At 63.1% G+C, this 57,671-nt stretch carries 42 protein-coding genes (2 of these 42 only partly in view); 20 read left to right on the forward strand and 22 right to left on the reverse strand.

Going from position 1 to position 57,671, the window contains the following annotated elements; all coding sequences use genetic code 11:
- The 4 genes from KIT10_15700 to KIT10_15715 all read left to right on the forward strand — a co-directional run.
- Positions 1–679 carry the 3' portion of a sugar MFS transporter gene (locus KIT10_15700; GenBank protein ID MCW5900701.1) on the forward strand. The gene continues 581 nt to the left of window position 1, outside the view, so only the last 679 of its 1,260 coding nucleotides appear in the window; its start codon lies off the left edge, out of view; it ends in the stop codon at positions 677–679.
- Positions 680–830: 151 nt separating this feature from the next.
- Complete coding sequence (locus KIT10_15705) at positions 831–1,691, forward strand: hypothetical protein (protein MCW5900702.1); 861 nt, start codon at positions 831–833, stop codon at positions 1,689–1,691.
- A 2-nt stretch (positions 1,692–1,693) separates the two neighbouring features.
- Positions 1,694–2,113, forward strand: a complete 420-nt coding sequence (locus tag KIT10_15710) for a hypothetical protein (GenBank protein ID MCW5900703.1) — start codon at positions 1,694–1,696, stop codon at positions 2,111–2,113.
- A gap of 96 nt (positions 2,114–2,209) precedes the next feature.
- Complete coding sequence (locus KIT10_15715; GenBank protein ID MCW5900704.1) at positions 2,210–5,272, forward strand: ATP-binding cassette domain-containing protein; 3,063 nt, start codon at positions 2,210–2,212, stop codon at positions 5,270–5,272.
- Between the two features lie 9 nt (positions 5,273–5,281).
- On the opposite strand, the gene KIT10_15720 is transcribed toward KIT10_15715, so the two are convergent.
- Both KIT10_15720 and KIT10_15725 read right to left on the reverse strand, forming a co-directional pair.
- Positions 5,282–5,677, reverse strand: a complete 396-nt coding sequence (locus KIT10_15720) for a DUF1987 domain-containing protein (GenBank protein ID MCW5900705.1) — start codon at positions 5,675–5,677, stop codon at positions 5,282–5,284.
- A gap of 15 nt (positions 5,678–5,692) precedes the next feature.
- Entirely contained in the window at positions 5,693–6,250 is a 558-nt protein-coding gene (locus KIT10_15725; protein MCW5900706.1) for a SiaB family protein kinase, read from the reverse strand.
- Between the two features lie 152 nt (positions 6,251–6,402).
- Here KIT10_15725 and KIT10_15730 point away from each other — a divergent pair, with 152 nt between their 5' ends.
- From KIT10_15730 to KIT10_15765, 8 genes are all read left to right on the forward strand, one after another.
- The gene (locus tag KIT10_15730) at positions 6,403–7,131 is read left to right on the forward strand and encodes a class I SAM-dependent methyltransferase (GenBank protein MCW5900707.1); all 729 of its coding nucleotides are present in this window, start codon (positions 6,403–6,405) and stop codon (positions 7,129–7,131) included.
- Entirely contained in the window at positions 7,128–7,826 is a 699-nt protein-coding gene (locus tag KIT10_15735; GenBank protein MCW5900708.1) for a ZIP family metal transporter, read from the forward strand. Before KIT10_15730 ends, KIT10_15735 begins: the two co-directional genes overlap by 4 nt.
- A gap of 156 nt (positions 7,827–7,982) precedes the next feature.
- Entirely contained in the window at positions 7,983–8,288 is a 306-nt protein-coding gene (locus KIT10_15740; GenBank protein ID MCW5900709.1) for a hypothetical protein, read from the forward strand.
- A gap of 45 nt (positions 8,289–8,333) precedes the next feature.
- The gene (locus KIT10_15745) at positions 8,334–9,086 is read left to right on the forward strand and encodes an NRDE family protein (protein MCW5900710.1); all 753 of its coding nucleotides are present in this window, start codon (positions 8,334–8,336) and stop codon (positions 9,084–9,086) included.
- Between the two features lie 43 nt (positions 9,087–9,129).
- Positions 9,130–9,306 (forward strand): Lacal_2735 family protein, encoded by a 177-nt coding sequence (locus tag KIT10_15750; GenBank protein ID MCW5900711.1) that lies wholly within the window; start codon positions 9,130–9,132, stop codon positions 9,304–9,306.
- Positions 9,307–9,485: 179 nt separating this feature from the next.
- On the forward strand, positions 9,486–11,195 hold the full coding sequence (locus tag KIT10_15755) for a hypothetical protein (protein ID MCW5900712.1): 1,710 nt from the start codon (positions 9,486–9,488) through the stop codon (positions 11,193–11,195).
- Positions 11,196–11,327: 132 nt separating this feature from the next.
- The gene (locus KIT10_15760; protein MCW5900713.1) at positions 11,328–17,708 is read left to right on the forward strand and encodes a hypothetical protein; all 6,381 of its coding nucleotides are present in this window, start codon (positions 11,328–11,330) and stop codon (positions 17,706–17,708) included.
- A 19-nt stretch (positions 17,709–17,727) separates the two neighbouring features.
- A complete protein-coding gene (locus KIT10_15765) occupies positions 17,728–19,698 on the forward strand; it encodes a hypothetical protein (protein MCW5900714.1) in 1,971 nt (656 codons plus the stop codon).
- 99 nt (positions 19,699–19,797) lie between these two features.
- Here KIT10_15765 and KIT10_15770 read toward each other — a convergent pair whose 3' ends face one another.
- The 6 genes from KIT10_15770 to KIT10_15795 all read right to left on the reverse strand — a co-directional run bounded on the left by KIT10_15770 (position 19,798) and on the right by KIT10_15795 (position 27,963).
- Positions 19,798–20,535, reverse strand: coding sequence for a hypothetical protein (locus tag KIT10_15770; GenBank protein ID MCW5900715.1), 738 nt, complete (start codon positions 20,533–20,535; stop codon positions 19,798–19,800).
- Between the two features lie 161 nt (positions 20,536–20,696).
- Positions 20,697–21,677: a T9SS type A sorting domain-containing protein gene (locus KIT10_15775; GenBank protein MCW5900716.1), complete on the reverse strand. Its 981-nt coding sequence runs from the start codon at positions 21,675–21,677 to the stop codon at positions 20,697–20,699.
- 10 nt (positions 21,678–21,687) lie between these two features.
- A complete protein-coding gene (locus tag KIT10_15780; GenBank protein ID MCW5900717.1) occupies positions 21,688–23,364 on the reverse strand; it encodes a T9SS type A sorting domain-containing protein in 1,677 nt (558 codons plus the stop codon).
- A gap of 108 nt (positions 23,365–23,472) precedes the next feature.
- Positions 23,473–25,092, reverse strand: coding sequence for a T9SS type A sorting domain-containing protein (locus tag KIT10_15785; protein MCW5900718.1), 1,620 nt, complete (start codon positions 25,090–25,092; stop codon positions 23,473–23,475).
- Positions 25,093–25,184: 92 nt separating this feature from the next.
- The gene (locus KIT10_15790; GenBank protein MCW5900719.1) at positions 25,185–25,925 is read right to left on the reverse strand and encodes a response regulator transcription factor; all 741 of its coding nucleotides are present in this window, start codon (positions 25,923–25,925) and stop codon (positions 25,185–25,187) included.
- 43 nt (positions 25,926–25,968) lie between these two features.
- Entirely contained in the window at positions 25,969–27,963 is a 1,995-nt protein-coding gene (locus KIT10_15795; GenBank protein ID MCW5900720.1) for a tetratricopeptide repeat protein, read from the reverse strand.
- 152 nt (positions 27,964–28,115) lie between these two features.
- Here KIT10_15795 and KIT10_15800 point away from each other — a divergent pair, with 152 nt between their 5' ends.
- On the forward strand, positions 28,116–33,335 hold the full coding sequence (locus tag KIT10_15800) for a M36 family metallopeptidase (protein MCW5900721.1): 5,220 nt from the start codon (positions 28,116–28,118) through the stop codon (positions 33,333–33,335).
- Positions 33,336–33,343: 8 nt separating this feature from the next.
- Here KIT10_15800 and KIT10_15805 read toward each other — a convergent pair whose 3' ends face one another.
- From KIT10_15805 to KIT10_15815, 3 genes are all read right to left on the reverse strand, one after another.
- Complete coding sequence (locus tag KIT10_15805) at positions 33,344–33,835, reverse strand: YajQ family cyclic di-GMP-binding protein (protein MCW5900722.1); 492 nt, start codon at positions 33,833–33,835, stop codon at positions 33,344–33,346.
- Between the two features lie 123 nt (positions 33,836–33,958).
- The gene (locus KIT10_15810; protein ID MCW5900723.1) at positions 33,959–35,632 is read right to left on the reverse strand and encodes a T9SS type A sorting domain-containing protein; all 1,674 of its coding nucleotides are present in this window, start codon (positions 35,630–35,632) and stop codon (positions 33,959–33,961) included.
- A 261-nt stretch (positions 35,633–35,893) separates the two neighbouring features.
- Positions 35,894–38,281, reverse strand: a complete 2,388-nt coding sequence (locus KIT10_15815) for a CotH kinase family protein (protein ID MCW5900724.1) — start codon at positions 38,279–38,281, stop codon at positions 35,894–35,896.
- A gap of 245 nt (positions 38,282–38,526) precedes the next feature.
- On the opposite strand from KIT10_15815, the gene KIT10_15820 reads away from it, so the two are divergent.
- Positions 38,527–38,997, forward strand: a complete 471-nt coding sequence (locus KIT10_15820; GenBank protein MCW5900725.1) for an SRPBCC domain-containing protein — start codon at positions 38,527–38,529, stop codon at positions 38,995–38,997.
- A gap of 33 nt (positions 38,998–39,030) precedes the next feature.
- Here the strand turns inward: KIT10_15820 and KIT10_15825 are convergent, their stop codons facing one another.
- From KIT10_15825 to scpA, 9 genes are all read right to left on the reverse strand, one after another.
- The gene (locus tag KIT10_15825) at positions 39,031–39,285 is read right to left on the reverse strand and encodes a Smr/MutS family protein (GenBank protein MCW5900726.1); all 255 of its coding nucleotides are present in this window, start codon (positions 39,283–39,285) and stop codon (positions 39,031–39,033) included.
- A 3-nt stretch (positions 39,286–39,288) separates the two neighbouring features.
- On the reverse strand, positions 39,289–39,573 hold the full coding sequence (locus tag KIT10_15830; protein ID MCW5900727.1) for an N-acetyltransferase: 285 nt from the start codon (positions 39,571–39,573) through the stop codon (positions 39,289–39,291).
- Positions 39,570–39,899, reverse strand: a complete 330-nt coding sequence (locus KIT10_15835) for an antibiotic biosynthesis monooxygenase (protein MCW5900728.1) — start codon at positions 39,897–39,899, stop codon at positions 39,570–39,572. Before KIT10_15835 ends, KIT10_15830 begins: the two co-directional genes overlap by 4 nt.
- Entirely contained in the window at positions 39,896–40,531 is a 636-nt protein-coding gene (locus KIT10_15840; protein MCW5900729.1) for a DUF523 domain-containing protein, read from the reverse strand. Before KIT10_15840 ends, KIT10_15835 begins: the two co-directional genes overlap by 4 nt.
- Positions 40,532–40,557: 26 nt before the next feature.
- Positions 40,558–40,944 carry a hypothetical protein gene (locus KIT10_15845; protein ID MCW5900730.1) on the reverse strand — a complete coding sequence of 129 codons (387 nt, stop codon included), beginning with the start codon at positions 40,942–40,944 and terminating at the stop codon, positions 40,558–40,560.
- Between the two features lie 175 nt (positions 40,945–41,119).
- Entirely contained in the window at positions 41,120–42,430 is a 1,311-nt protein-coding gene (locus KIT10_15850; protein MCW5900731.1) for a type II toxin-antitoxin system HipA family toxin, read from the reverse strand.
- On the reverse strand, positions 42,424–42,789 hold the full coding sequence (locus tag KIT10_15855) for a helix-turn-helix transcriptional regulator (protein ID MCW5900732.1): 366 nt from the start codon (positions 42,787–42,789) through the stop codon (positions 42,424–42,426). The genes KIT10_15850 and KIT10_15855 overlap by 7 nt, the downstream gene beginning before the upstream one ends.
- A gap of 325 nt (positions 42,790–43,114) precedes the next feature.
- Positions 43,115–44,641: a hypothetical protein gene (locus KIT10_15860; GenBank protein ID MCW5900733.1), complete on the reverse strand. Its 1,527-nt coding sequence runs from the start codon at positions 44,639–44,641 to the stop codon at positions 43,115–43,117.
- Entirely contained in the window at positions 44,638–47,853 is a 3,216-nt protein-coding gene (gene scpA / locus KIT10_15865) for a methylmalonyl-CoA mutase (GenBank protein ID MCW5900734.1), read from the reverse strand. Before scpA ends, KIT10_15860 begins: the two co-directional genes overlap by 4 nt.
- An 86-nt stretch (positions 47,854–47,939) precedes the next feature.
- On the opposite strand from scpA, the gene KIT10_15870 reads away from it, so the two are divergent.
- The 6 genes from KIT10_15870 (at position 47,940) to KIT10_15895 (ending at position 56,982) form a co-directional block, all read left to right on the forward strand.
- On the forward strand, positions 47,940–48,419 hold the full coding sequence (locus tag KIT10_15870) for a peptidylprolyl isomerase (protein ID MCW5900735.1): 480 nt from the start codon (positions 47,940–47,942) through the stop codon (positions 48,417–48,419).
- Positions 48,420–48,523: 104 nt separating this feature from the next.
- Positions 48,524–48,901 carry a hypothetical protein gene (locus KIT10_15875; protein MCW5900736.1) on the forward strand — a complete coding sequence of 126 codons (378 nt, stop codon included), beginning with the start codon at positions 48,524–48,526 and terminating at the stop codon, positions 48,899–48,901.
- A 115-nt stretch (positions 48,902–49,016) separates the two neighbouring features.
- A complete protein-coding gene (locus tag KIT10_15880; protein ID MCW5900737.1) occupies positions 49,017–53,384 on the forward strand; it encodes a CusA/CzcA family heavy metal efflux RND transporter in 4,368 nt (1,455 codons plus the stop codon).
- Positions 53,381–54,553, forward strand: a complete 1,173-nt coding sequence (locus tag KIT10_15885; GenBank protein ID MCW5900738.1) for an efflux RND transporter periplasmic adaptor subunit — start codon at positions 53,381–53,383, stop codon at positions 54,551–54,553. The genes KIT10_15880 and KIT10_15885 overlap by 4 nt, the downstream gene beginning before the upstream one ends.
- Positions 54,554–54,614: 61 nt before the next feature.
- On the forward strand, positions 54,615–56,036 hold the full coding sequence (locus KIT10_15890; protein ID MCW5900739.1) for an MBOAT family protein: 1,422 nt from the start codon (positions 54,615–54,617) through the stop codon (positions 56,034–56,036).
- A complete protein-coding gene (locus tag KIT10_15895; protein ID MCW5900740.1) occupies positions 56,011–56,982 on the forward strand; it encodes a hypothetical protein in 972 nt (323 codons plus the stop codon). Before KIT10_15890 ends, KIT10_15895 begins: the two co-directional genes overlap by 26 nt.
- Before the next feature lie 4 nt (positions 56,983–56,986).
- On the opposite strand, the gene KIT10_15900 is transcribed toward KIT10_15895, so the two are convergent.
- The gene (locus KIT10_15900) at positions 56,987–57,295 is read right to left on the reverse strand and encodes a septum formation initiator family protein (GenBank protein ID MCW5900741.1); all 309 of its coding nucleotides are present in this window, start codon (positions 57,293–57,295) and stop codon (positions 56,987–56,989) included.
- Between the two features lie 72 nt (positions 57,296–57,367).
- Positions 57,368–57,671: the 3' portion of a metallophosphoesterase family protein gene (locus KIT10_15905; protein ID MCW5900742.1), read on the reverse strand. Its footprint extends 200 nt past the window's final position; only the last 304 of its 504 coding nucleotides appear in the window; its start codon lies off the right edge, out of view; its stop codon occupies positions 57,368–57,370.

A 57,671-nucleotide genomic window follows, 5' to 3' on the forward strand; every position in this document is an offset into this window, starting at 1 on the left:
CGTGCCCTACGCGGGTATGGCGGCCGTGCTGGTCGCTTTGGGCTTCCTGGTGCGCCTGGGGCCTTTGCCGGAATTGGAATTGGATGGGGAGCAGGGCATGGCTGCGGGTGGGCGTGAGCGGGTGCTGGACCACCCCTGGCTGGTGCTCGGGGTGGTGGCCCTTTTCCTCTACGTGGGCGCCGAGGTGATCGCGGGGGATACCATCGGGCTCTATGGCCAGGCGCAGGGCATGCCGCTGGCCACCGCGCGGCAGCTCACCAGCTGGACCTTGGGCGCCATGGTGGTGGGCTATGTGCTGGGCATCATCGCCATACCGCGCTTCATCACCCAGGCGCGCGCCTTGGCGATCTCCGCCTGGCTGGGGGTGGCCCTTACCCTGGCCGCCTTGTTCACGGAAGGTCCACTGTCGGTCTGGTGCATCGCACTCCTGGGCCTGGCCAACGCGCTCGTCTGGCCGGCCATCTGGCCGCTGGCGATCCGCGATCTGGGCCGCCACATGAAAGTGGGCAGCGCGTTGCTGATCATGGCCATCGCCGGTGGGGCCTTGTTGCCGTTGCTCTACGGCCGTCTCAGCGACCTGCCGGCGATCGGCCCGCAGTGGGCCTACGCCGTTCTGTTGCCCTGCTATCTTTTCATCGCCTGGTACGCCCGTCGCGGTTCCCGCCTGGAACGCTGGTAGTGGAAGGCCGCCATGGGCCACGCCAGGGCTGTTGAAAAGTGAAGCCTTTCGCGCCCGAGCCCCGTAGAAGGCCCACTTACCTTCGGCTCCGAACCTTAGCCCCGTACGCTCCGGTATGATCACGCCCTTGACCCCCAGGACCTTTCCCGGTTTGGCCATCATCCTGCTGCTTGCCGCCTGCGGCGGTGGCGCTGGCGATGCCAGTGACCAGGGACAAACCCCGTCCATTCCCGAAGCGCCTTCCGATGAGCAGGTGATGCGCATCGGTGACCGGGTCTTCAGCATTCCATCACCGGCGCAGACCGCGCTGGCCATCCGTGAAGCGGGCCTGCCCTACCGGAAGGACCTGCCGCTTCCGCTGGAAAGCGCCAGCACCAGTGCGGGAAAGACCAACCAGGCCACCCTGCTGGGCATGCTCGGTGCGGACCTCGCCTATGTGACCGTGCATCAGGACGGCCAGCGGGCCATGGCCACGTTGCAGGCCATCGAGAAAGTGGGCAATCAGTTGGACCTGGGCAATGCCTTCGACAAGAGCCTGCTGGACGGCTTCAAGAAGAACCTCGGCAACGAGGACAGCCTGCTGCTCTTCAGCGGCACCGCCTTCCGCGCTGCGGATCGCTACCTGAAGGAGAACGACCGCGATGACGTGGGTGTTCTGGTGCTGGCCGGCGGCTGGATCGAATCCCTGCACCTTGTGCTCAACGATGCTGAGGCCGTCAACGTGCGGACGCTGGTCCACCGCATTGGCGACCAGCGTGGTACACTGGATGGCCTGGTGGCCTTGCTGGAAAAGCAGGCCGACGTGGATGCCGAGGGCCTGCTCAAGGGGCTGCGAGGCCTTCAGGGCCAATTCTCGGGCATCAAGCGGGCCTACACCTATGAGGAACCCGTGACCGACGCCTCCGCCCGCACCACCTACATCAACAGCAAGTCCAGCGTGGAGATCCCGCCGGCCACCATCGATGCCATCCGCGAACAAGTGAACGCGCTCCGCGCCCAGATCATCGCATGACCATGCTTCGCCATCTGATATTCCCCATCACCCTGCTGGCCACCGCGCCGGCCGCCATGTCGCAGGGCATGTGCGAGCCCATCGCCAGCCGCTGCGAGCAGCACATCACCGCACGTTACATCCCCGACGGGCAGTTCTATCGCGCCCTGTTGCAGGGAGACGAGGTGGCCGAGTTCGGTCTGACCCTCTTCGGTGGCACCACTTACCGTGTGGCGGCCTGCAGTGGTGAAACGGACGGCATCCTCCAGTTCAGCGTCTATGACCGCGAGCGCAACCTGCTTTTCAGCAACCGCGAACACAGCAATGCCCCTTACTGGGACCTGGCCGTGACCAACACGCTGGATGTCACCATCGAAGCCGCGCTGGACGCCTCGAAGGCCGGCAGCGGTTGCGCCGTGATGCTCATCGGCTTCAAGAAGTAGCCTGGCCACAGGGCCAAAGGCCCGTGAACCTTTGGGCGCCCCTCCCGTAAAGAGGGGCGCTCTTTTTTCGGGCCATCCCACAGGACGAAAGGACGCATGAGCGAGAAGATCCTCAAGGCGCTGCTGCAACTCTTCGCCATCATCGCACGCGGTGATGGCGCGGCGGATGGTGCACGTGCGGTGAACGCCCTCACTCTGGAGCGCTTCCTGCGCCGCCAATTCAGCCCGGAGGAGGCGGCGGCCCACATGGCCCGCTTCGCCGAATTCGTGCAGGACTACCATGGCGGTGCCCGCGCCACGCGCAAGCGCACCTCGCTCAACTCGGTGAAGATGCTCGGCATCTGCACCCAGGTGAACCAGGAGCTCGACCGTCGCCAGAAGTTCGTGGTGCTGCTGCACCTGCTGGAGTTCATCCATGCGCATGATGAACCCAGCGAAGAAGAGACCGAGTTCGTGACCACTGTGGCCGAGACCTTCAACATCGGCCAGGAGGATCATATGCGTTGCCGCCGATTCGTGCGCCAGCGGAAGCAGGAGCGCGAGGACGCGGAGCATCTGCTTTACATCGACGCGGCCCTGGGCAACACCATGGCGCGCGCGCGCCATCTGCACACCCATGCGTTGCCCGGCGATCTGCGGGTGCTGCATCTGCCCAGCGTGAACCTGTACGTGATGCGCTACACCGGCGATGACCGGGTGCTGCTCAACGGCCAGCCCATGGATCGCGACAGGCACTATGTGCTGGGCAACGGCAGCAGTGTGCGCCCGCCCAACGGGGTGCCCATCTACTACAGCGACATCCTGGGCGCCTTCATGGACCCGGCGGGCAGGCCGCGCATCGTGTTCCAGGCCGACGGCATCGAGTTCGTCTTCCCGAACGGCCGCACCGGCCTGCATGAGCTGCATCTGGCCGAGACCTCCGGGAAGCTCATCGGCATCATGGGTGGCAGCGGCAGCGGCAAGAGCACCCTGCTCAACGTGCTGAATGGCAACCTGCGCCCCAGTCGCGGGCGCGTCACCATCAACGGCATTGATGTGCACCGTGAACGCGACCGCATCCGCGGCGTGATCGGCCACGTGAGCCAGGACGACCTGCTGATCGAGGAACTCACCGTGTTCCAGAACCTCTTCTACAACGCCCGGCTCAGCTTCGGCGACCTGGACAAGGAACAGGTGATCTCACGCGTGCTGCGCATGCTGCAGAGCCTGGGGCTCTATGAGGTGAAGGACCTGAAGGTGGGCAGCCCGCTGGACAAGACCATCAGCGGCGGCCAGCGCAAACGGCTCAACATCGCGCTGGAACTCATCCGCGAGCCGAGCGTGCTCTTCGTGGACGAGCCCACCAGCGGCCTAAGCTCGCGCGATTCGGAGAACATCATGGACCTGCTGAAGGAGCTGGCCCTGAAGGGCAGGCTCGTCTTCGTGGTCATCCACCAGCCCTCGTCGGACATCTTCAAGCTATTCGACCGGTTGCTGCTGCTCGACCAGGAGGGCCACCCGGTCTACCACGGCGACCCCGTGGACGCGGTGGTCTACTTCAAGCGTGTCACCGGCCAGGTGAACAGCGAGGTGGGCCAGTGCGCCGCCTGCGGCAATGTGAACCCCGAGCAGATCTTCAACATCCTGGAGTCGAAGCTGGTGGACGAATACGGCAACGAGACCGACCAGCGCCGCATCAGCCCCGAGGCCTGGAACGAGGTGTTCCGCGCCCAGGCGGTGGGGCGCATGGAGCAGGTGCCACAGGAACGCAGCGTGCCGCGCAGCACCTTCACCACGCCCTCGCGCCTGCTCCAATGCATCGTCTACCTCAAACGCGACCTGCTGAGCAAGCTCGCCAACCGGCAGTATGTGCTCATCAACCTGCTGGAAGCCCCCGCGCTCGCCTTTCTGATGGCCTTCTTCCTGAAGTACCACCAAAGCGGCCATGGTGATGCGGCATATGTGTTCCGGGAGAACGACAACCTGCCGCAATTCCTCTTCATCGCCGTGATCGTGGCGCTGTTCCTGGGCCTCACCGTCAGCGCCGAGGAGATCATCCGCGACCGGCGCATCCTGCAGCGCGAGAAATTCCTCGACCTGAGCCGGGCCAGTTACCTGGTGAGCAAGGTGACGCTGCTATTCACGATATCGGCCATCCAGACGCTGCTCTTCATGCTGGTGGCCACGCAGGTGCTGGGCATCCGCGACCTGTTCTGGGCGCACTGGCTGGTGCTCTTCAGCACCTCCTGTTTCGCGAACGTGCTCGGCCTGAACGTGAGCGCCAGCTTCAACAGCGCCAAGGTGATCTACATCATGATCCCTGTGCTGATCATCCCGCAGCTGCTCTTCAGCGGCATCATCGTGAAGTTCGACAAGCTGCATCCCTGGTTCGCCTCGGAGCGCAGTGTGCCCTGGATCGGCAACATCATGGCCTCTCGCTGGGCCTACGAAGCGCTCGCCGTGACGCAATTCATGGAGAACGCCTACGAGCGTGAATTCTACCGGCACGACCAGCGCATGCGCACGGCCAACTGGAAGAAGGACCTTTGGGCGCGCGAGCTGCTGAACCGTTCGGCCGATGTGCGCCGCGCGCTGCGCGAGGGCAGGCCGGTGGAGGAGGCTTCCGCGGACCTCGATCTGCTGCGCACCGAACTGGCCCACGAGAGCGCGTCCCTGGAAGGGTTCAATTTCGACGGGATCGAACGGTTGCGCCCGGGCCGTGTGACGGACGCCGTGCTGGACGACGCCGATGCCGCGCTGAACACCCTGATCGCGCACTATCGCCGCACCTTCAAGGAGGCCGAGAAGGAGAAGGAAGGGCGCATCGCGGAGATGACCGGGGACCCCGCCGCACGCACCGCCTATTTCCGGCTGTACGACCAGCACCGCAACGAGGGTCTGGCCGAAGTGGTCACCAACAAGAATGATGTGAACGTGATCGTGGAGTACCGCGGGGGGCTGGTGCGCAAGAGCGACCCCATCTACCTGGAACCCGCGCGCGGCGGATTCTTCGCGGCCCACTTCTACGCTCCGTCCAAATGGCTCATGGGCCGGCGCCTGCCCACGCTCTGGGCCAACGTGGGCATGCTCTGGACCATGTCCCTGCTGTTGGGCCTTGCCTTGTACCTGGAGTGGTTCCCGCGCGCGATGGCCTGGATGCCCGGCCGCAAGGGGAGTTGACCGGCGTGCCTAAGCGCCGCCGTCCACCTCGGCGATCTCGATCATGCGGAAGGGCACATTGATGATGCCCGCGTAGTCCTCGCCCGCCTCCAGCATGTCCTCGTCGTCGCGCTCGTAGTGCCATAGCACGGCCGTTTCGTTCCCGGCCATGCGGATCGCCTCCAGCTTCTTGAAGACGTCCAGGATGCACTTCGATGAGCTGGTGTTGAAGTATTCGAGCTGCACATGCAGGGCGGTCTTGCTCTTCACCCCGCGTGAGTAGCGGTCCAGCCAATCGATCAATGGCTTGTAGAAGTCGATGGAGTTCTCCGGAATGGAGCGGCCCTTGATCTCGAGCAGGCCGGTCTCGGCGTCGAAGCGGATCGAGGGGGTCTTGGCGGTCCCTTCGATCACAAGAGGTCCCATGGTGGCCATGTGGTGCTAGGTGGTGACGTTGACGTTGAGGCTGAAGAAGGCGTTGTCGGTATCGAAGGGCACGAAGCCGTATTCCAGCTTGCCACCGCTCTTGCGCGCGATGTCGATCATGCCCAGGCCACCGCCGCCATGCAGGCTGAACTGGCCATTGCTGAGACGTTCCCGGTAGAGGTCGCGAAGCTGGTCGGCGGCCAGGTTGTTGATCCGGTCCAGATGGGATCGGAGCTGGTCCACATCCGCGCCGGCCATGAAATTCCCGGTGAGCACCGAGTAGCCGTTCTCGGACTGGACGATCATCACCACGCCATGGGGTTCATCGGTGGGGCTGGCCTGGCCATCGCTCACCTTGAGGCGCGCGTTGTGGTGGAAGAGGTTCTGCAGGCACTCCATCACCACGTTGAAAACGCGCTTGCGCGCGCGCGGGTCGGGCTCGATGATCTCCATCTTCCGCTCCACCAGCCCCAGCAGCGCGGTGACCAGATCGCCGGTCAGATCGCCTTTGAAGGAGAGCATCACGCGCTGACGCTCCATTTCGTCGTAGAGGTCGTAGATCCTGTCGAGCATGCGGAACGATCGAGGGGCGTTGAGGGGACCGTCAGGCAAAACAAGCCGCGACCGGCCGCGAGCAAGGCCCGTGGATGGTGGAGTTATCCACGTACTTGTCAACCCGCCTTCGGATGATGCCCTACATTGGCGGCCCTTTCCAAGCACCTGCGATGAGCTGGTCCACGCCCTGGTTCGATTCGCGCTACTACGAATTGCTGTATGGCCACCGCGATGAGCGCGATGCGGCCCTATGGGTGGAGGCCATCCTGGCCCGTTGGCGGCTGCCGGCCGGCAGCCGGGTGCTGGACATGGCCTGCGGCAGGGGGCGGCACGCCCGGTGCCTGGTAATGGCCGGCATGCGGGTCACGGGCATCGATCTGTCACCTGCCAGCATCATCGCTGCCCGCGAGCGCGTCCCTGAGGCCGAGTTCCATGTGCACGACATGCGGGAGCCGATCCCAGGTGCCGAGTTCGATGCGGCGATCTGCCTGTTCACGAGCATCGGCTACACCGCGGCACCAGAGGATGATCTGCGTGTGCTTCGATCCGCGCACACCATGCTGGCCAGGGGTGGCCATTTCGTGCTGGATTTCATGAACACCCCCAGGGTGCTTGGGAACGTGATGCCCGATGAGGACCGGCTGATCGCGGGTGTGCGCTTCCATACCGAACGGCGGCAGGAGAATGGCACGCTGGTGAAAAGCATCACCGTGGATGACGATGGCCGTATGCATCGCTTCGAGGAGCGGGTTCGCCTGCTGCGGCCCTCCCAATTGGAGTGCTTGGCCGAGGAAGCCGGGCTTGTGGTGGTGGACCGCACCGATGGCCCCCGCCTGGACCCCTTCGATCCGCTTCGTTCCGATCGCTTTGTGCTCTGGACCACCAAGGAAACCGCATGATCGAGGTCATCGCCATACTCTTCTTCGTGCTGCCCCTGTTGGCCGGTGGCCTCGTCCGCATTTTCCGGCCGCAGGCGGACCACCTGCGTCTGCTGCTGGCTTTCAGTGGCGCCTTTCTGCTGGCCGTGGTGTTCCTGCACATGCTGCCCGACCTCTATGGCGAAGGACATGGGGGGGTGGGGTCCTGGGTATTGGCCGGGTTCCTGCTCCAGGTGGCGCTGGAGTATTACAGCCGGGGCATCGAGCATGGGCACCTGCACGCCACCACGGGCCAGGCCCTGCCGCTGCTCACCCTGTTGAGCCTTTGCATCCATTCCTTCGTGGAGGGCATGCCTTTCGCCGATGCTGGCGTGGCCGCGAACAGGCCTTTCGTGGCCGGGGTGCTCCTGCACAAGATGCCCATGGCCATCGCCCTGGCCACGGTGCTGCTGCGCTCGGGAAGTGGACGTTCCTACAGTTGGATCGTACTCCTCGTTTTCGCCGCCGCCGCTCCAGCGGGCATCCTGGTGGGCTGGCTGGCCGCCGACAGCATGGGCGGGGACATCCTCCACCGCTTGCTGGGGCTGGCGATCGGCATGCTGCTGCACATCGGCGCCACCATCATCTTCGAAAGCGCGCCCGAGCATCGCATGCGTCGCGATAGGGCCCTGGCCGTGTTGCTGGGTGTGCTGCTCGCCGCCTTGTCCAGCCATTGATCCTCGCGCCGCGTTGGATACCAAGAATATGGAGCTGCGCGCCTGACCGCACCCATTGACTCAGGCCCCCCCGATCGCGGTACTTTGCACTACGGCGCGGAACCTGCGGCAACGAGAGGCAGCGGAGGTGCGTCACCAAAGCGGCAACACCAGGCCATGATCGCCGAAACACGCCTATTTCTTCGTTTGGGGATCCTATCCTTCGCCGGACTATTGTTCTACTACATGCACCTGTTCTTCGGGGTGATGGAGAACGTGCTCCTTTTCAAGGTCCTGGCGGTGACCTTCCTGCTGGCCACCGTTCCCCTGCCCATCATCGCCATCAACAACAAGAAACTCTTCCCGGAACTCACCCCCAATGGCCGCATGGTGCTGAAGCTGGCCACCACCTTGTTGCTCTTCCACCATTTTCTCATGACGTTCATCTTCGTCATGTTCCTCAAGGGCGAAGTGGTGTTGTAGTTCCTGCGGGCCATTCGCGCCCGCCTTTCGGTGTTATTTCGTGGCATGTGTCTGCTGGTGCTGGCCCATCGGGTGCACACCCGTTACCCCTTGGTGGTGGCGGCCAACCGGGATGAGTTCCTGGAGCGGCCCTCGGCCGGCGCGCACTTCTGGGCCGATCATCCGGGGATCCTGGCGGGCCGCGATCTGCGGGCGGGTGGTACCTGGATGGGGCTGAGCCGGCAAGGCCGGTTCGCGGCGTTGACCAACCACCGGGACATGCGTCGTGCCTGGCCCCAAGGTCCATCGCGCGGCGCTGTGGTGGTGGAAGCCCTGCTCAGTGACGCGCACAAGCTGCCCCCGACCGCCACTGCCGGGTACAATCTCATCTATGGACCCATCGGCCGGTTGCGCTACCACAACAATGTGGATGGCACGGACATGGCCCTGCCCACAGGAATCCTGGGATTGAGCAACCATCTGTTGGACACACCGTGGCCCAAAGTGCAAAGGGCCAAGGGGCACTTGGAAGAAGTGCTCGCGGGCCATGGGGCCGATCCCACGGAAGACCTCTTCGACATGCTTGCGGACGAATGCCCGGCACCCGTGGAGGCGCTGCCCGATACGGGTGTGGGCGAGGCATGGGAGCGCGCCCTGGGCAGCATTTTCATCCGCACTCCCAGCTACGGCACCCGGGCGAGTACGGTGCTGCTGGTGGATGCCGGGGGGGTGGCCACCTTCATCGAGCGGTCGCACGATGGCGGGGGTGAAAGCCGGCATACCCTGGATCTCGGTGCGGCCTGGGCTGACCGTGGGTGAACCACTTGCCTGCAGATGGTGTTCCATCAGGGAACCCCGCCCCATGTTCGGACTCTTCAAGAAGAAAGACCCGCGCGCCGCCCTGGAGCGGCGCTACCGCCAATTGTTGGAGGAAGCGCATCGCCTGGGCCATGTGGACCGCAAGGCGAGCGATCTGAAGCGTGCGGAGGCGGAGGAGGTGCTGGCGGAGATCGAGCGATCCGGTCAGGCGCGGAAGTGATCCCCATCCGGTGGTGATCGGTGCTGAAGGGTGCCGTCCCACCGACGGATAAGCACGCACACCATTGGATCGATCGTGCTGGCAACAGGGCCAGGGAGCGGGCTACCCTTGCCCGTTGCCAACAACCACCCGCCATGCCGGAACCATCCCGTCCACTACGTGCCGGTCTTCGCGGGGTCATGCTCGCATCGTGCATGGTGCCGGGTGTCATGGTCTCCGGCCAGGACATCGGGGCGATAGACCTGAAGAAGCCGGTCACCATCAGCGGCAACCTGAACTTTTCGCTCGAGACCTACAGTGTGGATGGCATCACGGCACGGCGCCAGCCCTTTACCTGGATGCTCAGCGGCGCCCCCACGGTAACCGTGTTGGGCGTGGCCATGCCTTTCCAACTGCTGTTGGGCAATTTCGAGAACCGCTTCTACCAGCCCTTCAACCAGTATGGTGTAAGCCCGCGCTACAAGTGGCTCACGCTGCATGCGGGCTACCGGAACGTGAACTTCTCGCAGTACACGTTGGCCGGATATCGCATGCTGGGAGGCGGTTTGGAGATCAATACGGCCTACAAGCCTGATGGGCCGCGCTCGGGCTTGCGCATGGGCTTCATGTACGGACGGCTGAACCGCAGCACGGCGCTGGATTCCGCCCAGTTCGCCAATCCGCTGGCCTTCCGTCCGATGCCCAGCTACCGGCGCATGGCCTATGCGGCCAAATTGGGCATGGGCCACCACGAGGGTTTCGTGGACCTGACCTACCTGCATGGCTGGGATGTGGAGAATTCATTGACCTCGCTGCAGCGCGACAGTGTGCCACCGCAACGCAACACCGCCGTGGGCATAGCCTGGCGCAAGGACCTCTATCGGAAAGACAAGCGACGCCTGTTCTGGAAGGCGGACCTGGGAGCCAGTGCCTACACGCTGGACGATCGCCAACCGGCGAGGGCCACCGATGGCGAAGTGGGGCTTGTGCAGGAAGTGCTGGGCGGCTGGCTCGGGGCGAAGATCTCCACCCAGTTCCTCAGTGCCGGCGAGACCAGCCTGAACTACCAGGCACCCAAGGGCGGGCTTGCCCTGCTGTACAAGCGGGTGGACCCCGAGTACCGCAGCATGGGCGCCTATTTCTTCCAGAACGATATCGAGCAGTTCACCGTGGCGCCCAATCTGCGTTTGGACAGTGGCCGGGTGAGCCTCAACGGCAGCTTCGGCCTTCAGCGCGACAACCTCAGCGGCCAGCGGCTGGTGACCAGCGAGCGGCTCATCGGCAATGTGGGCATGAACTGGAACCCCACGCAGCGCTTCGGCCTCAATGCCAGCTGGAGCAATTTCGGGGTGACACAGAACCCCACGCGCGTGTCGCCGGAGTCCGAATTGTTCAAGCAGGTGAGCAACAACTGGACGTTGGTGCCCTACCTGAACCTCATCACGGACAAGACGGTGCGCAGCATCCAGCTGGTGGGGGTGTATCAATCGCTCAACAGTCCGGTGGCCACTATCAACGCGGCACCCGACCAGCACACGCTGGTGGGGGCCCTGGTGTACAGCCACACGTGGATCCACCGGGCCATCACCACCACCGCATCGCTCAACTACAACAACACGGTGCTGGCGCAGGGGGATGTGGGTTCGCTGGGTGCGGGATTGGGCATGGGCTTCCCGGTGCTCAAGCGGAAGCTGCAATTGGGCTTCAACACCATGTACAACCGCAACCATTTCAATGGCACGGAGAACGGCTACACCCTGAGCGGCATGCTGGACCTGGGCATCGCGGTGCACAAGAAGGGGCGCCTGTCCCTGCAAGGGATCTACCTGCGCAACGAGGCTGCGGACGAAACAGTGTTCCAGACCTTCCATGAGATCACCTCCCGGATCACATACGGGATCAACTTCTAGAACATGGCGACGAAGCGATGCGAAGAGGTGCCGGGCACCAACGGACCCGGGAGATGTGGCGTCAGCGGATCCTATGCAGGTCGATCCGCACTGATGCTTCTGCTGGGGTGCTTGTCATTATCACCTCTCGCGATGCGCGCGCAGCAGATCATCGTCTCCCTGAACCTGCTGCCTCCGTACTCCGCCTATGTGTATGACTATGCCGACCTGAGCGGCCAGGCGATCATCACCCTGACCAATACCACCATGGACCTGAAGGAGGTGCGCCTCGAGGGCAGCCTGGTGAACGTGTCGGCGGGTGTGTTCATCCGCACCGAGGCAGGGCATCGCGGCGCATCGCCCATTCTGGTGCCACCCGGTGGTACCGTGGTGCTGGGCACCCAGCCAGGCGTGCTGGATTTCTTCGATCCGCAGTATGTCACCACCAATGCCAGCCAGTCCACCCAGCAGGCCATTGTGCAAACCGGCCAGTTGCCCGAGGGGCTGTACCAGCTCTGTGTGGAGGCCTTCGACTACAACGGTCCGCAATTGCTCTCACAGCCCGGTGGAGGATGCTTCACATTCGGACTCAGCTATGCCAACCCGCCCATCATCACGCAGCCGGTGCATGGCATGGAGCTGTCGCCCTACCTGGTGAATCCGGTGTTCAGCTGGACCCCGCCCTTGGGCAATCTGGCCGGAGCGTTGATCGCCTACGACCTCTTGGTGACACCGGTGTTCGAGGGGCAGAACCCCAATGACGCCATCATCGCCGCACGCAACTGGCAGATCGGGCAGCCCGTGCTGCGGAAGGAGGGCTGGATGAGCAATGTGTACGTGCGGCAACCGGCCGATCTGCCCTTTGAACAGGGCAAGACCTACGCCATGCAGGTGACCGCGAAGGACCTGAACAACAATGTGGGCATCAGCAACCAGGGGCGCAGTGAGATCAGCGTGTTCACCATCGGCATGTCCGAAGTGCCCATCATCCCTTACGTTGGTGGGGGGGGCGGCGGCACGATCATCGATCCGGGCGTATCGCCTGAATTCCTGGCCAATACCCTTTCGGGCAAGCTTCACTACTTCTGGCACAACCTCACCAACCATGGTGAAAGCCAGGGTGGTGGCGGTGGCGTCGGTGGTGGCGTGATCGGTGATGTGGGGATCGTGCAGGTACCCGGCATGATCATCACGGACCTGGATGGCGGCAACCGGTCGGGATTCGGTGGCTTCACGCAATCCGCGCTGGCCGGGGTCACGGTGCAGCTCATCCAAGCGGTGCAATTCCAAAGTGCGCCGGTCATGAGCGTGAATGCGGACAAGCTGCTGCCCGGCAACATATTGGTCTCGGAGACCGACCAGCTGGTGGTGCATGACCAGCCCACGCTCACCTTTCCCGTGCTGGCCACCGCCACCACCGATGCGCAGGGCAATTTCCACTTCAATGTGCCGCACGTGGAGGCGATCGACTTCGGCTGGAAGCAGGGCATGGTGAGTTCCACAGGCGGATGGACCGGTGAGTTCAACCAGACCTACACCGGGACCTTCAGGCGGGTGTTGATGGTGCGCGTGGGCAATCCGGCGCGCAAGTATTACGCACAACCCATCCAGTTCAATGCCGTGCTGCCCGCCAACGGCGACCTGGGCCTGTTCCATGCGCAGGTGAAGAGCTACGATGTGCGTGTGGTGGTGGCCGAGAAGCAGGACTTCCAATTGGTCAAGCCCAACATGGAGGTGCTGCTCTTGCGCAAGACCGGGTCGAAGCCTTCCCATGTGCCCAAGGATGAGGCATCGCGGGGGGACCTGGCGGCCCATGAGACCATCACCATCAACCTGCTGCAGTATGAGATCCTCGCCAAGGCGGTGACCAACAGCGACGGCCTGGTGGAGTTCCGCGATCTGGTGCGCTTCGATTGCGCCACGGAGTCGAACAACAACCTGTACTTCACCTGGGCGCGGCCCACGGACGAATTCACTACGCAGTGGAGCCTGAGCAACCTGCCCCAGCCGGTGAACTACGCCTACCAGAACGATTGGGGCGGTTCCTGCTTCAATGTGGCCAACAACGCGCTGATGACCGTCTGCACCAAGTGCCTCCTCTCGTTGCGCGATGGCTTCAGCACCCTGAGCCGGAGTCATGCGCGGGCCTTCAAAGGACAGGACGCGTGGCTCTACCACGTGAACCGCACCACCATCAAGAAGCCCGCGATCACCGCCACGGTGAAGAACCAGCAGGCGGGCACGCAGGCGAACATGGCCCTGGCCGAACCGCTGGCGCCCTGGAAGCTCTGGCGCATCAGCAATGCGGGCATGCAGCACCTGATGCAGGGTGGCCCCGCGTGGGGCGCCAGCCTGGAGGGCAATGAGCCCGATGGATTCATCATGCTGAAGAACGCCCTGGCCGGTGCGGGCAAGCCGATGGTGCTCGAGGCCTTCGGGCAGACCGGTAACGATGGCCGCATACACGCGCAGAACCTATCGGTGGAAGGACCCTTCAGCGCGCCCCAGGGCTACTTCTATGTGTTGGATGTGGAGAAGGCGGGATTCGGTCGCCGCATCAAGGTGGTGAACCGCATGAACATCAGTCCCGGTGGCGGCACGGTGCCCGCAGGGGGGCTGCTGAACTTGGGCGTCTTCGGCAATTTCCTGGGCGGCATGGGCGGGGGTTCCAGTCCGTCGGGTGGCGCGCCATCCGGTGGCGGCAGTACACCGATACCCTTGAGCATGTACGGCGATGTGGGCATGGTGAGACCCGGCTACCAGTACAGTGCGGGTGAGATCTGGCTTTCGCCCAAGGGCAAGGTGCGCGTGGTGCTGAACAACGAAGCCGGACAGAGCCTCGGCGCCAGCGCGCATTACTGGGATCCGGCCAGTGGTCAGCAGGGCGTGATCGTCTCCTCCTCGTTCAACTGGTTCAGCAACAAGCAGGAGATCCTGCTCGATGTGCCCAGTGGCAATGGACGTAAGATCATCATCATTCCCAACAACCTGGACCTGTACGACCGGGACACCATCACGGTGAACGTACCCGCCACGGGCACCCATGTGGTGAATGCCGTGGTGCCCTACAAGCTGCACCGCATCCATTTCACCGTCCATGGCGAACCACAGAACCCCATGCCCACCCTGCCGGGCCAGGACCCCGGATTCCAGGGGCCCAAGCTGGCCGGTGCGCGCGTGGAGTTGATCGGCACCAATGCCATCCTGTACCCCGCCATTGCGCATCCGGCCACCGCCGCCGGCGGTCCGGTACCGGCCTCACCTCCGGGGCAGCCCCTGGTGCGGTCCACCAACAACGGTGGCATGGTGGATTTCGCGGTGAAGGTTTCGGGCGGCGAGCCGCTCAAATTCCGCATCTACGCACCGGACAACAGCGGCTTCGTCACCCGCGAGGTGGAGGTGAGTTCCGTGCCCGGGAAACACTGGTACGACAAGCCGTTGGAGTTGCAGCGCGGGCGCACCGTGCAGGGTCATGTGCGCATCGACAGCGCTGCCGTGGCCGGTGCCAACGTGCGCTATACATATCTGGGCATCACGGCCGAGGCGCAGACCGGCGCGGACGGTTTCTACTCCCTCACCAATGTGCCGAAGCAGGCCCTCACCTTCATCGCTTCCAAACAGGGCCAGTATGTGGGCATGGAATACGTGGAGGGTGGTGTGAACACCAATGCCTACGGTGCCGCCATCGCCACTTTCGATGCACAGCAAGTGTTGCAGGGCAACGTGGTGCTGAACCTCGATTTCCAGCTCAGCATCTACGATGGCATGGATTTCAGCCGGATCCTGGGCTTCCCGTTGGAGGTGACAGCCTTCACGGAACTGCAGGGAGGGCAGGCGCGCATCAACGGTTGGGTCACCGTGCCGGATTCGGCCAACGCCACCTTCCGCCTGAAGCAGGCCTCGGCCAGCGGCAACGACCTGGGTTGTGTGCGCTTCGAGCAGGTGGTGGTGGAGCCGGATGTGCTGGTGAACCAGGTGAACGTGCCGCTTGTCCGTCCGGTCGCATTGCCCATGCCGCTCAGCGTGAACGAGGTGGCCATTGGCATGTATCCGAAAGCGGCCGATGATGACTTCGCCTACCATGCCACGCTGCGCGACACCCAACAGGGCATCGCCTTGGAACGGCCACCCGGTGGCGATCAGCGGGGCGCCGTGACCGGCGGCGTGCAGGTGGCGGTGGCCTCCTTCACCGACAACAACTTCACCATGCCATCGGGCCAGGGCATCGGGCTGGCGGCACCCACCGGTGGCATGCGCATACCCGCCTTCGCCAGTGATGCGCAAGGCTGGTATCCCACGGCACAGGCGCTGCGGGTGGCCAATACCAATGGTCAGCCGCTGGCCTACACCCTGCATGGCTTCCAGGCGAACAGCATCACGGCGGGTTCCTACTTGTATCCCGACTCGCTCGTGCTGGACACGCGACTGCACACCGACCTGGAGTTCATTCCGGCGCCGGACAACGACCTGGACCTGGCCATCGGCTCCATCAAGCTGGTGGAAGGCCAACTCGTGCACTTCAGTGGTCCGCGCAACTTCAACATCCCCCTGGGCCAGTTCGATCTGGCGGGCAGTGAACTGACCATGGACAACAGCGGCTTCGCCTTCAAGGGCGTGCTCAACGCGGCGGGCATGGAACTGGCCGTGGAGCAGGGCAGGCTGGGCCCCACCAGCTTCTCGCTCGGTGAGATGGGCGTGCAGAACATGAAGCTCATGGGCACCATACCCGTGGATGCCCTGCGCCCTGCGGAGTTCGGCTATGACGCGGCACGGCCCATACCCGCCTGGTATGTGGTGGTCACCAGCCGCGACGACCAGGTGACCGGGGCCACCATCAGCGGTGCGCACTTGGACGGCATACCGGCACAGCGCGACATCGCCATCACCTCCATCTGGCTCTTCAGCAATGGTGCGCAGGAGGTGGCCTTGCGCAGCGGCATCGCGCCGTATCCGTTCCACGGTGTGAGCGAGTTCCACCTGATGAGCATGATCATTTCGCCGGACCTGCTCACCCTCTCCGGCGAGTTGAACCTGGGGATCCCCGGCTTCCCCACCTTCACCACGGGTCTGCTCTACGACAAGAACCCCGGTGGCATGAGCGACTTCAGCCTGCAACCCTTCGCCATGCCACATGTGGACGTGAACGGGGTGCAGATCGCCTTCAACAAGGGCAGCCTCAAGGGCAGCCACAGCACGCCGGGCAACAGCAACTGCCTCACTTTCGAGCCGGGCAAGCTCACCATACGGGGAGTGATCGGCGACCAGGACCCCCAAGTGTTCAAGGACCTGGCGTACACGCTGGAGCGCACCGCACAGCTCACCAAACTCACCGTGGACCGGGAGCCGCAGCAGAGCATGCGCCTGGGCGGCGACAACCCCGGCAGCCGCATCCTGATGACCGATGTGGAAGGTGAGATGTGGGTGCAGAACGGGGCCAACGGGCCGGCTTGGAACACCTTCTATGTGAAGGGCGACATGCCGGAGGAGATGGGCTTCGAGACGCAGAATGGCCAGCCGCAGCGCATGCGTTTCGAGGTGCATGGCGATCTGCAGGTGGAGAACCAGCAGGTCAAGCTCAAGGACATCGAAACGCCATTCGGCAACATCAACATGGTGTATGACATGCAGCACCATCGCTTGAGCGGATCGGTGAATGTGGCGCATGGCGTGAGCAATGGGCCGAGCATGAGTGGTGCCGCGGCCATCGTGATCGATCGCGATGGGTTCTACTTCATGAGCGGGCTCCAGGTGAACCTCAGCGATCCGAAGATCACCGGCATGGCCTTCATCCTGCTGGGCGACTACGCCACGCGAACGCCCGAGATGGATGCCATGCTGATGCAGTACAGCCTGCACGTGCAGAAGAAGATGGAACGCCAGGTGCCCGCCTACCTCATACCGTCCATCCAGGAGCTGTTGGTGCAGCAGCCTGCGGCGGGCGTGGCGATCGCACAGGCCATGTATCCCTCCGGCGACCTCCTGCCGCCCACCTATCTGGGGCTCTTCGGCAGCGGCCGCTTCAACGGGTTCTACTTCAACGCCGGGGCGCAGATACCCTGGCCCATGATCCCCACCTTCAGCATCGATCTCAGTCCGCTGGCCTCCTTGGAGATGGGTTGCGAGGCCGGCATCGATGTGCGCTTCGGGGCCAACTTCGGGTCGGGCATTTACGGCGTGGGCTTCGACACCTATGTGGACATCTACATGGGTGGCGGTGGAAGCATTGGGGTGCTGTGCGTCCATGGCCGCATCGGACTCTACCTCACCGTGGGCCTCGATGGGGTGTTCCAAAGCAATGGCAACTACAACATCACGGGTTCGGGCGCGGTGGCCCTCACCGGTGACATGACGGTGGGCGGCGGATTGTGCTCGATACCCTGCGATGACGACCTCTGCCTGCACTTCACCATCGGGGGCACCATTGGCCTGGGCATGCAGGCGAACATCAGCAACAGCGGATCGGACTTCGTGTTCACCATGGGCAACAATGGCACATCGACCACCCAGCATGATCCGCCGCCCACCGAGAATTGACCCCTTGATGCATACCCTCATGCGCTACATCCTCACGATCCTGGTGTCCGTCCTACTGGCGCCTTTGGCGGCGCAGCGTTCGGATCCCGAACTCGCCCGCGCCGGTGCCAAAGGCATCTTCGTCTTCACCGGTGGCCAGTTGATGCGCGCTGGCGGTCCCGTCACGGGCATACGCATCGAACGGCGCACCGAAGGGCAGGAGGAGTTCCGCAAGGTGGCCGAATTGAAGCCTGTGAACTCCGCCAAGGAGATCGCCAAGGGCATGGAGAAAGCCTCCGGCCTGTTGCCTTACCCATCGCGCTCCGGCGCGGCGAAACCCGACAGCCTCTGGCAACGCCTGCAGCGCCACGGGTCGCGCGAGCAATTGGGCGCCGGCAGCAGTGACATGGCCGCGTTGCTGGCGGTGGGTGCCGTTTGGTGCGACACCGATGTGAAGCCCGGGACGCTCTACCAGTACCGGGTCACGGTGCAGGGTGCCCAGAACCAGTTCCTTTCACGCTTCACCAGTTCCTCCGCCGGCAGCGTGGTGGAACCCCTGGTGCCGCTCTTCACCAGCTACCAGGAACACCAGCGACGCCTCAACCTCTTCTGGGCCTGCACGGGCACCCATCGGCCGGAGATCCTGGAAGTATCGCGCAGCGTGGACCGCGACCCGTTCGAGCGCATCGAACCGGAGATCCAAATGGACCGTCGGCAGGGCGACAGCGTATGGTATCGCATCACCGATACCACGGCCCTGCGGCACCGTGCCTTCCGGTATGTGGTGAAGGGCTGGGACCTGCTGGGCAACCCCATGCCACCCTGCGACACGGTGTACGCCGCTGGCCTGGATGCCACCCAGATGCCCATGCCCTATGACCTTTCCGCTGTGGGCGACAGCACGGGGCGCCGCATCGGGATCAGCTGGAAACTGGACAACGCCCCCTTGGTGAAGCATGTGGTGCTGCAGCGAAGCACCAACAGTGTGGACGGTTTCAGGAACGTGGCCGAGTTGAGCACCGATCGAACCGGTTTCGTTGATGAGGACATACGCCCGGCCACCTCCTATTTCTATCGCTTCGTGCTGGAGTACAAGGCCACGCACGTGCCCATGCGCGGGGTCAGTTTCGGTGCCGTGGCCTACGATCGTTCGGCGCCGCCACCGGTGGAGGAATTCGATGCCGAAGTGACCGACCAAGGGGTGAAACTGACCTGGGTGCATCCGCATCCCGACCTGTTGGGATTCCACCTCTACCGCGGTGAGGGCGATGGACCGTTGATGCTGGCCGCGCCGAGGTTGCCTGCCGGGTCGGAAGGTGGCTACAGCTACTTGGACACGGCGCGCAGTGTCACAGGTGGGCGCATGTATCGCTATGCGGTGCAGGCGGTCAGCACCAGCCATGTGGAAGGCGCATGGAGCGACACGGTGGCCGTGTTGCCCACCGCCCATGCACCGGTGCCCGAACCACCCAAGGGCATCACCGCCCAAGTGGATGTGGATGTGGCCATCGTGCGCTGGGAGGACCAGAGTGGTGAGGCCCTGTGGGAAGCGTACAAGGTGGTACGCACACGTCCGCAGGGACGCGTGGACACGCTATGGCGCAGCACCAATTTCCTGGTGGACACACTGGATGCCGATGGGCGCCCCACCACCTACCGGGTGATCTCCATCAATGCCTTGGGCCGCTCCAGCCAGCCGGGTCATGCGGTCACGGCAAGGGCCAGGGTGGCGCCGCCGGCCGCACCTGGTGGCGTGGAGGCGCGATCGGTGGGCGGCAAGGTGACACTGCTTTGGGAGCCGCCGGTGAGTGAGGTCGTCGAGCGGTTCGACATCTATCGATACACACGCGGCAGCGATCCGGTGAAACTCGGCAGTGTGCCTGCCGGGAAGCCGCTCCAATTCGAGGATTTCAATCCCGTGAAGGGTAAGCTCACCTTCTACTTCGTGCGCAGCGTGGCGGTCACAGGGGCCGAGAGCGGGCCAAGCAGGGAGGTGGGGGTGCAGCTTTGAGTTCAGCCTTTATTGAAGGGCAGGAAAGGCCATGATCGACACGGAACATCGGTCCGTCTCGGGCCCGGTGTTGCTGACCATCGGGCGTCGATCAGCGAATCAATAGCTGATCTCCATCGGAGTCTTCTCCAGGTCGTGTAGGTCGAAAAAGTGCTCGCTCCCGACCACTGCGCGTATGGCTGCTTCACAGCGCTTCCGTTCCGGGTTGTTGAAGTCGAACGGATCGGAGGTGGTCACGATCGTGGTCGCATGATCATCGTTCCCGAACACTGCCAGGAAGGGCCGTAGGGCTGCGTTCTGCCGTATGTTGGGGACGGTGATCCGCTTCCCGAAGATGGTGACCCAGTAAAGGCCGGGGAAGAACTTCCGGTCGATGCCATCGAGTCCCAGCTTCATCTCCGTTGACTCGTCCTCGGACACCTTCCAGTTCTTCGCGTGCCATTCCGCTTCCGTGGCGACACCACCGAAAATAACATGATAGCGGCTCACCAGATCGTGCAGCAGACCCATGAAAGCGTGGGTCAGCGCGGGCTTCTGGAGCACCTTATCGTCGACCCAGAAGACCCATTCGGATACGCCGATAGAGCGCCAACGGATCCAGCACAGGAATTTGTGCTTGCTTCCCTTCAGGAGGATATCGCCCGAGCGGCCACCGCCCACGAGCAGCTCACAGGCTTGGTGCAGGTTGCCCTTGTCATAGGCCATCCGCAGCGGCTCGTGCGCGCCGAACCTGCTCAACGCGACGAATGCATCGTGTCGCTCCAGCGTACCGAACAGGTCGAGCGCTTTTTTCGTGGTATCAAAGAGGTGGTCCGCGTAGAGTCTGGCAATGAGCATGGGGGCGTGTTCAAGCCGGTAAAGGCCATGCCTCGGCCTGCACGAGCGCCAAAGTTGAAGGATCCTGCTGTTGACGGCTCACTCCGCCAGATGTCCCGTTCGCTTGTCTTTGGGCGATTGGTTCTGCTTCCTGGCCCGGATGCATGCGCCTTTCAAGGCCTTCACTCCTTCACGAACCGCACCATCGTCCGCTTGCCATTCAGCATGCAAGCCACGCTGTACAGCCCCGGTGCCAGGTCCTGCACATCCAGCACCAGCCGGTCCGTATTCGATTGTTCGCTCAGCAGCAGTCGCCCATCCAGGGCGTGCAGGGCCACTTCGCCTAGCGGCAGGCTCTTGCTGTGCTGCACGATGAGCTGGTCGGCGGCGGGGTTGGGATGGACGGTCAGCGATGTCGTGAGCGTGATCTCCTGCGTGCCCGTGAAGCCCGTCGGTATAAGGAGGATGGCCATGTTCCAGTCCTGGTCCAACCGGTAGATGGTGAGCAGCGGCTTCAGCAGGTTGCCCAGCTTGTACCACTCGTAGCGGTGGTCGCAGATGGTCTCTCCTTTGCCAAAGGGATCGAGCCCGCAGAGCGTGGTGCGGATGAGCACCATGCCTGGGTAGCTGCCCGCCGGGGTCTGGAGCGTGCCCGATGCCAGCACCTTGCGCTCCACCGCATCGATGTCCATGCCGCAGCCCGCAAGACCGGGCAGCACCGTGGTGCCCAGCGGGGCGGGATAAGTGAGGAGCAGGCCCGGGCAATCCGGCTCCAGCGTGGCGGGGAAGCCGGGAAAGTCGAGTACCACGCCAACGCTTTCCAGTTCAGTTGTGGTGTTGCGATAGAACCAGTGCAGATCGCCCTGGCCGGGTGTGGATTCCACCAAGCAGGTGCTCGCGGTCGGTGCCAGGCCAGCGAAGGCACTGGAACCCGCGTCCATCACGGCGTAGGTCACTGGGTCGTCCGCTGTCCAGGCGATCGCGCTGATGTTCCAGGTGAGCCCGGTGCCGACGGTATCCAGGGTGGAACCGAAGGCATCGCCCACGAACCGGTCATGGCTGTACGCGCCATACGGCGGCACGGCTTGCGACTGGTCGAGTACTTGGGCGCTGGTCGCGTGGGCGAGCACGCTGGCGAGTAGGAGTGTGTGGCTGCGTGTCATGGGTGGATGATCAGTGTTTCACCAAGCGCGTGGCACTGCGCTGGGCGTTGTGCTGGGCGGTAAGGGTGTAGAGGCCTGCGGGCAGGTCCGTCAAGTCGATCACCAGGCGGTCCTGCTGTGGCACGCTGAACTGCTTCACCAAGCGCCCATCCGCAGCATGGATGCGCACTTCGCCCAGCGGACCACCATTGCGGCTTCGCAGGGTGATGCGGTCCGTGGCGGGGTTGGGGAACAGGCTGAACGAGGCCTGCGCGTGCTCAGCGACCGACGTGAAGTCGCCCATGCGCCCGTTGCGGTCCAGCCGGGCCGCGTAGATGGCGTTGTTGGTGGAATTGAACCAGAAGCAGGCCGCGCCGCCATCGCCATCGGATACCAAGGAGTAGGAGACCAGGTCATTGGGGGCGAAGGCCGTGGTGGTGAAGCGCGTGGTATCGCTCCAGAGGTTGGTGCCGGTGTTGGTTACCCTTCCTACACGGAAACCAGGCGTGGCACCATTGTTCGCGAATGGCGCGATCATGGCCACGATGTGCGTGTTGTCCTCGGCTGCGATGGCGCGCGGGAATCCGTTCTGGTTGCCGTTGCACTGCAGGGCCAGTGCACCTTCCGAGGGCAGCAGTGCATTGCCTTCCGCATCGAAGCGCTGCATGAACACCTGCCTTCCGCCACCCAACGCCGCGCGGTTGTCCGCCCAGAACACCGTGGTCTCCGTGGCGGATTGCACCACGAAGGGGTTCTCCTGCACATCCGGGTGGATGCACACATCGATGGGTGCCGTGGTGTTGAACAGCACGCCCGTGGTGTCATAGATGGCCATGCGCAGGTCGTAGCCATTGGCCCAGACCGAATTCACCCGGGCAGTGGGCGCCACCGCCGAGCTCCATTCATAGGCCAACCCGCCGCTGTTCGCGCTCACGATCAGGTTCGAAGGCCAGAGCTGATTGCCCATGCTATCCACCCGCATGGCGTAGAGCGGCGCACCGGCTCCATTGCCCCAGCGTTCTTCAAGCAGCAGCCCGCCGTTCAGGTCGTGGCGCATGGACCAGGGGCCTGAAAAGATGGAGTTGTTCATGTTGGGTACTTCGATGCCTTGCACGGGCATCAGGTTGGTGCCATCGTTCAGCACGCGGGCCAGGTGTACATAGTCGGCACCGCCCACCGGCCAGGAGCCCCAGCCCACGAACATGCCGTTCAGGACGGGTGTCAAGCGCGGATAGAAGTTGGCGTAGCCGGTGCCGCCACCGGGCAGCATGCCTGGAATGGCCAGGAGAGTGGGCTCGGCCCAGACGGCTGCACCTTCGTCATCAAAGGCCATGGCCCGCACGGTGTCGCCCGAGTTGACGTCCACCCCGGAGATGTAGGCCATGAACAGGTTGTTGTCGCTCATGCGGGCGATGGCGTAGAAGCCGATGCTGCGCCCGGGCACTTCCTGGATCAAGCGGCCGTTCGGCTCCCACTGCGGAATGCCCTGGCTGTTCACCCGCTGCCCGAATACGGCGTAGCGGTTCGCGCCCAAGCGGTTGTCGAGCCATGTCACATACCAACCACCGGCACCATCGCCAGCCAATCGGTAGTCGCGCTGGTCGCTGGGGTCGTTGCAGACCACCAGCGGATCATTGGGGTCCGTGGGCCACTGGGCGTGGGCGGTAAGAAGCAGCAGGGAGGCAGCAAGGGTGTAGAGTGCGCGCATGGCTTGAGCTTTTCACCCGCCAAGGTGCACGTACGGATGGCCCTGTTCCCAAGGCTTCCTATCCGATGGTGGCGGCGGTGATCCAGCGGTGCGGCCGCATGGATCCGATCACTGCTTCACGAAGCGCTGCACGGCGCGGCCTTCACGTCCGCCGATCGTGGCGATGTAGACTCCCGCGGGCAGTCCGCTCACATCCACAGTGGTGCGTTCCATGGCCGTGCTACCGATGTCCTGCACCACACGTCCATCCGCGCTGAGGATGCGCACCTCGCCCAAGGGTTTGCCGCCCAGGCTCTGCAAGGTGATCTGGCCCTCGGCGGGATTGGGGAACAGGCTGAAGGAAGGCACCTCGTGCTCGGCCACGGAGGTGAAGTCGCCCAAGCGGCCCCAGCGGTCCAGCCGCGCGGCATAGATGGCATTGTCGTTCCAATTGAACCAGACCGAGGCCACACCACCGTCGCCATCATCGAGCAGCGCATAGGTGCCGGGTGAGGGCATCTTCTGATACACACAGAAGCGAACGGTATCGGCCCAGGCGGTGCTGGCATCGGGCAGCACGCGTTGCGCGCGGAAGCCTCCCCACTGGCTCACAGTGGCCAGGATCACAGTGCCGTCCTCGCTGCCCATGAAGCGCGGCATGGTGCCATTGCTGTTGGGCTCCATCACCAGCGCGCCATCGGTGATCCACTGCGCCAAACCATTGGCATCATAACGCTGCGCATGCACCTGCTGGGAGGTATAGGGTGGGCGGCCATCGGCCCAAACCACCCAGGCACTGCCGTCGTGCAGCGTCACATGCGGGCTGGAGTTCCCGCCGGGCGCGTTGTTCAGCGTGTCGGGCGTGCTGGTGAGCATGGTGCCGCTCGTGTCATAACGCGCGTGGAAGAGCTGCAGTTGGTTCTGCCACACGGTGGTCATCACCCCGGTGCTGCTCATGCGCGAGTGGTAGTCGTACCACAGTCCGGGATTTCCCTGTGTGGAAACCAAGGGCGGCGTCCACAGGCTGTTGCCGTCAGGATCCACGCGCTGCACGTGCAAGGGGGAGTTGTCGCTGCCCGCCATCTTCTCTATGATGAGTCCGCCGGCCAGGTCGCTGTGGAGGAAATAGGGCCTCGGTGCCTGGTTGATGTTCACCAAGGTGCCGTGGAAGGGGTGCAGCAGTGTCCCGTTGGTGGCGATGCGGCTCACCACTAGCCCCGTATTGGCATGCCAGGCCATGTACGCACCATCGGCCAGGGGCAGCAGGCCGGGCTGGTGGGTGTAGGACACCTGGAAGTAGGGTGTTGGCCCCTTGTGGCTCACCAGCGTGGGCGTGGCCCAGGCCGGTTGTCCGTTGGCATCAATGGCCAAGGCACTGATAGTGTCATTGATGAGGTAGCTGGCGCCGTGGATGTACAGCAGCAGGGCGTTCCCGTTGGGCAGCCGGGTTGTGGCCAGTTCGTTGATGCTCTGGTCGGGCAGGGTGAGGATCGTGCGCCCGTTCTCCTCCCACAACAGGTTGCCCTGCAGGTCGATCCGCTGGCCGTAGATACCGTACTTCTGTGGGGCTTCGCGGTCGTCGCGCCACAGCACCAGCCAGCCACCATCGGGCTCGGGCAGCACACGGATCTCCTGCCGCTGGTCGCTGGGGTGGTCGCACACCACCAGCGGCTCCTGCGGTGTGGTGGGCCATTGGGCGTGGACGGAGAGGAGCAGGAGGGAGGCGGAAAGCGTGTAGAGTGCGCGCATGGACGTGGCGTTGAAGTACCAAGGTGCGTGCGCATGATGCCCTGTTCACAAGGCTATCTATCCGTTGGTCGGTCGATCGATCCTGTGGTAGGCTATGCCGCCCACATCCGCTTCAGTTCCGGCCAGCGCCGCCGGCTCACTTCAAGCTTCTCGCCGTCCTTCAATTCGGCGTGGCCATCATGTAGGCGCAGGATGGTGTCCTTGCGCACCAGCGCGCTGCGGTTGATCCGCAGGAAACCGAAGGGCGTGAGCATCTCCTCGAACTCCTTCAATGTGCGGGCCAGCAGGTAGCGGCGGTCTTGCACCAGGTACACCCAGGTGTAGTTGCGGTCGGCCATGCAGCGCTCCACCTCGGTGGGTGCCACAAAGAAGGTGCGGTCGCCGTGGGGAATGGTGAGGCGGAAGGCCTCCACCTTGGGCTGGTTGATGTTGGCGAGGAACTGCTCCTGCACCTTGGCGCGATCAAGTTCTGCCGCGTGTCGCTCAGCATAGCGTTCGAGCGCGAAGGCCAGCTCATCGGGCTGGGCTGGCTTGGGCAGGTAGTCCAGTGCGCTGAATCGGATGGCCTGGATGGCGTAGCGCTGGAAGCCGGTGACGAAGATGACCTCGAAGTCCCAGCGCTTCAGCTCGCGCAGCAGGTCGAAGCCGCTGCCGCCGGGCATCTCCACGTCCAGGAATACCAGTGCGGGTTTCAGTTCGGAGATCAGGCGATGGGCTTCCTGGATATTGGAAGCCTCGCCGATCACCTCCACCTCGGGGTGCGCATCGGCGAGCAGACCACGCAGGTAGCTGCGTGCCGCCGGGTCATCGTCCACCAGCAGGGTGCGGATCATGGTGGAAAGTTCGGGAAGAGTGACGATCTGGTGATGACGGCCTTCAACTCTCCAATTCGATCACCACCTCGGTACCGGCCGATCCGCCCTTGGGATCCTCAAGGTCATGGATGGTGTAAGAGCCACGCTGCTGCAACCGGTGGGTGAGGAGTTGCAGGCGCTCGTTGGTCAACTCGGTGCCCAGCGAGCGGTGTCCATTGGCCTTGATGCTTTTCCCATTGCGGCCCACACCATTGTCGCGCACGGTACAGCGGAGTCCCTTGTCCGCGGCGCTGAATCGTACACTCAGCTGGCGCGGTCCTTCCTTCGCCGCGAGTCCGTGCCACAAGGCGTTCTCCACGAATGGTTGCACGAGCAGCGCCGGCAGTTCGGCTTCTTCATCCAGCAGTTCCTTGTCAGCATCCACTTCGAATTGGAGCCCTGGCATGCGCAACGATTCGAGTTTCATGTACAGGCGCAGAAATGCCATCTCCTCCTCCACGCTGATGCGGTCGCTGACGGAATGCTCCAGCACCATGCGCATGAGTTTGCTCAGGCCCTGCAGGTAGGCCAGCGCCTCCACGTGGCGGCCTTCCTTCACCATGGCGATGGCGCTGTTCTGGCAGTTGTGGATGAAGTGCGGGTTGAGCTGGCTGCGCAGGACCTTCAATTCCAGCAGGTCGTTCATGTGCTGCACTTGGTCGCGCTGGGCTTGGAGCTCCTTGTTGAAACGCTCCACATCCTTGGTGTGTTTCCCGCGCAGGCGGTAGTTCCGGAAGAGCAGGGTGAGCAGGGCGATGAGCAGCAGGGATGCCCCGAAAGTGGCGATCCATCTTGCTTTGAGTCGCTCCTCGTTCAGGCGGCGCAGTTCGTTCTCGGTCTTCAGCAGTACGTTCTCCTGTTCGGCCTGTTCGGTCTCGAATTCGGCGCGCAGCCGCATCAGTTCGCGCTGGTTGGCCGCACCCTGCAGGCTGTCCTTCAGGGCCATGTGGCGTTGGTAGTGCGCCAGGGCCTCATCGCTGCGCCCGCGCTGAACAGCCAGGTCGCCCAGGCTCAGCTCCAACTCCATCATCAGGCCGGTGCTGCCGGTCCGTTGGGCCAGAGCCTGCGCTCCAGTGTAGCTGGCGGCGGCCTCATCATGGCGTTTCAAGCCCTTCTGCGCCTCACCCATTCGTTGGAGGATGTAGGCCTTGTCCGCGTCACTGTGCAGGCTGTCGTAATGTGCGAAGGCACGCTGGTAGTAGGGCAGGGCCTTGGCGGGGTCGCTTTCCAGGAAGAGGTCGCCGCTGTTCTCCTCCACCATGCCCGATCCGTATTGGTTGCCGGTCTCCCGGTAGAGCTTGGCGGCGCGGGCGTAATGCTCCTGGGCCTTGCGTGCATCGCCATCACTGCGCCAGGCGTTGCCGATCGCCACCAGACAGTTGCCCTGCTTGTTGCGGCGGCCCAGCCGTTGTTCGATGGCCAGTGAGCGTTCCAGTTGCGCCCTTGCCCGGCCGTACTCTTTCATCTTGTTGTAGGTGCTGCCGATGGAATAGAGGAGCACGGCCATGCTGGCGCTATCCGCTGCGAGGGTGGCTTGGTCGAGCGCCTCGTCGAAGTATTTCAGCGCACTGGTGCGGTCGCCCTGTTTGTCGGCCAGCCAGCCCAGGTTGCTGAGGGCGATGGAGGTGTAGGAGGGATTGCCGATGCTGCGAAAACCGGCCAGTGCCGCGTTGAGGTGGTCCTTTGCCTCGGCCGGTCTGCCCTGCTGGGTCTCCAGCCACCCCAGGTTGTTGTGTGCGTCGGCGATGGCCTTGGGGTGGCCGATGCACGTGGCCAGGGCCAGGGCCTGCTCTCCGCAGTGGCGTGCGCTGTCGGGTTCGGAGTTGATCAGGTTGAAGCAGAGGCGGGCGAGGGCATCGGCACGCAGGGTGTCGTTGGCGGCCGAAGCCAGTTCCGCTCGTATGGCCGGTACCAGTGAGGCGTCCTGTGCATGCACACCGGCCGTTCGCAGGCTGGATATGGCGATAAAAGCCAGCCCATGGCAAGTGGGCCAGAAACAGCGGACGAACGAGGTCATGCGATCGGCAGGTGTGGAAATGTAGCCACTGGATCGATCAACCACCGCAGGATAAGCAGGAGTGCGATGGACGATCGCAGGCAAATGATCTTGGAAGCGACGTAGACGATCAACACCTCCCGCACATGCGCCTGCCATCCCTCCTTCCGATCATGCTCTCCGTCGCCACGCTCCATGCCCAGGACCGTCCCGATCCGCGCGCTTTGATCACCTTGGTGCAGGGTGATCTGGTGAAGGCGGGTTTCACGGAGCAGGACCTGGCCGATGTGGTGGTGACAGACCATTATACAACGGCGCACACCGGGGTGCAGCACACCTGGCTGCGCCAACGTTGGCAGGGCATCGAGGTGTGGAACGGTGAGATCGCCGTGCACCGCATGGCCGACGGTTCCCTGCTGAAGCTGAACGTGGGCGCTTTTCCACGGATCACCGGCAGGGTGAACTCCATCAGCCCCGCGATCGGTGCGGACGCTGCACTGGCACAGGCGCTCGGCAAGGAGGGCCTGCCCATGCCGCGGTTGCTGAGCACTGAGCCCGGGCACAAGCGTGTGTATGATGGCGCGGACTTCGGCGAAATGCCGGTGACCGTCCAGTTGGCACTATGGCCGGTGGATACCCTGCTGCGCCTGGTCTGGTCAGTGGATTTCCTGATGCCCAGCGGTGAGCACTGGTGGGACCTGAAGATCGATGCCCTTACCGGGCAGGAACTCGATCGGGTGGACCGGGTGATCCATTGCAGCTTCGGCGAGGGGCGGACGCATGCCCATGGTTCATGCCCCGCGCACATGCATGAGGTTCCCGAAGAGAACGCCGCATTCATGTCCGCTCCCAACACTTATCGGGTCTTCGCACCGCCACTGGTAAGTCCGAGCGAGGGTCCGCGCTCCGTCGTGACCTCACCTTGGCTGGATGGCGGCATCGCTTCGCCGTTCGGCTGGCACGACACCAATGGTGCCCCTGGTGCGGAGTACACCATCACCCGAGGCAACAATGTGCATGCCTATGAGGATATCGATGGCGCGAATGCCACCCCGGGCTTCAGTCCGGATGGAGGCCCGACTTTGGAGTTCGACTTCCCGATGAACCTGGCGGGGCACCCGCACAACTATCAAAGCGCGGCCATCACCAACCTGTTCTTCTGGTGCAACTACATGCACGATGTGCTGTACGCCTATGGATTCGATGAGGGGAGCGGGAATTTCCAACAGAACAACTATGGCCGCGGAGGCATGGAGGGGGATCTCATCCGGGCCGAAGCAATGGACGGGAGTGGAATGAACAACGCCAATATCCAAGTACCATCGGATGGTTTGCCGCCGCGCATGCAGATGTTCCTATGGAACTACGCCAGTCCGGTCCGCACCAGCGACCTGGAGAATGGCGTGATCGGCCATGAGTATGCACATGGCCTGAGTCAGCGGCTGGTGGGTGGCCCGGGTAGCGTGACCTGCCTGGGCAATAACGAACAGATGGGCGAAGGGTGGAGCGATTACATCGGTCTGATGATGACCATGAAAGCATCGGACACCCGGAGCATGCCGCGTGGGGTGGGCAACTATTTGAGGGGCCAGCCACCTGGACCGGGTGGCATCCGTCCTGCACCTTACAGTACCGACTTCGCGGTGAACAACTACACCTATGCATTGACGAACCTGTACGGTGGACTATCGGCGCCGCACGGCATTGGCTTCGTGTGGTGCACCATGCTGTGGGAGATGACCTGGGATTTGATCGACCTCTACGGTTTCTCCCCCGACCTGTACAATGGCAATGGGGGCAACAACCGGGCACTGCGCCTGGTGATCGATGGCATGAAGCTCACACCTTGCAAGCCGGGCTTCGTGGACGCGCGTGATGCGATCCTGGCCGCCGACATGGCCGCCTATGGGGGGGCACACCAGGACCTGATCCGAGCCGCCTTCGCGCGCCGAGGGCTGGGATACTTCGCATCACAAGGCTCCAGCTCTTCGCGCGACGATCAAGTGGAGTCTTTCGAGACCGGCCCCTTGAACAACAATCTGGCGCTGGAGGCCATAGTGGCCCCGGCGAACAGCGTGACCCGATCCTGCGGACCATGGGTGGCGAAGCTGCGGGTGCGCAACACGGGTCTGCTGCCTCAAAGTGGATTCACAGTGCGTTACCAGGTGGACGATGGGCCGGTGTTCAGCCAGGTGGTGGGGCAGACCCTGACGCACCTCGGCACCGTGGATGTGGAGTACCCCATGTCCCCGATCGAACTGGTCGAACCAGGTGGGTATGTGATACGCGCCTGGGTGGAAAGTGCCGGTGATGAACTGCCAGCGGATGATGAACGGATCAAGGTGATAGAGCTTCGGACAGGGAGGCCGGTGCCCCATTACTTTTCTTGGGACTATTACTCGGCTGATAGGTGGCTTCCCATCGAGAGCGGCAGTCCTTGGTTTGTTGATAACGAGCCACATGGATGGACATGTTCCTCCCAGAAGGTCTTCCGGAGGACCCACACTCTGCCGGGAACTGATGGATACCAAAGTCCGCTCATTGGCGTACCTGACAATGAGGTCGCTTCATTCCAATACCGCAGGGCCTATGTCCCCTGGTTGTCCGATCCCAACAGTGTGCACAGCTTGCGCATCACCATTTCCGAGGATTGCGGCCAGACCTGGGACGTGATCCAGGAACTGGAAGCACCGGCCATGGCCACCGCACCACCGAATGCCTCCCGCAGCCTGACCTCTTGCGCTCAGTGGGTGAATGAGAGTGTTTCGCTGCAGGCATATGCGGGAAAGACGGTCCGTCTGCGGTTCGAGGCGACCACCGGAGCTGTACCGGGGGGCAGGACGTTCATCGACGATCTGCGCGTACTAACTCCACCACCGGCTGTGGAGGTGGCCGTCAACGAGATCCTCTCCCCGGGTGGATCCCAGATGTTCTATTGCAGCACCACCTCGCAGCCCGTTTCCATGCGGATGTATAGCGGTGGCTTTCAACCGGCCACCGGGTTCCAGGTGGGATATCAAGTGAATGGTGGTCCATGGGTGATGGAGACCTTCGTGGGCACGATGATGCCAGGGACCCAGGGCGTCCATGTGTTCGCCACACCGGCCCAGTTCCCGGGTCCTGGTTTCAATACGATCGAGGTCAAGGCCTTCATCACCGACCAGAACCCCGCCAACAATTCGCTGAACCGTGTCTTCGACCTGGTGGCGGTGAACACCTTCGACACGCCGCCCTGGCCCGAACCGGCGTTCCTTGTGACCAGTGAGGATGGCGTTGTTGCTCCGATCGAATGGAACCTGCAGAACTTCGATGAGGACCGCACTTGGGAGAACGTGCAGGTGAACACCGGTCACAACTGTTCCACTTCACGCGCCCTGCGGGTTGACCACTTTGGCTACAACGCCTTCGGGAACGAGGATCGGCTGGTGAGCCCCATCTACCGCCTGAATGCGAACCACCGGGCCACCCTGCGTTTTGCCCATGCCTATGCGCCCCATACCGATCCGGCACGCGCCGATGGTTTTCGGGTGGATGTGAGCGCCGACTGCGGTTCCAATTGGACCACCGTGTTCTTCCAGGAGGGTGCGGAGTTGGGCACCACCTTCGCCACCAATGTCCCATGGGAACCCACCAATTGTGCGTCCTGGCGGAACACCATGCTCTCCTTGGAGGCATTCGACGGCCAGGAGATCATGTTGCGCTTCGTGGCCATCAATGGTGGGGGCAACCGCTTCTTCCTGGATGACATGCGCTTGGACCAATTGCCTTACGTGAATGCCCAACTGCAGGAGATCCTGAACCCACCACCGGGCAATGTGGTCGAATGCGACGGCTCCGGGTTGCCGGTGGCTGTCGTGGTGGGCAATGGTGGTGCCATGCCGTTGGGGGATATTCCGGTGCGCTACCGCGTGGACAATGGTCCTTGGGTCAATGGTGTGGCGCAGGGTCCACACGCACCGTCCTCGGCCGTGGGCTACATCTTCTCCACGCCGCTACTGGGGCTGTCTCCCGGGCAGCATACCGTGCGGGTGGAGGTGCTCTATCCAGGGGACCAACGCCCGGTGGATGATATTGGCGAGGTCACCTTCGACCTGCAGGTCAACCAGATACTGCCTACGCCTTTCTTCGAGGGCTTGGCTTCCGGCGTGGCGGTACCACCGGGATGGGAACTGGGCAACCAGGACCAGGGCAGTACCTGGTACGCGGCCTCCCTGCCGACCGGTTCGCCCGGTACAGGCTGCCTTTCCACCTGGGCCTGGGGCAGAGACCACTACAACGACCAAGGCTTCGGCTTCGATCACATCATTACACCCTTCATCGACCTCTCCTCCCTGCACGGTACCCGATTGAAGTTCGACCACGCCTATGCGAAGCATGTGGCGGGGGGCAACTTGGATGGTCTGCGGATAGAGATCCGGAACAGTTGCCAGGCGGGCTGGACCACGGTTTTCGTGCGCACCGGCAGCGCCCTGATCACCGCGCCGAACTACAGTGGAGCAAGTTGGCAACCCGCCACCTGTGAGCAATGGGAGCACCACAACATCTCCCTCAGTGCTTATGACGGACAGACGATCCAGCTCCGGATCTCCTCACAGAACAACTATGGTGGCCAGCTCTATGTGGACAACCTGCGCCTGATGAACGAGGAAGTGCTGGTGAGTGTGAAGCTCTTTCTGGAAGGCCCTTACAACAGCGGCACCCAGACCATGTTCGACGACCTGCGCGCAGGGGGGCTGGTGCCACTCATAGAGCCTTATTCGGCCCTGGGTTTCCAGCGGGTGGCCGATCCAGGCGCCACCTCGGTGCTGCCCGGCTTCCTGGGCAATGCGGGCAACAACTCCGTGGTGGATTGGGTGATGGTGGAACTGCGCAAGCTGAACGCGCCTTCACAGGTGGTGGCCACGCGCTGCGTGCTGGTGCAACGCGACGGGGACCTGATGCGCCCGGACAACGCAAGCACCACGTTGCGACTTCCTGGCGACCCCGGCAACTACCACATCGCCGTGCGGCACCGCAATCATTTGGGCGCCATGACGCAACAGCCGGTCTTTCTGAGTTCGGGCAATTCGGTGATGGTGGACTTCACCACGCTCTCGTTGCCGGTGTTCGGCACGGAGCCCATGCGGACGGTGGGCCCGCGGCGGGTGCTCTGGTCGGGAAACGTCACCAATGATGGGTCACTGAAATACACGGGGTTGAACAACGACCGCGATCCCATCCTGCAGGCCATTGGCGGCACCGTGCCCAGCAACACCTTCAACGGCTACCACCGGGCGGATGTGAACATGGACGGCCAGGTGAAATACACTGGTGTGGCCAATGACCGCGACCCCATCCTGCAGAACGTGGGTGGCAGTGTGCCCTCCAATACCCGTACGGAGCAGTTGCCGTAGCGCCCCGCTCAGCTCTTCATGTTCTCGAACTGCAACGGCAGTTCGAAGTCCTTCTCACGGCACAGGGCCATCACGGCCTGCAGGTCGTCGATCTTCTTGCCTGTCACGCGGATCAAGTCGTCCATGATCTGGGGCTGCACCTTCAGGCCGCTGTCCTTGATGGCCTTCACGATCTTCTTGGCGGTCTCCCGCTCGATGCCCTGCTTCACCTTGACGATGCGGTAGAGCGTTTTGCCGCTGGGCACGGGCTCTTCGCTCAGGTCGTAGCTGCGTACGTCCACCTTCTGCTTGCCACTGCGCTCCAACAGGATGTCCAGCACAGCATCCAGTTTCAGGTGGTCCTCGGTGCTGATCCGGATGGTCAACGCCTTCTTGTCCAGTTCGATGGTGCTGTTGGTGCCGCGCAGGTCGTAGCGGGTATCTATCTCGCGCTTCACCACGTTGATGGCGTTGTCCAGCATCTGGAGGTCCACCTTGGAAAGGATGTCGACGGAAGGCATGGCAGGTAGGCGTTGGAGGCCAAAGATGGCCAATGCTGTTTGAAGGACGGGTCGAATGGCTGGGCCCCGAATGACGAGCGCGGCCCCGGGGGCCGCGCTCGCACGAAAGAGGATGAACAGGGCTTACTTGGTCACCACCACACGGAAGGTGCTGTACTTGCCGCTGTCGAAGTTCATCTGGAAGATGTACATGCCGTTGGTCATGCCGTTCACGTTCACCAGCAGGGTCTCGTCGCCGCCCACGCTCACGCGCTGCTCGCCCACCTTGTTGCCGGCCAGATCGAAGATCTGCAGGTTGGCCGCGCCGGTCTGGCCGGCCAGCGGGATGCGGATCCACTCGGTGGCGGGGTTGGGGAAGGGGGTCAGCTCCAGCTTGTCGCTTTCGGCGATGCCCACCACAGGCGTCATCTTGATGCCTACGGAGCTGTGGTCCAGATCGGTGAAGGAGATCCACTCGCCGTCATTGTAAGCGATGTAGATGGGCTCATCGTCCTGGGCCTGCATGTCCACATAGTTCAGCACCTCGCCCGCGCCGATGAACACATCCGTGGCGGGGGTGAAGGAGCAGAACAGGTAGCGCTGGTTGTCCTCCATGCCGAAGGGCGTGGTGAAGGGTATGTACACCACCTGACTGCCGAGGTTCTCGGTGTAGAAGTAGTCGGCCACATCCACTTGGAAGATCTGGTCGACGGTGGCGTCGCTCCAGCCGCTCCAGTTGCCGTTCCACTCATAGATGCGCGCCTCCAGCAGGTCGCCTTCCACACTGGCACCACCGGCCTTGGAGGACGAGGTGTAGATACCTTCCACCTTGTACTGGCTGGCCTGTGGGTGGCGGAAGTAGGTGCAGAGCCCGAAGTTCGGGGCGTTCAGCACGGCACGGATGTGCGTGTCGGGCAGGGGAACCTTGTCCACCGGGTGGATGCGCGAGTAGGCCGCCAACTCCTCGGCGAGGAAATTGAAGCTGAAGCTGTTGTCGCTGGGGAAGTCATCCGGGTTGGCCGACTGGATGGTGTAGGTGGCCTCATACAGACCCTGGTAGCTGGCCTGGGTGAAGTCGGGCAGCGAGAAAAAGGCGCTCTCGTTGAAGCCCAGTGCGGCAGGGGCCGAGGTCTGGTCGTACACGGTGTTGGCACCATTGGTGATCACACACTTCAACGTGATGCCACTCTGGGGCTGGGACCCGAAGTTGCGGATCGTGGCGCCCATGGTGGTGGTGAGGCCCTGCGAGAAGGGTCCCGGGCGGGCGCTGTAGCGGGTGATGCGCGAAGCATCCGATGACATGGACAGATTGTAGTCATACACCCCCAGCACACTGCCGATGAGCAGTTGCACATTGCCGGCGAGGATCTCGTCGTAGAGCAGCGCACCGCTCTCGCCACCGATCATCACCACGGGGATCGTCACGTCGCCACCGCTGGCGCCGGCACCCATGGCGATCACGCCGGGCGCGTTGTTGATGATCACCACGGCGATGGCACCGGCGTTCTGGGCATTCAGGGCCTTGATGCCGAACTCACAAGCGCCGCGGTATACCATGGCGATCTTGCCGGCGATCTCCGCACCGTTCACCAGGGCATTGCAGCCCAAGCTGTCGCCTGCGGTACCATCGTTCACAAAGGCGGCCATGCCGATCACCTGGTTGGCGGGATCGTTCAGGTCGGGCGTCTGGCCCCAGGCAGGCCAGGTGAATTCCAACGCACCCTCCAGGGCGGGCGGTTGCAACACGTAAGTGGTCACCTGCGCATGGGCGATCAAGGCGCCAATGGCAAGCACAGAAGCGAGTAAGGACTTCTTCATGGGTATGGGGTTTGGGGTTTCGTTCAATGAGCTTGTGATCCATGGTCATCCATAGCTCAGGGATGACGTCACAATGTTAACGCTTGGTCACCATGTTTTCAAAGATCCGTTCGAACACAATGTCGCACCCTTGATCCCGCCAACCATGTGGGATCGAGGTTCTCGGCGAAGCTTGTTCGCATTCCGTCGCTCAAGAACATGCTACCGTCGATCCAACGGGGACCAGATGCTCATGTTCCTGAGGCGCATCGTCACCGCTGGTCAGGGCCTCATCTTCACGATGCGGGCACTGGCCTGGCGACCGTCCACGACCAAGCGGGCCAGCAGAACGCCCGGCGACAAGTGCCCCAGGTCCAGGGTCACCCGGTTCATGCCTGGATGCAGCGCATGACCCATTTCCGCCACCACCCGGCCCTGGCTGTCGTGCACCGCGATATCCGCCCGGGTATGGCGCCGCGCCACAATGCCCAATTCCACCTGTTCGGTGAAAGGGTTGGGGAAGGCCATGAGTTCTTCGCCCGGCCGGCGGAAGTAGGCGGTGATCTTGCCTGGCAGGGTGGGGTCGTACCGCAGGAAGGCACCTTCCGACAGGTCCTCATCCACCGCATCATGCTGCCAGTGGTCGAATACGAAACCGGGCGCCGCCTCGGCCCACAGGTCGATCGGATTGTCGCTGAAGTAGACACCCTCGAACGGCATCTCAGGCGCAATGGTGTTGATGCGCACTTCACCGGCGCCGGGCGGAAAGACCTCCCAGCGGAGCGCGGTGGTGGAAGGCAGTTCGAAACGGTCCAGCACATGGTCGCGCACATAGTCCTGCCGCGTCCGGGCGAACAGGGGCAGGATGCCTTCGGCGTGCTGTCTCCAAAGGTTGATGTCCACGTCCCACCGTAGGAAATGGTGCGGCATGTCAGGCCCGATGGTGGCGCGGATACCCGCCATGGTCTCCTGCATGGAACCCGGGGAGAAGGTGGTGTTCATCAGGTCGGCCAGCCGGTTGATGAAGGTGCGCCGGAATTCGTGGTTGGCCAGCAGGGCCCGGAAGATCTCGCTGTGGGTCCAGCCTTCGCGGTGTTCCAGCACCCACCAGAACATGTCCACCTCCATGGGGATCCACTCCGCCAGGTACATGGTGGCATCCAGGTCGTGCAACAGATAGCGCCACTTGCCCTCCACCGCCGAGGGCTTCCAGTAGCGCACGTTGTTGGCCGGCCAGTCCACATTGCCGGCGAAGATCTCCGTGGCGAAGTAGTCCTTGTAGCTGGGAATGTCGAGTTGTTCTTCCAGAGCGGCCCAGTGCACCGGGTCGTTCAGGTCGTGCTGCAGTATGAACTCCTTCAATTGGAGGAAGGGCATGGTATCCCCGATGATCGGCGTGTTCTCGTCCTCCATCATCAAGATACGATCGCGGTCCACATCGTAGTGTTGGGCCAGGTAGTGCGCGCTCAAGCGTTCGCGCAGGTTCATCACGCCCCAGTAGGCACCATTGACGAAGACCTGCACGGGGCGGTAGGCGATCGCGTCGATGTCCAGCTTGTCGCGCATGACCTGCCGATGCCAGTAAGCGTCCCGGAAATGCGCCCTGGAAAAATCGTTGCTGGCGTTGCGCAACACCAGGTGTTTGTAGTCCATGTTGGCGCCGCGCTCCGGAAAGAAGGGGTTTCGCAGACGCGCGTCGCCATAGCGCCCTCTGGCGGTGAGGCGGAAGGGTCGCTGTGGCTTGGTGCGGGCCTGCGTGCCGCCGTGCATGCGCAGATCCACCTTCTGCGACAGCCCCAGGTGGCCGTTCTCGTCGAAGAACTCCACATGCACGGGGATGTGCCGGTTGCTCCAGAAGTTGGCGCCCCAGTAGGGGAACTCGGGGTCGGCGAAAGGGCCGGTGTCGTAGATCCCCAAGGTGTCGTGGAACAGGCTGTCCGGGTGGGTGGTGATGGATAAGGTGGGCAGTCGTCTGTGGGCGTTGACCAGGTAGGTGCCCGTGAAGACCTCACTGGGCACAAGTCCGGGGGCGATGGCGATGGCCTTCACCACGGTGTTGCTTTCCAGCGAGATGGCCGAATGGTACAGGGAAGACCCTGTATTCGGGTCCGTGTTGTCCAAGGTGTAGTGGATGGCATGGCCTTGTTCGGCCATCAACACCATGGTTTCGCCTGGTTGCCGAAAACCGGGCAGCGGATCCGGCCAGGGCATCGCAGCATATCCCGCATAGGCCGTGGTGGTATTGGGGCCGCCCGGGGTGGGGTCCATGAAGATGGCCGTACCCTGTTCATGGCGGCCGAAGGAATGATCGGCCCGAAGCGTGGGAACGTCCAGGCTGGATACGCTTACCAGCGAGGCATCGGACAGGAAGACCGATTCGCCTTCACCAGAGATGCCAAAAGGGAAGTACATCGGCCCGTCGGCAGGTTCGCCTTGCATGAAGACCACGTATTCCCCGGGACCAAGCTCCAGGGCTGGCAATGGCCACATTCCCGGCTGCATGATCCTGTCGCTCAGGTGGTATTGGCCAAGGTCAACCGCTGTGCCGCCCGCATTGAACAACTCGATCCAGTCCGGATGGCGTCCAGCCGCATCCTCCAGCACAGTGCTGTTCCGGGAACAGACCTCATTGATCACCAGCTGTGCCTGGGCGCTGTGGAGACAGAGCAACCACAATGGGGCGGTCCACCACGAAGGGCGCCCGGTACGGGGCGGGGACCCGATCCATGTTCCTGGCTCGATCATGTCGCCGATCATGGGGCTTGATGGACCCATTCCCCTGTGTCCCAAGGGCTGGGGCGGGAAGGTACGGAGGGGGCCGCGCGGTGGCCCCGGGCACGGTCAGCCGTCCAAGCTTCCCTTGCTGTCAGCCTGTCGCGGATGAACGACCGGCATGGATCATGCGTTCTCGGACCATGATGAAGCGAGATACGATAGTTGAGCGGACACTGCTGATCGACGCGGGACCTGCGACGATCTGGAAAGCGTTGACCGATCCCCAGGTCACCAAATTGTACTTGGAAGGCTGGCAGGCCAGGAGCACATGGAAGGTCGGTGCGCCCCTGTTGTGGTTCGAGAACGTGGAGGGAACGGAACATCTGCGCGCCCAAGGCACCGTGATGGCCATGATCCCGGGACGGCGCTTGCGCTACACGCGGCTGCTGACCGACGGCAAACTGCCGGATGTGCCTGCGAGCTACACCACGGTGGATATCGTGCTGGATGAGGAACGCGACGGACGTACACGCGTGCAGCTCTGGCATGGCGACTTCGCCGGTTTGCCCCACGATGTGCGCAGGGCGCGGGCGGCGGGGCGGGTCTGGGTGGAATCGCTGGTGGGCCTGAAGCGGGTGACCGAGGAGATGCAGACGCAAAAAGCGGCCTGATGCGGTCGCGGGCGTGGCGGGGTAGCGTGGCGATCAGTGCCTGAACCGCACGAACAAGCGTCCGAAATTGTCACGGTCCTTGTCGACCCGGTGATAGCGCCGCTTCACTTCCGGCAGCTGCAGGAAGCGCAACACCTTCTTCTTCAATTGGCCACTCCCCTTGCCGGGGATGATCTCCAGCAGGTCGATCCCGCGCTCCTCACAATGGTCCATGGCTTCCCGCAAGGCCCGATCCAGCTCGTGGCCGCTGTTGTAGATCTCGTGCAGGTCCAGCTTGTGCTTGCTCATGGTTCAGGCGCGCACATCGGCCAGTTCCGCCGCGTTCCGGTCGAACACGCTCCTGGCGAACGGGCATAGTGGAATGATCTTCAGGCCATGGGCGCGGGCATATTCCACCGCCGCCATCACCAGTTTCCTGCCCACGCCCTGGCCTTCCGACCCCGGATAGCCCTCGGTATGGTCGATGATGATCTTGTCCGTGCCGGCCACGGAATAGGTCGTTTCCCCCAGTACCTGCTCGCCTTCCTTCATCAGGAATCGTCCTTTGGTGGGGCCGGTCTGGTGCTCGATGGTCATGTTGATGCGCGTTGCCAAAGGTCCTGGACGACCTCCAATTCGTACCTGGTCCGGATTTCCTCGCAAGCATCGCGCATGGTGGAGCGCGCGGCGGCCAATGCCGGCGTGTCAGGCGGTCCGGGAGCCTCCCAGTGCTGGCGGTCGGGCCATAGGGCGATGGCCACAAAGGTGCCGTCCTGGTCCCGGTGCAGGCGGCTGCCCAGGCTGCCGCGCGTGCGCTTGTAGTGCTCAGTGATGTGGGCCCAGCTCTGCTGGAACGCCTCCTCCTGGCCGCCCTTCACACGAAAGGTGTAGATGACGGTGAACATGCGATCGCTTGCGCTCACCCTGCGAAGTGGTTCTGGTACCACGCCTTCTCCCAGTGGTCGCATTCATCGGTGAGCAAATGTGTTCCGTCCAGCAGGTCGCGCAGCATCCTTAGCGAACGGTCGTCGCGTTGCGAGATCACCGGAATGCCTGCTCGGATCAATGCGGCGGCCGCCACGCCCGGACCACGTTGGTAGACCTTGGTCTCCAAGAAGCGCGAACCGAGGTAGGTCACCGTGCTGCCACACGCGCCACTCATATCCATCAGGATCGCCAGCTCCACGCCTTCGCGCAGGGCCAGGTCGCGCATGGCAAACGCTCCGCCGATCATGCCTTCCGTCCAGTCGGAACCATCCTCTGCACATGAGCGCGCCAGGCCATCGAGCACATCGAAGCCGTTGCCACCATGGCTGTCAGGCGTCATGCGCGGTGTGCCGAAGGAGTGGTCCTCAGGGCAGAACCGCACCAGCCGCACTTCGGGCCGCACCAGCCAATTGCGCAAAGACGCGTGGTCGCCGTTGGTGCCGCCGTCCACACCACAGTGGATGCCACCGAGGCAGGCGCTGAGCATCACCACCAAGGGCTTCTCCGTGGTGGGCCTGGGTCGCTGATAGAATGCGTCCGGTGGGAAGTGCGTGGGCCTTGGGACCATCTGCGCCACGATCGCTGTTCGGCCTGCTATTTCGCCGGCAGCGGACTGCCCACAGGAACGGCGCAGTCGTGGCCGGGCTCGCCATGCGGTGGATTGATGCCTGGCGATGTGCCTCCCGATCCGGATGAGGGCTGGATGGTGGTTTGCGGCATGGTGATCGTCTGCGAGCTGGGCATCTGGTCCACCGGCCCGGCCGCGGGCGTAGTGCCGGAAAGTGAAGCGCCCACCGGGATCTCGCAACGGTGACCGGGTTCGCCATGGGGCGGGTTGGGGTCGGAAACCGCACCGGTCGAAGCGGTGGGCCGGTTGGTCAGCGTCGGCGGCAGGGCGTTGATGGGCGCGGCGTTGCGGTTGGCCGCGCCAGTGTCGTTGGTCTCTGGTGTTTCCGAGCAGGCCGCTAGCAGGGCCACCAAGACAAGGCTGGAAAGAGGAATGCGTCGCATGGGAGCTGGTGTGTCTGAGGGTGTTGGCGTTGGGAGCGCATGAAGGTAGGCATCGGCATGTCCAATGGTCCCGGATACTGCGGAGGTAAGGGAGATCATCATTCCTCCAAGGGATACTCCAGCTATGCCGGGAGGGTACAGGCGGTCAAAGCTTCACCAGGTGCAGCTTCCCGATCGCCTCCACCTGCTTCGCATTCACCTCCGCCTTCTTCGTGAAGGTCTTCCACCTCTTCACGCCGGCTTTCACCTCATCGATGATCGCCTCCGCCTTCTTGATGTTCATGTCTTTCGCCACCGCCAGCAGATCGGCGCGCGTGATGTCCAGCCGCTTGCCGTTGATGCTCAACTGGTGCTGCTTCAACCACATGTTGCCGGGGTTGTAAGCGAAGGTCACGTCGTAGGCAGGGCTCAGGTGCCACTCGCCCTGCGGGTCCATCAAGAAGGAGATGTTCTTCGTGTGGTCGTCGTGGTTGCGGGCGATGGCGTTGAAGCACATCCGGCGGAACAGTTGCGCGGCGGCGGGGTAGGGCAGGCCCAGTTGGCGCATCACCCCGAAGGCCTGTTCGTAGCTGTAGGCCACGGGATCGTTGTAGTCCATGTGCGCGACGCCGCAGAGCGTGGCCATGTGCAGCTTGTGCAGGTTGCCCTTGGCGTCGCGTACGCGGTCGAAACGCTGCGTGAGGAAGTGTGCGCGACCGTGCTCCTCCAAGAGCCGGCAGGGCATCATCTCCACGCCGCACGCCACAGCCATCAAGTGGTAGGCGTACTCGATCCGGCCGAAGCCGAGCGGATCCCGTAGGGCATCGGCGGTCACCCCATCGAACTTGATCAGGCAGTAGGTGAAACCCTCCAGCCCTTCCACCTGCCCGCTTCGCACCTCGCCTGTCTTCGCGTTGTACGCCACGATCGCCTTCGCCCGCGCGCCACCGGCCGAGGTGCCCACGCGGATGATGTCCAGCAGCGCCTCCTCCTTGCCCTTCGACTTGCGCGTAGCGAATTGCTTGCGCGTGTCCAGCACCTGCCCGGCCATGTTCACCAGTTCCTCCACCTGTAGCGATTCGCCCGGTGCCTCCAGCTCGTGGTGCGCCGGCTCGAATTCCAGCGCGCCCATGCCGCGCACGCCGGTGTAGCACAGCCGCTCCACGGGGTTCGCCGTGCCCGGCTGACGGCCCTGCGTCATCAGCCAAGCGTTCATCAACTGATCGCCGAAGCGGTCGGGCAGACTGTCAGCCAACAGGCCCGGCAGCCCGCGGAAGGTTTCGTCGCGCAAATTGCCGAAGGCGAAGACATGCTCGCCACCGTTCGCCTCGCTCAACGGCATCATCAGGGGGGCTACCTCCAGCTTGCCGCGCGAGAACCGGCGGTCGTATTGGAACTCCGCGCGGTGCTCTTGCTCGTTCCACACCACCAGGCCCACGGGCTGGCCCCAGAGCTTCACCGTCGCGTGGGTTACCATGTGCTCTTGGGTTTGGGCGGCAGCACATCGGGCTTCTTGCGACCCGCGCGTTTGCGCTGCTGCTTCAGGTACTTCTCCTGCGCCTCCACCAGCATGTAGGGCGTGGGCTGCGGCTCCTGGTGGAAGGCATCCAGCAGCTCCAGGCGGTCCATGGCGCGCAGCACCTGCACAAGGGTTTGCAGCGTGGCGGCGCGACCGGCTTCCAGCTTCACCACGGTGGTGCGGTCCAGGCCCGCGCGCTGGGCCACCTCGGCCTGGCTCTGGTTGCGCTCCAGCCGCATGCGCCGCAGCTCCTTGCCCAGTTGCACCACGACAGAGGCATCCTTCAGGCCCTTCCAGTTGATGTTGCTTTCAGCCATCGTAAATGGTGTTTCAGTTCAATAACGAAGCTTTCACGCCACAAGTATACGCATTCCCCAACAACGCGTTACATCACAACGATGCCCCAGAGCATCATACTATGAACAAATGGCAAACAATGATGCGTTCGAGCAACTGGTAGAACGTGTCAGCCCGAGCGAAGTCGAGGGATGGGCGTTCCGGCTCGAAGACTCGCCGTCGGGCCATCCGCTCCAAGTCCTCGCCGTTGCTTCGTCGTTCCTCCTCGCAATGCGGCTCCGGGCTTTCCGCTGCTGTCCCTAACGCGAAATGCGGATCACAGGCATGAGCCACACTATTCGGGCACTATGCCCTTCCTCGGATTAAGTCTAGACCAGGCCGATACAAGAATGGTATCGAGTACACATCTGAATCTGATTTCCTCCACTTCGAAAGGAAGCCGACCGCAACCAATTTATCAACGGTGTTCTTCCAGTCCGATCCTAAGACTTCAACCAGTGCATCCTCATCATACTCGGTCTTGCCTCCAACAAATCGTTGGATGAACTCCCACAAGTGCGGAAACTCAGCCTGCAAATAGGTTACCCGCTTCTTCTTCGAGAGTTCCTCATACCCATAGACCAGGGATGCCGAGCTGAGGATGTAGTCGTTACTGCCATCAGTATCACCCATGCATAGGGTCTGCTCATGTTGAATAGCCCGCAGTACGAGATCCAGCACATCTCTAGGTGTCACTACGCCGCGGGCATCTTCACATCGGCTGAGAATCCACCGCAACGTGTTGCTTTGGTTCGACCCCTTGAAAACTGTCTTTGGGAATACCTTGTAAAAGCAATCGTGACGATAAGCGGCACTGGCCGCAATCTGTTCTCTATTAACATTCAGGAGCGAGGTGAGTGCATCGTTGGCGAACAAACGCTTGACCAGCAGCGTCAGCAATTGTTCTTCGGACCACTTCAGGGGATCTGCTTGCCGTACTGCGACGTGTGTCAGAGCAGTAAATCCATCCTCGGAGGTAACGAGATGCTCGAGCATGTCGTCTCGAAGGAAGATCTTGACACGAACTCGACTTGAAGAGAAGTATCGCATTGCCCTGAGCAAACCTCGAAGGGCTCTCTGTTCGACATCTGACCGTCTCGGGAATACTTCGTCCAGCCGATCGACCATTAGCCAGAGGGAAAGGTTGCATTTGGTCAGCACGGCTTCTAGAGCATCCTTTACTTCATGCGCGTACTTCGGTAGCTCCTTGTCCTCCGCAGATTCGGCTTGTCTGGTAACGGGCTGTCCAAAGAGGTCAACCTCAAACTCTCCTACATCTCCAGGAGGAGTGACCTTCAATTTTGGTCTCCACTGCCGTAACACGTTGAACGTCCAGTTGAGTACATCTCTTAAGGACTTACGCGCTTCAATCTCTGGAATTCGAGCACGCTCACACGCCTTGCGAAAGGCCTGAATCTCGCTTCCGGCCTCGCGGAGAAAATGCGTGTACTTCTCAGACTTGATGAAATGCTCGTGAGCTAGCGAGACCAAGTAGATTGACCAGAAGCTGACGAACTCGTCGTCTGTTAGCTTCTCAAACTGGTCAGTATATGCATGGAACACCGGGTCCCCAGGGGCCTGAACTCCATGGGCGACAACGACCTTGCGTTGTTCAAGTAAGTAGTTCGGAAGGAAGTCAACGAACATTCTGAAGAGAGCGCTCTTACCTGAACCTTTGGTGCCGGGTACAAGATCGACTCGATCATGCAGGATATCCGCAAAGGCTGACGTTTCAATGCGTGCCTCTTCAAGGAGATTGTCTGCCTCGGCAACAGATTGTCCAAGGTCAATCTGCTGAAGTGTAGCGGCAATCGCGCTCTTACTATAGCTCATCGCTTACGAAGTTCGTTGATGATCCCCTTCGCCGCCACCGGGATCTTCGTCCCCGGCCCGTACACATCAAAGCACCCGGCCTGCTTGAGGAATTCGTAGTCGTTCGGGGGGATCACACCGCCGGCCACCACGAGGATGTCGGGGCGCTTGTAGGTCTCGCGCAGTTCCTTGATCACTTCGGGCACCAGGGTCTTGTGACCACCGGCGAGGCTGCTGATGCCCAGCACATGCACGTCGTTCTCGATGGCCTGCTTCGCCACTTCCTGCGGCGTTTGGAACAGCGGGCCGATGTCCACGTCGAAGCCGATGTCGGCGAAGCTGGTGGCGATCACCTTGGCGCCGCGGTCGTGACCGTCCTGGCCCATCTTGGCCACGAGGATGCGCGGGCGGCGACCTTCCGCCTTGGCGAATTCATCGGCGAGGCGCATGGCCTCCTTCATCTCAGGGTCTTCCATGGCAACGGCTGAATAAACACCGCCGATGGCACGCGGCACGGCGTGGTAGCGGCCGAAGGCTTTTTCGAGGGCATCGGAGATCTCTCCCAAGGTGGCGCGGGCACGGGCTGCGGTTACTGCTATGTCGAGCAGGTTGCCAGTTGTCGGTTGTTGGTTGTCAGGCTGGGTGGTCGGTAGCTCGACAACTGACAACTGGGAACCGACAACCGCTGCCCTCGTCAACGCTTCCAACGCCTCCTTCACCTTCTTCTCATCCCTCGCCTCCTTCATCTTCTTCAGCCTCGCGATCTGCGACTCCCGCACCGCACTATTATCCACCTCCAGCAATTCCATCTTCGTCTCATCCTCCGTCACGAAGGCGTTCACGCCGATGATGCGGTCCTTGCCGGTGTCGATGCGGGCCTGACGCTTCGCGGCGGCCTCTTCGATCCGCATCTTCGGCAAACCGGTCTCGATGGCCTTGCTCATGCCGCCGAGCTCTTCCACTTCCTTGATGCGCGCCCAGGCCTTGTGCACCAGCTCGTGCGTGAGGCTTTCCACGTAGTAGCTGCCACCGAGCGGATCGATGAACTTGGTGATGCCGCTGTTCTTCTGCAGGTAGAGCTGCGTGTCGCGCGCGATCTTGGCGCTGAAGTCGGTGGGTAATGCGATCGCCTCGTCGAGCGAGTTGGTGTGCAGCGATTGCGTTCCACCGAGCACAGCGGCGAGCGCTTCCACCGTGGTGCGCGCGATGTTGTTGAACGGATCCTGGGCAGTGAGGCTCCAGCCGCTGGTCTGGCAGTGGGTACGCAGCGCGAGGCTCTTCGGGTTGGTGGCACCCACCTCCTTCAGCATCTTCGCCCAAAGCAGGCGTGCCGCGCGCATCTTGGCCACTTCCATGAAGAGGTCCATGCCGATGCCCCAGAAGAACGAGAGGCGCCCGGCGAACTCATCCACCTGCATGCCTGCTGCAATGCCCGTACGCACGTACTCGATGCCATCGGCCAGCGTGTAGGCGAGTTCCAGATCCGCGGGCGCACCCGCCTCGTGCATGTGGTAGCCGCTGATGCTGATGCTGTTGAACTTGGGCATCTTCTTCGCGCAATAGCTGAAGATGTCGCCCACGATGCGCATGCTGGGCCCCGGCGGATAGATGTAGGTATTGCGCACCATGAACTCCTTCAGGATGTCGTTCTGGATGGTGCCTTGCAACTGCTCGGGTGGAACACCTTGCTCTTCCGCCGCCACGATGAAGAAGGCCATGATGGGCAGCACGGCGCCGTTCATGGTCATGCTCACGCTCATCTTGTCCAGCGGGATGCTGTCGAAGAGGATCTTCATGTCCTCCACGCTGCTGATGGCCACGCCCGCCTTGCCCACATCGCCTTTCACCCGCGGGTGGTCGCTGTCGTAGCCCCTGTGCGTGGCAAGATCGAACGCGACGCTCAAGCCCATCTGCCCGGCGGCGAGGTTGCGGCGGTAGAAAGCATTACTCGCTTCGGCCGTGCTGAAACCAGCGTACTGCCGGATGGTCCACGGTCGGATGGCGTACATGCTGCCGTAAGGCCCGCGCAGGTAGGGTGGGATGCCGGCGGCGAAGTGCAGGTGCTCCATCCCGTCAAGGTCAACGCGGGTGTAGAAGGACTTGAGGGGGAGTTCTTCGCGATTGGGGAGTCCAGTTGTCAGTTGTTCGTTGTCCGTTGTCCGGCCGCCACTGACAACTGACAACCGAGAACCGACAACCAGTTCCTTGACCAGCACATCCGTCAGCTTCTCCACGGTGTACGACCCCCCGATGGGATCCGCCACTCTCCCCAGGAAACTCTCATCGCGCAGCAGGTTGTGGATGTTGCGGACGATGCGGCGTGCCAGTACCTCACCTTCGGGCAGATGCGGTGTGGGGATGGTGAGCCCATCGCAGCCGCCGGTGACCGCGCTGATGGCTTGCAGTGTGGCGCGGATCAGGTTCTCATGCGCCGACTTCGTCTCATCAGGGTAGAAGACGACGGCCTGGATCCATGTGGTGTGCGAGCAATCGTGCAGAGGCTTGAACGCGTCCACGACAGCAGCCCATGCCTCGCGGAAGGCGCGCAGCCGGGCGGCTTCCACGAAGAGGTCGTCGCCGAGGTGCAGGCGGAACTGCAGACGGGCGCAGGCATCATCGATCGCATAGCCTTGGGCCAGCAGATGGGAGAGGAGTGCGCGACCTTGTTGAAGCGCCTCGGTGGAGCTGCGTGCGGCCCCATCGCTGACACTGAAGAGCCGGATGCGCGGGTGGGGGACGACCTTGTCCTTCAGCGCACGGACATCCGCATCGTGCGGTAGACCGAGACACATGCTCACCTCGGCATCCGGTGTCCCCTGCTTGCGGTGAAGAGCGAGCAACTGGTCCAGTATCGCCGTATCGCCATCCAGTGACAGATCGATCGCGCCGACCCACACGTCTTGGAGTAGAACATCCAGGTCGGTGGGCTTGCCATAGAACTCGAGCGCGTCCGCACCGCCCATCATGGCTTCCAAGGCGAGCTTGTTCGCACGTGGTCCTGCCGCGTCAATGCCCACGGTGGCGCGCCAGGGATTGCCAGCCCGTTCCACCCCCCGGCGCCGCGAGCCCAAGGACCCGCCATCACTCGCCAAATGGAAGGGTGACGTCTCCACGCCATCCACATGCACGTTCAGGCTCGCGAGCTCCGCGCCCTTGAGTTCCTTCAGGATGACCGCCTCCCATTGTTCGCGTGTGGCGGGGGGGAAGGCGCCAAACAATTTCTCACCGCTCATCGCCGCGAAGTTCGGTGGTGGTCGACAACTTCACACGATTCCGGTTCACGCCCGGGAATTACCTTGCCTGCCCGATCTTCGCCCCCATGCGCATCACCAAGAACACCGTCGTCTCCTTCCACTACACCCTCAACGATGCCGACGGCAAGACACTGGACTCCAGTGCAGGCCGTGATGCATTCGCCTACATCCACGGCGGTGGCATGATCGTGCCGGGTCTGGAGGAGCAATTGGAAGGAAAACAAGCCGGGGATTCCCTGCAGGCCGTGGTGCCGCCCGAGAAGGGCTACGGCACCATCGATCCGCAACTGCTGCACAAGGTGCCGGAGGACCGTTTCGGTGGCCAGAAGGTGGAGGCGGGCATGCAGTTCCAGGCCGGTGAGCAGGGTGAGATGGGTGTCTTCACCGTAGTGGCCGTGGAGGATGGGCACGTGGTGCTCAACGGCAACCATCCATTGGCGGGCGTTACGCTCCATTTCAACGTGGACATCACCAACGTGCGTGAGGCCACCCAGGAGGAACTCGACCATGGCCATGTGCATGGCCCCGGGGGACATCATCATTGATCGGGTCCTGTCCATAAGTGGGTCACCGCTCATCCGAAGGGGACCTTTCAGTTCGCCGACAACGGTCAGGGATCGAGTGGTCCCGTCGCCTTACCTTCGCTTTTGTGAAGTCCACGCTCCACCTGCTGTTCGCCGCCTTCATGGCCATGAACCTGACTTGGGGCCACGATTGGGTGCATATTCCGGGCCTTCTCAAGCACTACCAGGAACACAAGGCCGAGGACAGCGCGCTGGAGTTCCTCGACTTCCTCGCCATGCATTATGCGGATGCCGGGCACAGCGAGAACCACGGCTCCCATGAGGACCTGCCCTTCAGCCACCATCACCAGGACCACATCGGTGTGGACCACGTGTATTGGTCGCCCGTGCTGCATGGGCAACAGTTCCATCTCCCGGCCATGCAGGCGAGCACCTTCGCCCTGGCCGATGACCCGCTGGACGGGTACCGCGCACACACTTTGCAGCCGCCCCGGCGCGGCTGATCGCGCGCCGGGCCGCACCGTGCCCCGCGCCTGACCACCCTTGCATGGCCACAGGTCCGTGCATCCCGGCGGACCGTGTTCGACAACCTGTTTCCCATTCCTGATCCCGACGACCATGATCGAGAAGATCATCCGGTATTCCGTCCAGCACAAGCTGGTCATCGGCCTCGGCACCTTGGTGCTGATCGCCCTGGGCATCCGCGCCATCACCCGCCTGCCGGTGGATGCCGTGCCCGACATCACCAACAACCAGGTGCAGGTGATCACCATCGCGCCCACGCTCGCCACGCTGGAGGTGGAGCAGTTCGTGAGCTACCCCATCGAACAGGCGCTCGGCAACCTGCCGGAGGTGCATGAGCTGCGCAGCATCTCACGCTTCGGGGTCAGCCAGGTCACCATCGTGTTCGACGACCGCTTCGACACCTACCTGGCCCGCCAGCTGGTGAACGAGCGGCTTCAACTGGTCCGTGGCGACCTGCCGCCCGGCGTGGAGCAGCCCTACCTGGCACCGCTCAGCACGGGCCTCGGCGAGGTGTACCAGTACGTGATCCACCCCAAGCCAGGCTTCGAGGGGATCTACGATGCCATGGCCCTGCGCGAGGTGCAGGACTGGATCATCGCCCGCCAGTTGATGGGCACGCCGGGGGTGGCGGAGATCAACAGCTTCGGTGGCTACCTCAAGCAGTTCGAAGTGGCCGTGGACCCCATGCGCCTCCAAGGCATGGGCCTGGGCATCGGCGATGTGCTGCAAGCCCTGGAGCGCAACAATGCCAACACGGGTGGCGCCTACATCGAGCGTGGCAGCAACGCGTATTACATCCGCGGCGTGGGCATCGCCAAGGGCATGGAGGACATCGGCCGCATCGTGGTGCTCACCCCGGAGGAAGGCGCCCCCGTGCTGGTGCGCGATGTGGCCACCGTGCGGCGGGGCCACGCGCCGCGCTATGGGGCCATGACGCGCAACGCCGAGGGCGAGGTGGTGGGCGGCATCGTGATGATGCTGAAGGGCCAGAACGCGAACGACGTGGTGGCCGCCGTGAAGGATCGCCTGGCCACGATCGAGAAGAACCTGCCCGACGGCCTGATGATCGACCCTTTCCTGGACCGCACGGCGCTGGTGGGGCGCGCCATCGCCACGGTGCAGAAAAACCTGCTGGAGGGCGCGCTGATCGTGATCCTGGTGCTGGTGCTCTTCCTCGGTCAGCTGCGCGCCGGCCTTATCGTGGCCTCGGTGATCCCGCTCAGCATGCTCTTCGCGCTCATCCTCATGGACCTCACTGGCGTCACCGGCAACCTGATGAGCCTGGGCGCGATCGATTTCGGCCTCATCGTGGACGGTGCGGTGATCATCGTGGAGGCCGTGCTGCACCGCCTGCACCACGGGCGCGAACATGCTGTGCTGACCAAGCCGCAGATGGATGGCGAGGTGACCACTGCGGCCAGCCGCATGATGAACGCCGCCACCTTCGGTCAGCTGATCATCCTCATCGTCTACATCCCCATCCTCTCGCTCAGCGGCATCGAAGGGAAGATGTTCGGACCCATGGCGCAGACCGTGGCCTACGCCATCCTGGGCGCCATCATTCTGAGCCTCACTTACGTGCCGGTGATGAGCGCGCTGTTCATCAAGCGGCGCACCGGGCAGGAGAAACCCAACTTCAGCGACCGCATGATGGGCGCCGTGGAAGCGGTGTACAAGCCCACGCTGGAGCGCGTGCTGCGGCACAAGGTGGCCGTGGTGGGCACCGCCATCGTGCTGCTGGCCATCAGCGTGTACGGCTTCCAGCGCATGGGCGGTGAGTTCATCCCGCAATTGGAGGAGGGCGACTTCGCCTTCCACAGCATCCTGCCGCAGGGCAGTTCGCTCAGCGCCAGCGTGGCCAACAACAAGCTGGTAGAGCAGAAACTGATGCGCTTCCCCGAGGTGAAGATGGTGGTGGGCAAGACCGGCACCGCCGAAGTGCCCACCGACCTGATGAGCCCGGAACAGACGGACATGATGATCATGTTGAAGGACAAGCGCGAGTGGACCACCACGCAGGACTACTGGACACTGGCGGACACCATGCTGAAGGCCCTGCAGACCATACCCGGTGTGCTTTTCGAGATCAACCAGCCCATCCAGATGCGCTTCAACGAGCTGATGACCGGCGTGCGGCAGGACATCGCCATCAAGGTCTACGGTCCCGATCTGGATACCCTGCTGAAGTACGCCGAGCGCATCGCGGCCATCGTGCAGCAGGTGCCGGGTGCCGGACCGCCGCAGGTGGAACGCGTGTCCGGCCTGCCGCAGATCACCGTGCGCTACGACCGGGAGCGCATGGCCATGATGGGCACCAGCATCGATGCGTTGAACGGCACCGTGAGCGCGGCCTTCGCGGGTGAACATGCCGGCAGCATCTATGAGAACGAGCGCCGTTTCGACCTGGTGGTACGTGCCGATACCGGCGCCCGCCGTGGGATCGAGGACGTATCGAGGCTCTACGTGCGCACGGACAGGGGCCAGCTGATGCCGCTGGAACAGGTGGCGCACGTGGGCTATGAGAACGCGCCGGCCCAGATCACCCACGAGAACGCCCAGCGCCGCATCTACGTGGGCGTGAATGCCCACGGACGGGACGTGGAGAGCCTGGTGGCCGACATCGAGGCCCGCGTGGATGCCGCCATCAAACTGCCACCGGGCTATTACCGCACCTTCGGTGGGCAGTACCAGAACCTGGTGGAAGCCAAGGAGCGGCTCAGCATCGCCGTTCCGCTGGCCCTGCTGCTCATCCTCGGGCTGCTCTACTTCACCTTCCGATCGCTGCCCGATGCGCTGCTCATCTTCACGGCGGTTCCGCTGAGCGCCATCGGTGGCATCGCGGCGCTCTACCTGCGCGACATGCCCTTCAGCATCAGCGCTGGCGTCGGCTTCATCGCGCTCTTCGGCGTGGCTGTGCTCAACGGCATGGTGCTCATCAGTACCTTCCAGCAGCTGGCGAAGGAGGGCGTCCTTGATGTGCTGGATCGTGTGCGCCAGGGCACGGTGATGCGCCTGCGTCCTGTGCTGATGACCGCCAGTGTGGCCTCGCTGGGTTTTCTGCCCATGGCCCTCAGCGGCAGCGCGGGCGCCGAGGTGCAGCGGCCGCTGGCCACGGTGGTCATCGGCGGCTTGATCACCGCCACCTTGCTCACGCTGGTGGTGCTGCCCGTGCTTTACGTGTTGTTCAAGAAAGGCGGCAAGGCGAAGGCTCCTGCCACCGTCATACTGGTCGCCCTGCTCATGCCCACGGCATCCAATGCCCAGCACGTGGAGACCCTTCCGCTGGATAGCGCCCTGCACCTGGCCTTCCGCAACAACGGCATGCTGGAGGCAGCCGCGCTGATGGTAGAGCAGGCCGAAGCCGCGAAGGGCAGTGCCTGGAGCTTCGACAAGACCACCTTCTTCCTGGAGAACGAGGACATCGCGCCGAGCTTCCCGCAGGGCATCTTCAAGATGGGACTCGCGCAGCGCATCGAGTTCCCCACGGTGTACGGCGCCCGCAGCGCCGTGGCGCGCGAGCGTGTGGGCTGGGCCGAAGCGCGCTACGATGCCGCCGCCCGCGACCTGGAGCGTGATGTGCGCATGGCATGGACCGCGCTGGAACAGGCCCTGGCCGAAGCCACCCTGCTGCGCACGCTGGACAGCATGTACACGGATCTGGTGCATGTGGCCGAACTCCGTCACTCCACCGGTGAAGCGCCCTTGGTGGAGAAGGCATCCGCCCTGGCGCGCCGCCAGCAGGTGGCCGTGCAACGCGACCGCGCCGATCGTGCGCTGGCCATCGCACAGCTGGAACTGCAACGCCTGCTCCGCACGGAGCGTGTGTTCGTGCCCAGCGCCGAGCAACCCGTTCCTGAGGTGAGCTTCCCGCCTGTGCCCGATGCCCTCGGAGCGCACCCGCTGCTGGAGAGCGCGCAACGCGAAGTGCGCATGGCCGAACGCCAGCGCAATGTGGAGCGCCACGCCACGCTGCCGGACCTCCAGGCCCGCTGGTTCGATCAACGCCTGTATATGAACGAAGGTGGTCCGCGTGCCGTGACCGGAGCGGACGACCTCTTCCGCGGCTACAGCCTGGGCATCGGCCTGCCCATCGCCTTCTGGGACCACCGGTCACGGATCAAGACGGCCGGTTTGCAGGAGCGCATCGCACACGAGCAGGCCGAACAGCTCCGTGCCGACCTGGACGCGGGATATCGCTCGGCACGGGAACGCGCGCAGCAGTCCCGGGAGGCCTGGCTGGCCTATGACGGTCCGCTGGCCGGACAGGCCGATGTGATCGAACGCAGCGCCACACAGGCCTACCGTGCCGGCGACATCGGCTACGTGGAACTCACCACCCTGCTGGTCCAAAGCACCGACCTCCGACTGGGCCGCATCCAGGCACGGGCCGCCTACCTCGAGGCCCTCATCCAACTCGACCACTTCACCGGAACGCTGTTCCCATTCACCCCCGCACGATGAAACGCCACATTCCATCCATTCCCTTCCTTGCTGCCCTGCTGATGGCGGGATGTGGAGCCCCTGCGCCGCAGGAGGAGAACCACAGCGCCCACGCGGATGAGCACGCCCACGACGATGAGGTGGTGCTGGACTCCGCTCAGATGGCCACGCTCGGCATCACCACCGTCACCGCCCAAATGCGCGAGATGGAAGGCCACCTGCGTCTTACAGGCCGCGTGATGGCCTCGCCGGTGAGCAAGGCCCAACTCACCAGTCCCATTGGCGCCAAGGTGGTGGCGGTGATGGTGGACGAAGGCGACCATGTGCGCAAGGGGCAGCCGCTGGTGGCGCTCACCGACATGGCCTTCATCCGCATGCAGGAGGAGTACCTCACCGTGGCGGCCGAGAGCAAGCGTACCGCTGCGGAGCTGGAGCGCCAACGCACCCTGATGGAAGGGGAGGCCACCGCGCGCAAAACGCTTGAACAGGCCGGCAGTGATGCGGCACAGCTCGATGCGCGGCGCAATTCACTGGCTGCGCAGCTTCGGTTGATGGGCGCCGACCCCGACCGTCTGGCGCAGGACGGCATAGCCGAGCGCTTCACGCTGCGCAGTCCCATCGATGGGCGCGTGAACGGCATCCGCGTCTTCCTCGACGGCCGCGTGGAGCCCACCACCGTACTGCTGGAGGTGATCGACCTGGACCACTTCCACGTGCACCTCAACGCCTACGAGCGCGACCTGGCCCTGCTGAAGGAAGGTGTGGAGTTCGATTTCCACGTGATGAACCTTCCGGGCCGCACCTTTCGGGGCGACATCTTCAGCATTGGCCGCACTTTCGATGCCGACGGGCGCAGCATACCGGTGCATGCCCACGTGGAGGAAGGCAGCGAGCAACTGGTGGAAGGCATGAGCGTGGCGGCCATGATCCCCGCAGGAGGCGCGGAGCTACTGGCAGTGCCCGATGCGGCGATGCAACGCAGCGGCGACATGGGCTACCTCTTCCTGCTGTTGGACGACACGCCCGGGCATACCGTGTTCCAGCGTATCCCCGTGGTGCCGGGCGTCAGCCGGGGGGGATGGACGGCGTTCACCCCGGACGGACCGATCCCACAGGGAGCGCTGTTCGCGGCAGGCGGTGTGTTCTACCTGTGGAGCATGCTGGAGGGTGCGGACGGGCATGACCATTGAGTTGGTGTAGGGCGCAGACCATGGGCAACTCCCATGGTCCCGGCTACTTTCGCCGGGGGCCATGCTGTTCAACTCCTTCGCCTTTCTGGTCTTTCTGCCGGTGGTCTTTGTGGCCTACTGGTGGTTGTTCGCGGGGAGGGTCCGGGCGCGCAACCTCTTCCTGCTCGGCGCAAGCTGGTTCTTCTATGGCTGGTGGGATTGGCGATTCCTGGGATTGATCATCGTGAGCTCGCTGGCCGACTTCCTCATCGGGCCGGCCATCCACCGCAGCGGCGATCCACGCCACCGCCGCTGGCTGCTTGTCCTGAGCATCGCCATCAACCTCGGCATCCTCGGCTTCTTCAAGTACTTCAATTTCTTCATCGGCGGTTTCGCAGCGCTACTCGAAACGATCGGCCTGCAGGCGCACCTGCCCGTGCTAAGGATCGTGCTACCCGTGGGGATCAGCTTCTACACCTTCCAAACGCTCAGCTACACCATCGACATCCACCGCGGGCTGATACGCCCCACGCGTGATGCACCGGCCTTTTTCGCCTTCGTGGCCTTCTTCCCACAGCTGGTGGCGGGCCCCATCGAGCGCGCGCGCGATCTGTTGCCGCAGTTCGGGTCGATCCGGCGCTTCGATCTCGACAGCGCCCGCGACGGACTGCGACAGATGCTCTGGGGCTTCTTCAAGAAGATCGCGATCGCCGACACCTGCGCGCCGATCGTCAACGACATTTTCGCGGGCGCCCCGGCCGACACGCCCGGCATCACGCTCTTTTTCGGCGCCTTCTTCTTCGCCTTCCAGATCTACGGTGACTTCAGCGGCTACTCGGACATGGCCATCGGCATGGCGCGCCTCTTCGGCTTCAACCTCAGCCGCAACTTCGCCTATCCCTATTTCAGCCGCGGCATCGGCGAGTTCTGGCGCCGCTGGCACATCACGCTCAGCTCGTGGTTCCGCGACTATGTGTACATCCCGCTCGGTGGCTGGCGCGGACGTGGTGGCCGCATGCGCAACATCCTGGTCACCTTCGCCGTGAGCGGCCTGTGGCATGGCGCCAACTGGAACTTCATCGGCTGGGGAACGCTGCATGGCCTCTACCATGCGCCCGCCGTTTGGTCCGATCGCCGCTCGCACCGCGACGACGCCGTGCTGCGCGATCTGCCACGCATCCTCGGCACCTTCCTGCTCGTCACGCTCACGTGGGTCTTCTTCCGCGCCACGGGCATGGAACACGCCGTCTCCTATCTCCAGCACATGGCGGTGAACGTGGCGCTCCATCCGGGCGCGCTGCTGTTGCATCTGGTGCGGCCCGAGTTGTTCATGATCGCCGCGATGCTGATCGTGGAATGGCGTGCTCGACATCATCCGCATGCGCTGGTCATCCTGCCTGCTTCGACGCCGTTCCGTTGGGCCATTTATCTGCTCATTCTGACCGTCATCCTCCTCCACCTGGATCTTCATACGAGCCGTGAGTTCATCTACTTCCAATTCTGATCAAGGGCCGGGCGCATTGCTCGTGCGGGCCGCTGGTTTCGCTGCGCTGGTGCTGTTGCCCTTGATGGCCTTGCTGTTGTGGGGGCCACCGGTGACTCCGGTGGACTACCTGGAGGCGGTGAAAGCGAAGCACGCGCGGCTGCGGTCGCTGGGATCGCCCAAAGTGGTGCTGGTGGGGGGCAGCAACATGGCTTTCGGCATGGACAGCGGTGAATTGGAAAATGTGTTGTGCCTGCCGGTGGTGAACATGGGCATCCATGCGGGCCTTGGCTTCCGCCACATGGTGGATGAGGTGAAGTACGAGCTCGGCCCCGGCGACCTGGTGCTTGTGTCGCTGGAGCCATCCAACGTGGCACGCCCGGAGAAACAAGGCGATGTCCATTACCAGCTCATCGATCGACTGCCTTGGACACTCGGCTTGATGCCCTGGATGGACCGCCCGCGCCTGGTGATGGGTGTCGCCGTGCTGCGGGCACAGAGCCTTTGGAGAAAGCTGCGCGGCAAATGGCGCGGCGACGGTGGGCATCCACTCTACCGCGCCGATGGATTCGATTCGCGTGGTGACATGCTCGCGCACCTTGCGCTTCCCAAGCCGGTGGAATTGGAAAGCGATGGCCTGGACGATGATGCACCGCCGGTGGGACGGGGCACGTTGCGCATCGCGCGGGAGCTCGTGACCTCAGCGGAAGCGCGTGGCGCCCAGGTCGTCTTCCTCTGGCCCTGTCAAGCGGAAACAGGCTTCGATGCGAGCCGGGCGAAAGCCATCCAGGAAGCTTTCGACGAGGCAGCCATCCCGTGGATCGGTCGTGCTGGCGACCATGTGTTCCCGGACAGCGCCTTCCACGACACACGCTATCATCCGCGGGCCTGGGGGCGTGCGCAACGCACGGCGATCACGGTACGGGATCTCTGCGCCTTCGCACCGGCATGGTGTTGCGCGGAATGAGGGGTCAGCGCTCCTGGGGCGCCACCAGCACGAAGATGTCCTCGTTGTCGCGCTTCATCAGGTAACGCTCGCGGGCGAACTTCTCCAGCAGTTCGCGGTCGCTGTCCAGTTCGTGCAGTTGCTCGCGTGTGCGTTCGATCTCCGCCCGGTACCAGGCCTTCTGGTCCTCCATCCGGTCCAGCTCGCGCATGTTCTTCCAATTGGACCACAGATCGTTGCGGTCGAAAACGGCGATCCAGACCAGCAGGCCCAGGGCCGCGATGCCGTAGCGGTTCCGCAAGGGCCGGGGGATCCTGGCAAGCAGCTTTTCCATCGTGGACGAAAGTACCCGGGGGCCGATGGAGAACGCGTAAAGCGCGGGTCGGCGTATTCCACGATCGATCGTTCATCGGCCGCCACGCGGTCCCAACTCGATCACCTCCAGGTCCTTGGGCCGACCTTCCGCCAGGGTGAAGCGCAGGGCTGTGCGCACCTTGTGCCAGCCGTGGTGGCCCGCCGCACCGGGGTTCATGTACAGGCAGCCGAGGGCGGGATCGTGCTTCACCAGCAGGATGTGCGAGTGCCCACAGATGAAGAGGCCGGGTGGGTCGCGGCGCAGTTCGTCGATCACCGCGCGGTCGTAGCGCGGTGGCCGGCCACCGATGTGGGTGATCCAGACGCGGACACCTTCCACCGTGAAACGTTGGTGC

The sequence above is a fragment of the Flavobacteriales bacterium genome (assembly GCA_026129465.1).
Lineage (GTDB): Bacteria > Bacteroidota > Bacteroidia > Flavobacteriales_F > PHOS-HE28 > PHOS-HE28.

Excerpts from the sequence above, each read along its gene's own strand:
- KIT10_15810 (MCW5900723.1), bottom strand. The coding sequence starts at position 35,632 with ATGAAGAAGTCCTTACTCGCTTCTGTGCTTGCCATTGGCGCCTTGATC.
- KIT10_15825 (MCW5900726.1), bottom strand. The coding sequence starts at position 39,285 with ATGAGCAAGCACAAGCTGGACCTGCACGAGATCTACAACAGCGGCCAC.
- KIT10_15750 (MCW5900711.1), top strand. The coding sequence starts at position 9,130 with ATGTTCGGACTCTTCAAGAAGAAAGACCCGCGCGCCGCCCTGGAGCGG.
- KIT10_15785 (MCW5900718.1), bottom strand. The coding sequence starts at position 25,092 with ATGCGCGCACTCTACACGCTTTCCGCCTCCCTCCTGCTCCTCTCCGTC.
- KIT10_15860 (MCW5900733.1), bottom strand. The coding sequence starts at position 44,641 with ATGAGCTATAGTAAGAGCGCGATTGCCGCTACACTTCAGCAGATTGAC.
- KIT10_15805 (MCW5900722.1), bottom strand. The coding sequence starts at position 33,835 with ATGCCTTCCGTCGACATCCTTTCCAAGGTGGACCTCCAGATGCTGGAC.
- KIT10_15760 (MCW5900713.1), top strand. The coding sequence starts at position 11,328 with ATGCGCGCGCAGCAGATCATCGTCTCCCTGAACCTGCTGCCTCCGTAC.
- KIT10_15855 (MCW5900732.1), bottom strand. The coding sequence starts at position 42,789 with ATGGCTGAAAGCAACATCAACTGGAAGGGCCTGAAGGATGCCTCTGTC.
- KIT10_15725 (MCW5900706.1), bottom strand. The coding sequence starts at position 6,250 with ATGCTCGACAGGATCTACGACCTCTACGACGAAATGGAGCGTCAGCGC.
- KIT10_15740 (MCW5900709.1), top strand. The coding sequence starts at position 7,983 with ATGATCGCCGAAACACGCCTATTTCTTCGTTTGGGGATCCTATCCTTC.
- KIT10_15720 (MCW5900705.1), bottom strand. The coding sequence starts at position 5,677 with ATGGGACCTCTTGTGATCGAAGGGACCGCCAAGACCCCCTCGATCCGC.
- KIT10_15885 (MCW5900738.1), top strand. The coding sequence starts at position 53,381 with ATGAAACGCCACATTCCATCCATTCCCTTCCTTGCTGCCCTGCTGATG.
- KIT10_15880 (MCW5900737.1), top strand. The coding sequence starts at position 49,017 with ATGATCGAGAAGATCATCCGGTATTCCGTCCAGCACAAGCTGGTCATC.
- KIT10_15830 (MCW5900727.1), bottom strand. The coding sequence starts at position 39,573 with ATGACCATCGAGCACCAGACCGGCCCCACCAAAGGACGATTCCTGATG.
- KIT10_15850 (MCW5900731.1), bottom strand. The coding sequence starts at position 42,430 with ATGGTAACCCACGCGACGGTGAAGCTCTGGGGCCAGCCCGTGGGCCTG.
- KIT10_15840 (MCW5900729.1), bottom strand. The coding sequence starts at position 40,531 with ATGGTCCCAAGGCCCACGCACTTCCCACCGGACGCATTCTATCAGCGA.
- KIT10_15800 (MCW5900721.1), top strand. The coding sequence starts at position 28,116 with ATGCTCTCCGTCGCCACGCTCCATGCCCAGGACCGTCCCGATCCGCGC.
- KIT10_15820 (MCW5900725.1), top strand. The coding sequence starts at position 38,527 with ATGATGAAGCGAGATACGATAGTTGAGCGGACACTGCTGATCGACGCG.
- KIT10_15775 (MCW5900716.1), bottom strand. The coding sequence starts at position 21,677 with ATGACACGCAGCCACACACTCCTACTCGCCAGCGTGCTCGCCCACGCG.
- KIT10_15715 (MCW5900704.1), top strand. The coding sequence starts at position 2,210 with ATGAGCGAGAAGATCCTCAAGGCGCTGCTGCAACTCTTCGCCATCATC.
- KIT10_15890 (MCW5900739.1), top strand. The coding sequence starts at position 54,615 with ATGCTGTTCAACTCCTTCGCCTTTCTGGTCTTTCTGCCGGTGGTCTTT.
- KIT10_15710 (MCW5900703.1), top strand. The coding sequence starts at position 1,694 with ATGCTTCGCCATCTGATATTCCCCATCACCCTGCTGGCCACCGCGCCG.
- KIT10_15755 (MCW5900712.1), top strand. The coding sequence starts at position 9,486 with ATGCTCGCATCGTGCATGGTGCCGGGTGTCATGGTCTCCGGCCAGGAC.
- KIT10_15900 (MCW5900741.1), bottom strand. The coding sequence starts at position 57,295 with ATGGAAAAGCTGCTTGCCAGGATCCCCCGGCCCTTGCGGAACCGCTAC.
- KIT10_15790 (MCW5900719.1), bottom strand. The coding sequence starts at position 25,925 with ATGATCCGCACCCTGCTGGTGGACGATGACCCGGCGGCACGCAGCTAC.
- KIT10_15730 (MCW5900707.1), top strand. The coding sequence starts at position 6,403 with ATGAGCTGGTCCACGCCCTGGTTCGATTCGCGCTACTACGAATTGCTG.
- KIT10_15765 (MCW5900714.1), top strand. The coding sequence starts at position 17,728 with ATGCGCTACATCCTCACGATCCTGGTGTCCGTCCTACTGGCGCCTTTG.
- KIT10_15795 (MCW5900720.1), bottom strand. The coding sequence starts at position 27,963 with ATGACCTCGTTCGTCCGCTGTTTCTGGCCCACTTGCCATGGGCTGGCT.
- KIT10_15780 (MCW5900717.1), bottom strand. The coding sequence starts at position 23,364 with ATGCGCGCACTCTACACCCTTGCTGCCTCCCTGCTGCTTCTTACCGCC.
- KIT10_15735 (MCW5900708.1), top strand. The coding sequence starts at position 7,128 with ATGATCGAGGTCATCGCCATACTCTTCTTCGTGCTGCCCCTGTTGGCC.
- scpA (MCW5900734.1), bottom strand. The coding sequence starts at position 47,853 with ATGAGCGGTGAGAAATTGTTTGGCGCCTTCCCCCCCGCCACACGCGAA.
- KIT10_15745 (MCW5900710.1), top strand. The coding sequence starts at position 8,334 with ATGTGTCTGCTGGTGCTGGCCCATCGGGTGCACACCCGTTACCCCTTG.
- KIT10_15770 (MCW5900715.1), bottom strand. The coding sequence starts at position 20,535 with ATGCTCATTGCCAGACTCTACGCGGACCACCTCTTTGATACCACGAAA.
- KIT10_15870 (MCW5900735.1), top strand. The coding sequence starts at position 47,940 with ATGCGCATCACCAAGAACACCGTCGTCTCCTTCCACTACACCCTCAAC.